46 protein-coding genes (1 of these 46 running past the window's edge) are annotated in these 57,671 nt (G+C 69.1%); 32 read left to right on the top strand and 14 right to left on the bottom strand.

The features are described from left to right. The 12 genes from O9Y01_RS20535 to O9Y01_RS20590 form a co-directional block, all read left to right on the top strand. A partial coding sequence (locus O9Y01_RS20535) for a calcium-binding protein (protein WP_332108764.1) occupies positions 1 to 469 on the top strand: 469 nt, incomplete at its 5' end. 63 nt (positions 470 to 532) lie between these two features. Continuing rightward, positions 533 to 1,039: a hypothetical protein gene (locus O9Y01_RS20540; RefSeq protein WP_269633501.1), complete on the top strand. Its 507-nt coding sequence runs from the start codon at positions 533 to 535 to the stop codon at positions 1,037 to 1,039. Between the two features lie 224 nt (positions 1,040 to 1,263). Then, the gene (locus tag O9Y01_RS20545; protein WP_269633502.1) at positions 1,264 to 2,307 is read left to right on the top strand and encodes a LacI family DNA-binding transcriptional regulator; all 1,044 of its coding nucleotides are present in this window, start codon (positions 1,264 to 1,266) and stop codon (positions 2,305 to 2,307) included. Positions 2,308 to 2,604: 297 nt separating this feature from the next. Then, positions 2,605 to 3,810, top strand: coding sequence for a 3D domain-containing protein (locus O9Y01_RS20550; protein WP_269633503.1), 1,206 nt, complete (start codon positions 2,605 to 2,607; stop codon positions 3,808 to 3,810). Next, positions 3,807 to 4,904 carry a hypothetical protein gene (locus O9Y01_RS20555; protein WP_269633504.1) on the top strand — a complete coding sequence of 366 codons (1,098 nt, stop codon included), beginning with the start codon at positions 3,807 to 3,809 and terminating at the stop codon, positions 4,902 to 4,904. The genes O9Y01_RS20550 and O9Y01_RS20555 overlap by 4 nt, the downstream gene beginning before the upstream one ends. 785 nt (positions 4,905 to 5,689) lie before the next feature. Continuing rightward, the gene (locus O9Y01_RS20560) at positions 5,690 to 7,978 is read left to right on the top strand and encodes a TonB-dependent receptor (protein WP_269633505.1); all 2,289 of its coding nucleotides are present in this window, start codon (positions 5,690 to 5,692) and stop codon (positions 7,976 to 7,978) included. Between the two features lie 8 nt (positions 7,979 to 7,986). Next, entirely contained in the window at positions 7,987 to 8,988 is a 1,002-nt protein-coding gene (locus tag O9Y01_RS20565; RefSeq protein WP_269633506.1) for a PfkB family carbohydrate kinase, read from the top strand. Continuing rightward, entirely contained in the window at positions 8,985 to 10,337 is a 1,353-nt protein-coding gene (locus O9Y01_RS20570) for an MFS transporter (RefSeq protein WP_269633507.1), read from the top strand. The genes O9Y01_RS20565 and O9Y01_RS20570 overlap by 4 nt, the downstream gene beginning before the upstream one ends. 78 nt (positions 10,338 to 10,415) lie before the next feature. Next, positions 10,416 to 11,897 carry a sucrose phosphorylase gene (gene gtfA, locus O9Y01_RS20575; protein WP_269633508.1) on the top strand — a complete coding sequence of 494 codons (1,482 nt, stop codon included), beginning with the start codon at positions 10,416 to 10,418 and terminating at the stop codon, positions 11,895 to 11,897. A gap of 93 nt (positions 11,898 to 11,990) precedes the next feature. Continuing rightward, entirely contained in the window at positions 11,991 to 12,188 is a 198-nt protein-coding gene (locus O9Y01_RS20580) for a hypothetical protein (RefSeq protein WP_269633509.1), read from the top strand. 111 nt (positions 12,189 to 12,299) lie between these two features. Then, a complete protein-coding gene (locus tag O9Y01_RS20585) occupies positions 12,300 to 14,264 on the top strand; it encodes a type IV pili methyl-accepting chemotaxis transducer N-terminal domain-containing protein (RefSeq protein WP_269633510.1) in 1,965 nt (654 codons plus the stop codon). 8 nt (positions 14,265 to 14,272) lie between these two features. After that, a complete protein-coding gene (locus O9Y01_RS20590) occupies positions 14,273 to 14,947 on the top strand; it encodes a response regulator (RefSeq protein WP_269633604.1) in 675 nt (224 codons plus the stop codon). A gap of 113 nt (positions 14,948 to 15,060) precedes the next feature. On the opposite strand, the gene O9Y01_RS20595 is transcribed toward O9Y01_RS20590, so the two are convergent. Then, a complete protein-coding gene (locus tag O9Y01_RS20595) occupies positions 15,061 to 15,633 on the bottom strand; it encodes an outer membrane beta-barrel protein (RefSeq protein WP_269633511.1) in 573 nt (190 codons plus the stop codon). 325 nt (positions 15,634 to 15,958) lie between these two features. Between O9Y01_RS20595 and O9Y01_RS20600 the strand changes: the two genes are divergently transcribed. From O9Y01_RS20600 to O9Y01_RS20645, 10 genes are all read left to right on the top strand, one after another. Then, a complete protein-coding gene (locus O9Y01_RS20600; RefSeq protein ID WP_269633512.1) occupies positions 15,959 to 17,251 on the top strand; it encodes an MFS transporter in 1,293 nt (430 codons plus the stop codon). A 30-nt stretch (positions 17,252 to 17,281) separates the two neighbouring features. After that, positions 17,282 to 18,937, top strand: coding sequence for an MFS transporter (locus tag O9Y01_RS20605; RefSeq protein ID WP_269633513.1), 1,656 nt, complete (start codon positions 17,282 to 17,284; stop codon positions 18,935 to 18,937). Between the two features lie 79 nt (positions 18,938 to 19,016). Further along, positions 19,017 to 22,793, top strand: a complete 3,777-nt coding sequence (locus tag O9Y01_RS20610) for a nitrate reductase subunit alpha (RefSeq protein WP_269633514.1) — start codon at positions 19,017 to 19,019, stop codon at positions 22,791 to 22,793. 143 nt (positions 22,794 to 22,936) lie between these two features. After that, entirely contained in the window at positions 22,937 to 24,460 is a 1,524-nt protein-coding gene (gene narH / locus O9Y01_RS20615; protein WP_269633515.1) for a nitrate reductase subunit beta, read from the top strand. An 11-nt stretch (positions 24,461 to 24,471) separates the two neighbouring features. Further along, positions 24,472 to 25,167 carry a nitrate reductase molybdenum cofactor assembly chaperone gene (narJ, locus tag O9Y01_RS20620; RefSeq protein WP_269633516.1) on the top strand — a complete coding sequence of 232 codons (696 nt, stop codon included), beginning with the start codon at positions 24,472 to 24,474 and terminating at the stop codon, positions 25,165 to 25,167. Continuing rightward, positions 25,164 to 25,919, top strand: a complete 756-nt coding sequence (gene narI, locus O9Y01_RS20625; protein ID WP_269633517.1) for a respiratory nitrate reductase subunit gamma — start codon at positions 25,164 to 25,166, stop codon at positions 25,917 to 25,919. The genes narJ and narI overlap by 4 nt, the downstream gene beginning before the upstream one ends. Before the next feature lie 32 nt (positions 25,920 to 25,951). Continuing rightward, positions 25,952 to 26,800 (top strand): peptidylprolyl isomerase, encoded by an 849-nt coding sequence (locus O9Y01_RS20630; RefSeq protein ID WP_269633518.1) that lies wholly within the window; start codon positions 25,952 to 25,954, stop codon positions 26,798 to 26,800. A gap of 17 nt (positions 26,801 to 26,817) precedes the next feature. Then, entirely contained in the window at positions 26,818 to 27,606 is a 789-nt protein-coding gene (locus tag O9Y01_RS20635) for a carbonic anhydrase (protein WP_269633519.1), read from the top strand. A gap of 379 nt (positions 27,607 to 27,985) precedes the next feature. Further along, on the top strand, positions 27,986 to 28,741 hold the full coding sequence (locus tag O9Y01_RS20640; RefSeq protein WP_269633520.1) for a hypothetical protein: 756 nt from the start codon (positions 27,986 to 27,988) through the stop codon (positions 28,739 to 28,741). A gap of 99 nt (positions 28,742 to 28,840) precedes the next feature. Then, on the top strand, positions 28,841 to 29,872 hold the full coding sequence (locus O9Y01_RS20645; RefSeq protein ID WP_269633522.1) for a hypothetical protein: 1,032 nt from the start codon (positions 28,841 to 28,843) through the stop codon (positions 29,870 to 29,872). 87 nt (positions 29,873 to 29,959) lie between these two features. On the opposite strand, the gene O9Y01_RS20650 is transcribed toward O9Y01_RS20645, so the two are convergent. Next, entirely contained in the window at positions 29,960 to 31,462 is a 1,503-nt protein-coding gene (locus O9Y01_RS20650) for a sensor histidine kinase (protein ID WP_269633523.1), read from the bottom strand. Between the two features lie 482 nt (positions 31,463 to 31,944). Here O9Y01_RS20650 and O9Y01_RS20655 point away from each other — a divergent pair, with 482 nt between their 5' ends. From O9Y01_RS20655 to O9Y01_RS20670, 4 genes are all read left to right on the top strand, one after another. Continuing rightward, positions 31,945 to 33,159, top strand: coding sequence for an NAD(P)H-dependent flavin oxidoreductase (locus O9Y01_RS20655; protein ID WP_269633524.1), 1,215 nt, complete (start codon positions 31,945 to 31,947; stop codon positions 33,157 to 33,159). Between the two features lie 101 nt (positions 33,160 to 33,260). Next, positions 33,261 to 34,172, top strand: a complete 912-nt coding sequence (locus O9Y01_RS20660; protein WP_269633525.1) for a DMT family transporter — start codon at positions 33,261 to 33,263, stop codon at positions 34,170 to 34,172. Between the two features lie 4 nt (positions 34,173 to 34,176). Next, complete coding sequence (locus O9Y01_RS20665) at positions 34,177 to 34,965, top strand: SDR family oxidoreductase (RefSeq protein WP_269633526.1); 789 nt, start codon at positions 34,177 to 34,179, stop codon at positions 34,963 to 34,965. A 200-nt stretch (positions 34,966 to 35,165) separates the two neighbouring features. Continuing rightward, positions 35,166 to 36,473, top strand: a complete 1,308-nt coding sequence (locus tag O9Y01_RS20670) for a CsgG/HfaB family protein (protein WP_269633527.1) — start codon at positions 35,166 to 35,168, stop codon at positions 36,471 to 36,473. A gap of 90 nt (positions 36,474 to 36,563) precedes the next feature. Here O9Y01_RS20670 and O9Y01_RS20675 read toward each other — a convergent pair whose 3' ends face one another. Continuing rightward, entirely contained in the window at positions 36,564 to 37,469 is a 906-nt protein-coding gene (locus O9Y01_RS20675) for a DMT family transporter (protein ID WP_269633528.1), read from the bottom strand. A 130-nt stretch (positions 37,470 to 37,599) separates the two neighbouring features. Here O9Y01_RS20675 and O9Y01_RS20680 point away from each other — a divergent pair, with 130 nt between their 5' ends. Then, complete coding sequence (locus O9Y01_RS20680; RefSeq protein ID WP_269633529.1) at positions 37,600 to 38,586, top strand: quinone oxidoreductase family protein; 987 nt, start codon at positions 37,600 to 37,602, stop codon at positions 38,584 to 38,586. 33 nt (positions 38,587 to 38,619) lie between these two features. On the opposite strand, the gene O9Y01_RS20685 is transcribed toward O9Y01_RS20680, so the two are convergent. The 3 genes from O9Y01_RS20685 to lspA all read right to left on the bottom strand — a co-directional run bounded on the left by O9Y01_RS20685 (position 38,620) and on the right by lspA (position 41,664). Next, complete coding sequence (locus tag O9Y01_RS20685) at positions 38,620 to 40,137, bottom strand: hybrid sensor histidine kinase/response regulator (protein WP_269633530.1); 1,518 nt, start codon at positions 40,135 to 40,137, stop codon at positions 38,620 to 38,622. 82 nt (positions 40,138 to 40,219) lie between these two features. Then, positions 40,220 to 41,065, bottom strand: coding sequence for a DUF2189 domain-containing protein (locus tag O9Y01_RS20690; protein ID WP_269633531.1), 846 nt, complete (start codon positions 41,063 to 41,065; stop codon positions 40,220 to 40,222). Between the two features lie 107 nt (positions 41,066 to 41,172). Next, positions 41,173 to 41,664, bottom strand: coding sequence for a signal peptidase II (lspA, locus tag O9Y01_RS20695; RefSeq protein ID WP_442952779.1), 492 nt, complete (start codon positions 41,662 to 41,664; stop codon positions 41,173 to 41,175). Positions 41,665 to 41,837: 173 nt separating this feature from the next. On the opposite strand from lspA, the gene O9Y01_RS20700 reads away from it, so the two are divergent. The 5 genes from O9Y01_RS20700 (at position 41,838) to O9Y01_RS20720 (ending at position 46,886) form a co-directional block, all read left to right on the top strand. Continuing rightward, positions 41,838 to 42,344, top strand: a complete 507-nt coding sequence (locus O9Y01_RS20700) for a DUF1269 domain-containing protein (RefSeq protein WP_269633533.1) — start codon at positions 41,838 to 41,840, stop codon at positions 42,342 to 42,344. Positions 42,345 to 42,396: 52 nt separating this feature from the next. After that, a complete protein-coding gene (locus tag O9Y01_RS20705) occupies positions 42,397 to 43,785 on the top strand; it encodes a cache domain-containing protein (protein WP_269633534.1) in 1,389 nt (462 codons plus the stop codon). Continuing rightward, positions 43,782 to 44,435: a response regulator gene (locus tag O9Y01_RS20710; RefSeq protein WP_269633535.1), complete on the top strand. Its 654-nt coding sequence runs from the start codon at positions 43,782 to 43,784 to the stop codon at positions 44,433 to 44,435. Before O9Y01_RS20705 ends, O9Y01_RS20710 begins: the two co-directional genes overlap by 4 nt. A 173-nt stretch (positions 44,436 to 44,608) precedes the next feature. Beyond that, positions 44,609 to 46,687 carry a carbon starvation CstA family protein gene (locus O9Y01_RS20715; protein WP_269633536.1) on the top strand — a complete coding sequence of 693 codons (2,079 nt, stop codon included), beginning with the start codon at positions 44,609 to 44,611 and terminating at the stop codon, positions 46,685 to 46,687. After that, the gene (locus tag O9Y01_RS20720; protein WP_269633537.1) at positions 46,680 to 46,886 is read left to right on the top strand and encodes a YbdD/YjiX family protein; all 207 of its coding nucleotides are present in this window, start codon (positions 46,680 to 46,682) and stop codon (positions 46,884 to 46,886) included. The genes O9Y01_RS20715 and O9Y01_RS20720 overlap by 8 nt, the downstream gene beginning before the upstream one ends. 73 nt (positions 46,887 to 46,959) lie before the next feature. Here the strand turns inward: O9Y01_RS20720 and ileS are convergent, their stop codons facing one another. From ileS to O9Y01_RS20760, 8 genes are all read right to left on the bottom strand, one after another. Beyond that, positions 46,960 to 49,800 carry an isoleucine--tRNA ligase gene (gene ileS, locus O9Y01_RS20725; protein ID WP_269633538.1) on the bottom strand — a complete coding sequence of 947 codons (2,841 nt, stop codon included), beginning with the start codon at positions 49,798 to 49,800 and terminating at the stop codon, positions 46,960 to 46,962. 106 nt (positions 49,801 to 49,906) lie between these two features. Then, entirely contained in the window at positions 49,907 to 50,929 is a 1,023-nt protein-coding gene (locus tag O9Y01_RS20730; RefSeq protein ID WP_269633539.1) for a bifunctional riboflavin kinase/FAD synthetase, read from the bottom strand. Between the two features lie 60 nt (positions 50,930 to 50,989). Next, positions 50,990 to 52,798, bottom strand: coding sequence for an ATP-binding protein (locus O9Y01_RS20735; protein WP_269633540.1), 1,809 nt, complete (start codon positions 52,796 to 52,798; stop codon positions 50,990 to 50,992). Positions 52,799 to 53,028: 230 nt separating this feature from the next. Beyond that, positions 53,029 to 53,760 (bottom strand): pseudouridine synthase, encoded by a 732-nt coding sequence (locus O9Y01_RS20740; protein WP_269633541.1) that lies wholly within the window; start codon positions 53,758 to 53,760, stop codon positions 53,029 to 53,031. Between the two features lie 7 nt (positions 53,761 to 53,767). Continuing rightward, entirely contained in the window at positions 53,768 to 54,748 is a 981-nt protein-coding gene (locus O9Y01_RS20745) for a P1 family peptidase (RefSeq protein ID WP_269633542.1), read from the bottom strand. A gap of 4 nt (positions 54,749 to 54,752) precedes the next feature. Further along, positions 54,753 to 55,307: a DUF3617 domain-containing protein gene (locus O9Y01_RS20750; protein WP_269633543.1), complete on the bottom strand. Its 555-nt coding sequence runs from the start codon at positions 55,305 to 55,307 to the stop codon at positions 54,753 to 54,755. 47 nt (positions 55,308 to 55,354) lie between these two features. Beyond that, positions 55,355 to 56,464 carry an acyl-CoA dehydrogenase family protein gene (locus tag O9Y01_RS20755; RefSeq protein WP_269633544.1) on the bottom strand — a complete coding sequence of 370 codons (1,110 nt, stop codon included), beginning with the start codon at positions 56,462 to 56,464 and terminating at the stop codon, positions 55,355 to 55,357. Between the two features lie 18 nt (positions 56,465 to 56,482). After that, on the bottom strand, positions 56,483 to 57,671 hold the 3' portion of the coding sequence (locus tag O9Y01_RS20760) for an acyl-CoA dehydrogenase family protein (protein ID WP_269633545.1). 11 nt of this gene lie beyond the right edge of the window; 1,189 of the gene's 1,200 nt are visible here — the last part of the coding sequence; its start codon lies beyond the right edge, outside the window; it ends in the stop codon at positions 56,483 to 56,485.

The following is a 57,671-nucleotide window of genomic DNA, read 5'->3' on the forward strand; positions in this document are numbered from 1 at the left end:
CCACGCCAACCGCCTGGAAGGGGGGACGGGTAACGACACGATCCGCACGGGAGCCACGGCAGACACCGTGGTCTTCAACCGAGGCGACGGCCAGGACAGTTGGCGGGACAACGGGGTGGTGGGCTACTCGGGTGGCGTGCGTTACGACCCGGGCATGGACACGCTGCAGTTCGGGGCGGGCATTGCAAAGAGTGATCTGTCGCTGAGCCGCCAAGGCAGCCATCTGGTGGTCGATGTGCGCGACCCGGCGGGCGTGGTGACGGGCGACCGGATCACGATCCTGGGCTGGTTCGACAATGCCGCGCAGGTGGTGGAGCGCTTTGTGTTCGCTGACGGATCAGAACTGATGTCATCTCAGGCCTCGCTGCTGTGCCAGGCCATGGCGGGGTTCGCGCCCCAAGCATTCGAGGCCAGCGCCAGCACTGCTGAGGTTCAAGCCCAGCGACCTCCTGTGGCACTCTTCATTTAAGGTCATGGCCTGCGCAGCCGAGTGAGCTCCACTCGGCTGCTGTTTTCTTGTACAGGCAAACAGATGAGATTCAATGAATTGATGCAGTCACGTCTCCTTTTCTGCATCTTGGGAGCTCTTGGAGGCTGCCTTCTATGGATGCTTTGCGATGATTTCCCCCTCGTCCCAGGTGACGTGGCATTGGCTGTTGGCAAGGCTCTCGCGCATACAGCGCTGGATTGGTCAGGCAGCAAGCGAATAGCGCAGATCTTGCTGATGCTGGGAAGCTATGGGCTCCGAGGCGCTGCCTATTCGATAGGCTTCGGCGCGGTGATCGGCCTACTTGCGATGGCCTCATCAAGGAAGAGGGCAATGATCTACTCTGCGCCCCTAATTCCGTTGATGGCTCATGTGGCTACCTACATTTATCTCTACCCTCTGGAAGAGTCGATTTCAGAGAGGCTCTGGCAGGATTTTGAACTCAATTCCTTCTTTGGGATTTCGATATACCTGCCGTTTCTCATGGCAGCCGAGGCGGCAATCGCTGTCAAGCGACGCTGGCTGAGCAGGCGCCAAGCCGGTCCTACATAGGAGGCTTGTCAGCGTTCTTTCCGCCCCCGTGCCCGCCAGGGCGGGGCTCCTCCCGTGCCTAGGACCGTCATGAAGCATCAGCAGGGTGCCTTCAGAAGAATGTCGGAACGCAAGCGGCTTCTTTCCGGCTGTTTGCAGTTCTTTTTCACATCCTGGCCCGGCTCGCCTTCATGGGCTGCAGAGACCTTCCGTCCGCCGCCAGAGGCCGCAGTATGCTTGCGCCCATGAGCGAAGAGAAGCATGTCCCGCGCGCCGAACAGCGCCGCCTGCAGATGGCCGACATCGCGCGCCTGGCCGGCGTGTCGGTGTCCACCGTGTCCCGTGCCCTCAACGGCAGCACGCTGGTGAACCCTGAGACCCGCCAGCGCGTGGCGGACCTGGCCCGCTCGCTCAACTACTCGATCAACCTCAGCGCGCAGAACCTGCGTCTGCAGAAGAACCGCACCATCGCGGTGGTCGTGCCCTACGACGCCGACTCGCGCCAGCACATCTCCGACCCCTTCTTCCTGTCCATCGTCGGTGCCATCGCCGACGCGCTGACCGACCGCGGCTACGACATGCTGCTGCAGCGCGTGGATGCCGAGCACCTGGACCAGGCCGCGCATGCGGTGGACTCCGGCAAGGCTGCCGGCCTGCTGATCATCGGCCAGTGGCGGCACCACGACCAGCTCAACGAGCTGGCCGCGCGCAAGCTGCCCGTGGTGGTCTGGGGGGCGCAGCTGCCGCAGCAGCTCTACTGCAGCGTGGGCGGGGACAACGTCCTGGGCGGCCGCCTGGCCACCGAGCACATGCTGCGCCTGGGCCGCCGCCGCATCGCCTTCCTGGGCGACGCCGAGCTGCCCGAGGTCATGCACCGCCGCGAAGGCTACTGGCAGGCGCTGCGCGCCGCCGGCCTGGCGCCCGATCCGGTGCTGGAGCTGCCGGCGCCCTTCGAGGTCAGCATGGCGCGCCAGCAGATGCTGGACTTCTTCGAAGCCCACCGTGACATCGACGCCGTCGTCGCCTGCAGCGACCTGCTGGCGCTGCAGTCCCTGCAGGTGCTGCGGGCCCTGGGCCGCCGCGTCCCGGAGGAGGTGGCCGTCATGGGCTATGACGACATGCCCCTCGCGGCCTACAGCGACCCCCCGCTGTCCAGCGTGCACCAGCCGGTCTCCAAGGCCGGCGCCGAATTGGTCGAGGCTCTGCTGAAGATGCTGGAGGGCGAGCGCCTGGCACCCATCATGCTGCCGGTGCACCTGAGCCTGCGCGCGAGCGCGCCGGCACGCTGAGCGACCGGGGGGGGGGCGCGCAGCGGTCCCTGCCGGGCCTGCCGGGAGGCAGGGGCTTCGGCCCGACGGGGGCTCGTGAGCGGGGTGCAGACCCGCAGGCTTGCGGAGGTTCCGCAGGATTTTCGTTGGCCGGATTGGGTCGTCGGAATAACCTCGAAAGTAAGCGGTCGGAGGGCGGCGGAAGGCACGGTGGCACGTGATGCCAGGCGTCGTCGCCCGTCGATCTTCCGGTGCGCCGCACCTCCGATCATCCACCTCAGGGAGCAGCCAGTGTCTTGCCGTCCTTGGCGCGCCATCATGCGCCGGTCCACCTGGTCGTCCGAGAAGGCGCTGGCCGCCCCCGGGGGATCCTCCAGCCTCGCCCTGTCACTGGCGGCATCGGGGCTCTTGTGCTTGCCCTCGGCCGCGGTGGCCGCCTGCACGGTCCCCGGCCTTTGGTCAGATGCCTACGGCGGAAATGCCAGCATTGCGCCCACGCTTGCGGGCACGATGAAGCTTCCCTACTGCGCAGCCACGCACCACCTGACGGTCACGCTGGTGGGCACAAGCGGCTTCAAGGTGGATGCTCGCTACGGCGGCGGTGGCAGCGGTGGCGCCGACGGCCAGGGCCTTGCCGAAGCCCTCACCTTCGCCGCGGACGGCAAGTCGGCCGCAGGCAGCTACGTCAACGACGACGGCGGGACCGGGCCCGACACCTGGACCAGGACGGGCCCGACCCTCGCACTCAGCCGCGGCTCGCTCACCAGCATCACGGCGACCGGCACGCCCGCCGCGGGTGTCTTCAGCTTCACGACGACGTTGCTGGCGGGGGCCAATATCGCCACGGTCGCGCAGGCCGCCGGCTTCACGGAACGGAGCAATCCGGACCAGATCACACTGACGGCCCCGGGCGGCGGCGGGGCGCCGTCGCCGGGTGGGCTGGAGCGCCTCGTCGCCAAGTACAAGGTCGACGACGTGGACGCAAGGAACGAGCTGAACACCATCGCCACCTTCGGCATGTCCTGCTACCTGGTGGCCCTCGAGTCCGACTACGGCACGCCGCCGGGCAGTTGCAGCGCCACGCGCATTGGTGGCGTGAGCGATGCCGGCGCTGTCGCCGACCCGAATGGCCTGACCGGCCCCTGCTGCGCATCGCTCATCGCCAACGTCAGGCCCCAGGGGACCGGGCAGCTGAACACCGGCGGCTGCATCAACTGCAGCCCCCGCACCGGCCTGATGACCGCGGTGGCGTCCGTGACGGGCGCCGACGGCACCGCGGTGGTGGCCGGCGGCACCGTGGCCAGAGACCGCGCGGTCATTCCGGGGCGCGGCGTGCTGGTCGACGTCGATGGCGTGGGCAATGGCATGCTGGCCAATGACACGGGCGGCGCCATCCGGGGCTATCGTCTGGATCTCTTCAATGGGGCGGGCCGGGCTGCATGCGCGGGGGGCGCCAATCCGCATGGGGGCGGCGCTTGCCAGACACCGCAAGGCAGTACCTGTCCAGGGAGTGCATTGAAATGAATCGACTGCTTTGCCTGATGGCCGTGGCGCTTGTTGCCGGAGCCAGCCTCTCTGCCGGATCGTCGGCGGCGCCGTCCCTGTCGGGCGTGAGGATCGCGGCAGTGCGCGACGGCCAGGTCTGCGTGAGCCTCGACGGCGGCGCCCTGCATTGCTTCGGCACGGCCGCGTCCAGGGCCCGGCTGCCAGCCTGGTCGCGTGACGGCAGCCGGATCGCCTACATCGACGATGCGGACCCGGGCTCGGCCCTGGCCTGGCTGGTGGTGATCGACCCGCAGGGCCGGGCGCTGATCCGCCTGCCCATCAAGCCCCTCGCTGCCGGCGAGGTGCGCAGTGGCATGCGTTTCGTCGAGTCGCTGGAATGGCTGGGCAGCGACCGCGTGGTCGCCAGCGGGAGCCTCAATCCCTCGAGCACGGAGAGCCTGGTGTTTGATCTGGGCCGCAAGGCGGTGGTCGCCGAGTACATGGACGACGGCCGCGGGGCCTCCTTCTCACCGGATGGCAGGCATGTGCTCCTCGTCGAAGGGGCCCCGCACTTCACGAGCGGGGACACCCGCGCGCCGGTGCTGAGCCTGAATGGTCAGGCCGTGCTGGCCGGCCTGCCCGTCGACCTGTCGGCGATCGGCCCGGTTCGCTGGTCCGCGGATGGAACGCGTTTCGCCTTGACGGCGCGGGACGCCTCCGGGCTTCATCGCCTGGTCCTCGGGCACGCGCAGACGAAGGCCGCGCGCTGGGTCGACCTCCCGCCCGCCCCGTCTGACGCGGCCCCGGCGCCTGAGCTGTTCTGGTCGGGACATGACTTGCATGTGCAGCGCCTGGTGCCGGGCGAAAGGCAGGGGGCGGTCTCGGAGGCAAAGGGGAGCGCTCCCGGCGCTCGCCAGCTGCGCATGGATGACCATGTCCTGAGCACGGATCAGCGCGAGAGCCGCTGGAAGCGCGTGGCCGAACCGGCCGTCAATCCCGTCCATGCCGCCGCGACATTGCGAGCGACCACCCTGGGGCATTCCTTGCCTGCCGGGGTTCTTGATGCCGACGTGTGGTGCAAGTCTTGCGCGCTGGATCTGGTGGCACGACGGCGCGGCGACGCCGCTGACTGAGGCCCCCACGGGCTGCGCTCAGGCTTTCACGCCTGTCCGATTCATTGTCATGAGGACAGCAGCATGAATCCGTCATCTCTTGTTCGCGTGCTCGTGCCCGTGCTCTTGCTCGGCGCGTCTTGTCTCGCGGCCCTGCCTGCCACCGCCGTGCCCGTGTGCTGGGGCCCGGCGTCGGGGATCTCGACGGCGCCAGTGCTTTCGGCCTCCAGGCGATGGACCTCGACTACCTGGCGCCGTGTTCGACGACGCCTGGCGAGTTCCTGCTGGCGCAGGGGGCTCGCTGGTGTTCACGGCCCAGTTGGCGCCAGCCACGGTGCCGGCGCCGGCCTCGTCCTGGCTGGCGTTCAGCGCCTTGCTGGCCCTGGCCTGGGTCCCGCAGCGCGGACGCCGGTCCACCGCCGCGGCTCCGTGCTTTGCCCACGGCCCGCAGGTCTCGTAAGGGCGCGGCGCGTGGGCCGGTGCTGCAGGGGCACGATGGCGTGGCGCGGCGGCCTCTGGCCCGCTGGTGATCCGCTCGCAGCACCGGCAGTCGCTCAACCAACAGGGTGCAATGGATTGCAGTAATGCTGCTCTGGTGTTGGATAGAGCGCCGATTTGCATCATTGAAATGGCAAATTATTCTCGTTTGTCCGTAGATGCAATCGATTGCAAAATGAGGCGCATCACTCCACAATAGTGCCAGCGGTTCCCCATTGGTGCTTGACGCCTCCATATGGCGCAGGCGGGTGAACCGTCGCATGATCAGCGGCGCCACAGCCGCAGCCTTCGGGCACTCAGGAGACAAGATGCAGCACCGTTCACTTTCGCGCGCCCGCGGCTGGCGCCATGCCTCGCAGGCGGGGTTCCGCCTCCAGATCCTTTGCACGGCCCTCGCCGCCCTCGGCGCCGGAGCCCAGGCGCAGGAGGCCACCCCGGCCGCCGCTGCCAGCGATGGCCTCAAGCTGGACCAGGTCGTGCTGACCGGCAGCTCCACGCAGGTCTCCAAGATGAAGCAAAGCCTCTCGGTGTCCAGCATCGATGCCGAGCAGATGGGCAAGATCGGCGCAACGAACGCGGCGGAGCTGCTGCGCTCGGTGCCGGGCCTGCGCTCGGAGTCGTCCGGCGGCGAGGGCAATGCCAACATCACCGTGCGCGGCGTGCCGCTCTCCGCGGGCGGTTCGCGCTATGTGCAGATGCAGGAGGACGGCCTGCCCGTGCTGCTGTTCGGCGACATCGCCTTCGGCACCGCAGACCAGTTCCTGCGCGCTGATTACAACGTCGAGCGCCTCGAGGTCGTGCGCGGCGGCTCGGCCTCCACGCTCGCCAGCAATTCGCCGGGCGGCCTGATCAACTTCATCAGCAAGACCGGCCAGGAGACGGGCGGCAGCCTGGGCCTCTCGGCCGGCCTGGGCAACCGCCTCTGGCGTGTCGATGCCGATTACGGCGCGAGCCTGGGCCAGGGCGCCAGCTTCCATGTGGGCGGCTACCAGCGTGTGGGCGAGGGCGGCCGGCCGACCGGCATGAACACCGAGAGCGGCGGCCAGATCAAGGCCAGCTTCACCAAGAAGTTCGACCAGGGCTTCCTCCGCCTGAGCCTCAAGGCCCTGGATGACAAGACCCCGTCCTTCATGCCCGTGCCGGTGACCGTCAGCGGCGGGCAGATCCATGAGATCGCCGGCATCGACCCGCGCAAGGCCTTCTTCATCACCCCGAGCCTGAGCCGCGACACCAGCTTCAACAAGGACGGCGGCTGGACCACCACCGCCACCCGCGACGGACTGCACGTCAAGAGCACGGCCGTGGGGCTGGAAGCCGGCCTGGACCTCGGCGGCGGACTGCGCCTGGACGAAAAGTTCCGCAAGAGCAGCAACAGCGGCCGCTTCCTGGCCCTGTTCCCCGCGGACAACGGCGGCAATGGCACGGCCAGCAGCTTCACCGGCACCCTGTTCAACACCTCGCTGGATGACCTGGGCAACACCTTCAACGACCTCAAGCTGACGAAGACCATCGCCTCAGGCGGCGGCAAGTTCAATGTCGTCGGCGGCCTGTTCTACGGCTCGCAGAACGTGGCCCAGACCTGGTTCTGGAACCAGTACCGCCTGAGCATGGACGGCAACAATGCCCAGGTGCTGGACGCCAACGGCAAGGCCTCCAGCGCGCCCATCGCCGAGGGCTGGACCACCTGGGGCGGCTGCTGCACGCGCAGCTTCGACGTGCAGTACACCCAGACCTCGCCCTACGCCGCGCTGACCTGGGAGCAGGGCCCGCTGAACCTGGACTTCAGCCTGCGCCGCGACGAGCAGAAGGCCAGCGGCTACAGCCTCTCCGGTGACAATGCCAACAAGCGCTGGGACGCCGCCAGCCAGAAGACGATCGACTACAAGGTGGCCCACACCAGCTACTCGCTAGGCGGCAACTACGCGCTGAGCAAGGACCTCTCCGTCTTCGCGCGTGCCAGCAACGGTGTGTCCTTCAGCGCCGACCGCCTGCTCTACGGCAACCCGCTGGACGGCTCGGTGCCGGTCGCGCTCAACGAGATCGACCAGCAGGAAGCCGGCGTGAAATGGCGCGGCGCCGGACTCAGCGTCTTCGCCACGCTCTTCAATGCCCGCACCAGCGAGAGCAACTACGAAGTCACCACCCAGAAGTTCACCGCCAACAAGTACAAGGCCAGCGGCCTGGAGCTGGAGGCTGCCTACACCGTGGGCGAGCTGCGCCTCAGCGGTGGCGCCACCTTCACGCACGCCAGCATCTCCGACTCCAACGATGCCAGCACCGTGGGCAAGATGCCGCGCCGCCAGGCCCGCGTGGTCTGGCAGCTGAGCCCCAGCTACACCATGGGGCCGCTGGAGTTGGGGGCCTCGCTGGTGGGTTCGGGCAAGTCCTATGGCGATGACCAGAACACGATCACCATGCCGGGCTACACCGTGGTCAACGCCTTCCTGAGCTACCAGCTCAACGGCAAGACCACGCTGTCCCTGCAGGCCAACAATCTGTTCAACGCCCTGGCCTACACCGAGATCGAGGGCGACGGCCACGCCGCCCGCGCACTCAACGGCCGCAGCGTGCGCGCGACCCTGAAGTTCGACTTCTGAGCCCGGCCATGGATGCGCAACTGCAGTCCGGCGTGATGCTCGTCGGCGAGGCCCTCGTCGACGAGTTCGCCGAGCAGCCCGTGGCCGGCGGTGCCCCGCTCAATGTGGCGCGCTCGCTGGCGGCGCTGGGCTTGCCGGCCCTGCTGGTGTCCCGGCTGGGGCTCCAGCAGCGCCAGCTGCCAGGCACCGGATCCAGCGGCGCCGATGCCGGCGCCCGGCTGGTGCTGGCCAGCATGCGGCGCTTCGCCCTGAGCGAGCAGGGGCTGCAGTTCGATGCGCACCATGCCACGGGGCGGGTGTCGGTGGTGGAGGAGGGCGGCTCTCACGCCTTCCTCATCCACCCGGAGGCGGCCTGGGACCATCTGGACGAACTGCCGGCCCAGGCCCTGCTCCACAGCCAGGCGCCGGCCGTCCTGTACTTCGGCAGCCTGGCGCAGCGCGCCTCGGCCTCGCGGCTGAGCATCCAGGGCCTGCTGCGCACGGCCAAGGAGCGCGGCTGCCTGCGCTACCTGGACCTCAACTTGCGCGAAGGGCAGGTGAGCCTGGATGTGATCGCCGAGAGCCTGGCTGAGGCCGACTGGCTCAAGCTCAACGACGCCGAGCTGGCCCAGCTGCAGCGCAGCTTCGGCACGGGGACGCTGGACCCGCTGCAGCCGGCCGCGCAGCTGCAGCGGCCCGTCGCGGCCCTGGCGCGGCGCTTCGGCGTGCAGCGCCTGATCCTGACCCGCGGCGCCGCCGGCTATGCCTGCTTCGGCGCGGACGGCACGCTGCTGGCCGAAGGGCCGGGCAGGCAAGACCTGACCCTGGTCGACACCGTCGGCGCAGGGGATGCCTTCAGCGCCATGGCGTTGGCGGCCCATCTGCGCCAGCTGCCCCTCGCTCAGGCGCTGAGCCTGGCCAATGGCTATGCGGCCGCCCTGTGCGGTCAGCGTGGCCCCGTGCCCGAATCGGATTCATTCTTCCAGCCCTGGCGCGAGGCGCTGGGCCATGCAGGAGCCATTGCCGCATGAATGCCGCCCACCGTCCCGAGACCACGGCCAGCGGCAAGCCGCGCCTGAGCCTGTGGCAGATCCTGAACATGAACATCGGATTCTTCGGCATCCAGTTCAGCTTCGGGCTGCAGCAGAGCAATATGAGCCCCATCTACAAGTACCTCGGTGCAGACGAGGCCAGCCTGCCTCTGCTGTGGCTGGCCGGCCCGCTCACCGGCCTGCTGGTGCAGCCCCTGATCGGCGCGATGAGCGACCGCACCGTCAGCCGCTGGGGCCGGCGCACGCCCTACTTCCTGATCGGGGCGCTGCTGTGCAGCCTGGGCCTGCTGCTGATGCCCCTGAGCCCCACGCTGTGGTTCGCCGCCGGCCTGCTGTGGATCCTGGACGCCGCCAACAACGTCACCATGGAGCCCTACCGGGCCTATGTCAGCGACCGGCTGGACGAGAGCCAGCATGCCCAGGGCTTCCTCAGCCAGAGCGCCTTCACCGGCCTGGCGCAGACCCTGGCCTATCTCTCGCCCTCGATCATGGTCTGGTGCGGCATGGACGCCAATGCGCTCAATGCCAGCGGCATTCCCCAGGTCACCGTGCTGGCCTTCCTGATCGGCGCGGCCCTGTCCTTCACGACGGTGTGGTGGTCCGTGCGCCGCGTGCCCGAGCTGCCGATGAGCGAGGCCGAGAAGGCGGCGCTGCGCGCACGGCCCCGCGGCCTGGCGGCCACGCTGGCCGAGATCTGGACCGCGCTGAAGGAAATGCCCCAGACCATGCGCCAGCTCTGGTGGATGAAGCTGCTGCAGTGGTACGCCATGATGTGCTACTGGATCTACATCGTGCCGGCCCTGGCCCAGACCCTGTTCGGCACCAGCGATGCCAGCGCTCAGGGCTTCCGCGACGCGGGCCTGGTCAACGGGCAGATCGGCGGCTTCTACAACTTCGTGGCCTTCCTCGCGGCCTTCGCCATGCTGCCCTTCACGCGCCGCTTCGGTGCCCAGCGGGTGCATGCCGTGTGCCTGAGCCTCGCCGGCATCGGCCTGCTGGCCCTGCCGGAGCTGCACAGCAAGGCCCTGCTCTTCATCCCGATGCTGGGCCTGGGCCTGGCCTGGGCCAGCATCATGGGCAATCCCTATGTGCTGCTGGCCGGCAGCATCCCGCCGGAGCGGGCCGGGGTCTACATGGGCATCTTCAACATGTTCATCGTGATCCCCATGCTGATCCAGATGCTGACGCTGCCCCTCATCTACGGCCCCTGGCTGCAGGGGCGGCCCGAGAACGTGATCCGCCTGGCCGGCGTGCTGCTGCTGGGCGCGGCGCTGGCGGTGCTGAGAGTGCGTTCGGCGCGGCCCCCGGCCCGGGCTGGCAAGACCTGACCCTGCGCCGCCCCGGCGTCGATCCTGAACGAAACATTTCCAGTCTCATGCGGCCCGTCCGCAGGGAAAGCAGTCCCCATGAAGAACCAAGTCCAACTGATCACCTACGTCGACCGCCTGGGCGGCGGTGGCCTGCCGCAGCTGCGCCAGCTGCTGGCCGGCCAGGGCCCGCTGGCAGGCCTGTTCGGCGGCGTGCACCTGCTGCCCTTCTTCCATCCCATCGACGGTGCGGATGCGGGCTTCGACCCCATCGACCACACCCGCGTGGACCCGCGCCTGGGCGACTGGGAGGACGTGCGCGCCCTGTCCGCCGAGCTGGACGTGATGGCGGACGTCATCGTCAACCACATCTCCGCCGATTCGCCGCAGTTCCAGGATTACGCCGAGAAGGGCGAGGCCTCGCCCCATGCCGGGCTGTTCCTCACCCTGGATGCGGTCTTCCCGGACGGCGTGACGGAGAAGCAGCTGCTGAAGGTCTACCGGCCTCGCCCCGGCCTGCCGCTGACCACGGCCACGCTGCGCAACGGCGAGAAGCGCATCCTCTGGAGCACGTTCACGCCCCAGCAGCTGGACATCGACGTGCAGCACCCGCAGGGCCGGGCCTACCTGGACGGCATCCTGCAGCGCCTGGCCGCCAGCGGCGTGCGCATGATCCGCCTGGACGCGGCGGGCTACGCCATCAAGAAGGCCGGCGAGTCCTGCTTCATGATGCCGGAGACCTTCGCCTTCATCGCCGAGTTCAGCGCTCGCGCCCGGGCCCTGGGGCTGGAGGTGCTGGTGGAGATCCATGCCTACTACCAGCGCCAGATCGAGATCGCGCGGCAGGTGGACTGGGTCTACGACTTCGCGCTGCCGCCCCTGGTGCTGCACGCCTTTGCCTTTGGCACGGCCGAGCCGCTGATGCGCTGGATCGGCATGCGGCCGACCAATGCGCTGACGGTGCTGGACACGCATGACGGCATCGGCATCATCGACATCGGCGCCGATGCGGCGGACCGCCAGGGCTCGCCCGGCCTGGTCCCGCCCGAGGAGCTGGACGCGCTGGTGGAGCGCATCCACGCGGCCAGCGGCGGGCAGAGCCGCCAGGCCACGGGCGCGGCGGCGTCCAATCTGGATCTCTACCAGGTCAATTGCAGCTTCTTCGACGCCATGGGCCGCGACGAGCGCCGCTACCTGCTGGCCCGCGCCCTGCAGTTCTTCCTGCCCGGCGTGCCCCAGGTCTACTACGTGGGTCTGCTGGCCGGCCTGAACGACATGGCGCTGCTGGAGCGCAGCGGCGTGGGCCGGGACATCAACCGCCACCACTACGCGCCCGAGGAGATCGAGGCCCAGTGCCAGCGGCCGGTGGTGCGGCAGCTGCTGGCGCTGATCCGCCTGCGCAACAGCCATCCGGCCTTCAACGGCCGGTTCGAGGCCCAGGCGCTGGGTGGCACGGGCCTGCGCCTGCGCTGGCAGGCGCCCGGCGCCTCGGCGCTGCTGGAGCTGGACTTCGCCAGCCTGGCGCACACCCTGAGGTTCGAGCAGGACCACGCCCCCGCCCAGGAGCTCCAGCTGGGATGAACGCCGGATGAACGGCCCCGCCGGGCCGCTCAGCCAGCTGTCAGGGAAGGTCGCCAGAATCCCCCCATCGTTTACAAACCGGGTGGATCAACCATGTGGAAACTCGTCGTCGGCTTCGTGCTCTTTGCTGCGCTGGCCCTGTTCATCCTGATGAAGAGCGGTGGTGACATCGACATGAGCGGCGAGAAGCACGACGTCGGCGCCGGTCATGCCGAGCCCGCGGCGTCCGCCGTCCTGGCCGCCTCGGCGCCGGCCGCAGCCAGCGCACCCGCCTCGGCCGCGTCCCAGTAAGCGCCCGGATCGCGCACACGAGGGCAGGGCCGGCCGTTTCGAGGCGGGCGCCTGGCCTCCTATTGACATTGATCAAGCCGGCCGGGAGGCCGCGCTTCTATCGTGCGCGGCATGCGCACCTTGCTTCGAAGCCTGGCGGGCAAGCTCGCCCTCATCCAGACCACCTTCCTCATGGTGGCGCTGGCGGCCATCGGCTTCACGCTGTGGGTCTCCTGGCAGCTGGAGGGCGGGGCAGGCGCCATCAACGAGGCCGGTCGCATGCGCATGATGACCTACCGGCTCGCGCTGGCGCATGAGCGCGGCGAGGTGTCGGAGGTCAATCGCGGTGTCGAGACCTTCGACGACATGATCGCCAACCTGCGCCAGGGTGATCCCAGCCGCCCGCTCTTCATCCCGGACAACAAGGCCTGCATCGACCGCTTTGGCGAGGTCGCCGCGGCCTGGGTGCCGCTGCGCGCCCAGCTGCTCAAGCCGGGCGGCGGCGGTCTGCTGCACCTGCAGGCGGAGCAGTTCGTGGGCACGGTGGACGGCTTCGTGAGCGCCATCGAGCGCACCATCTCCACGCGCACGGCCCTGCTGGGCGGCATGTGCTTCGGCCTGGTGGTGCTGGTGGTGGGAGCCTCGGTGGTCTTCGTCTCGGGCACGCTGGTGTGGATCGTGCGGCCCCTGCAGCGCCTGCGGGACGGCCTGGCCACCATGGCCGCGCGGGACTTCTCGCCGCGCATCGACGAGCGCAACTCGGTGGAGGAGTTTGCCTCCCTGGCCCAGGGCTTCAACACCATGGCCGATGCGCTGCAGCGCTCCTACCAGGGCCTGGAGGCCAAGGTCGCCGAGAAGACCGCCAGCCTGGCGCAGCAGAACGAGCGCCTGGCCGCGCTGTACGACGTGGCCCTGATGGCCAGCCACGGCAGCGACGACCGTGCGCAGCTGGCCAATGACTTCGCCGTGAAGATCGCGCGCGTGGCCGGCGCCGATGCCGCCGCCGTGCGCCTGGCCAACGAGGACGGCGACCGCCTGCTCCTGCTGGGCCAGACCCGCCTCCCGCAGCGCATGAGCGAGGCCGAGCGCTGCGTGCACCTGGGCGATTGCGCCTGCGGCGAGCACCTGCAGACGCAGACAGGCGCGCGCGTCATCCCCATCCGCCAGCTGGGCCGCGCGGCCCTGGGCTTCTGCGAGCAGGCGGGCTACCAGACCGTGATCGCCCTGCCCATGCGCAGCGGCCAGCGCACCCTGGGCGAGGTGGAGCTCTTCTTCTATGGCGAGAAGCGGCCGGGCGAGAGCGAGTCCCAGCTGCTGGACGCCCTGGTCGGACATTTCGGGACCCTGCTGGAGAACCTGCGCCTGGCCGCCCGGGACCGCGAAATGGCCGTCAGCGAGGAGCGCAACCTGCTGGCGCAGGAACTGCACGATTCCATCGCCCAGTCCCTGGCCTTCCTCAAGATCCAGGTCCAGCTGCTGCGCAGCGGCCTGCAGAAGCAGCGCCCCGCCGATGTGGACGCCGCGCTGGCGGAGATCGACGCCGGCGTGCGCGAGAGCTACGCCGATGTGCGCGAGCTGCTGCTGCACTTCCGCACCCGGCCGGGGCACGAGGACATCCAGCATGCCCTGCGCACCACGCTGTCCAAGTTCGAGCTGCAGAGCGGCATCCAGGCGCAGCTGATGGTGCATGGCAACGGCGTGCCCCTGCCGCCGGATGAGCAGATCCAGGTCCTGCACGTGGTGCAGGAGGCGCTGTCCAATGTGCGCAAGCATGCGGGGGCCCAGCATGTGGAGGTCCGCGTGATCCAGGAGCCGGCCTGGCGCTTCGAGGTCAGCGATGACGGCCGCGGCTTCGACACCGAGAACGGCCGCTTCGACGAGACCCACGTGGGCCTGCGCATCATGCGCGAGCGTGCGCAGCGCATCGGTGCCAGTCTGAGCCTGCGCCCGCGCGAGGGCGGCGGCACGGTGGTGGTGCTGGAACTGAAGAAGCCCGAGGCCCGGGAGGGCGGGGCGGAGGCCGCCGGCGCCACGGACGTCCGCATGCACAATGATTGGGTGGCCGCCCAGGCGCGGCTGGCTGGAGGACTTGCGTGATCCGTGTGATGGTGGTCGATGACCACAAGCTGTTCCGCCGCGGGCTCATCGCCCTGCTGGCGCAGGAAGAGGGCCTGGACATCGTGGGCGAGGCGGCGGATGGCGTCGAGGCCCTGCGCCGCGCCGCGGAGCTCAAGCCCGACCTCATCCTGCTGGACAACCACATGCCTGGCGTGCGCGGCGTGGACCTGCTGCCGGACCTGCGCGAGGCGGCGCCGCAGGCCCAGGTGCTGATGCTCACCGTCAGCGAGGACGAGCAGGACCTCACCGCCGCCCTGCGGGGTGGCGCGGCGGGCTACCTGCTCAAGACCATGGACGGCGCCGACCTCGCCAATGCGCTGCGCCGTGCGCATGAAGGTGAGTCGGTGGTGAGCCCGGAGATGATGTCCAAGCTGGTCCGCGCCCTGCGGGCCAGTGCGCTGCCGGCGCCGGCGTCGCAGGTGACCGCCCTCTCGGAGACGGCCGTGGCGCCGGACGTGGAGGCGGGCCTCTCGCCGCGCGAGGGCGAGATCCTGCGCGAGATCGTGCAGGGTGCCAGCAACAAGGAGATCGCCCGCCGCCTGGGCATCGCCGAGACCACGGTCAAGATCCACGTGCAGCACATCCTGCGCAAGCTGGGCGTGAACTCGCGCGTGCAGGTGGCGGTGTGGGCCAGCGAGCGGGGCATCGGCCAGCCGCAATAAAAAAGGCCGCCACCCGGGAGGGCAGCGGCCGAACGCGATCAAAAGGGTTGTCAATCCAGTGGCAGGGTCCGGGGCCCGCCGCATTCCGATGACGGGCCCCGGATCACTCGAGATCAGAACTTGTACTTCACGCCGGCCGACACGTTGTTGGCGGTGCGACCGAAGCCCTGGCCATCGGCCGTCGGCAGGTTGTTGTAGCGGGTGACTTCACCGCGCAGCGAGAGCTGATCGCTCAGCTTGTACTCCAGGCCGGCGCCCAGCTTGAAGCCCACGGTGTGGTCCGAGCCGCCAGCGCTGAAGTCGCGGTCGTAGCGGGCGGCGCCCAGGCGGCCGTAGAGGGACAGGTCTTGCGTCAGGGCGGTGCTGGCCAGCAGGTCGGCGTTCAGGGCCTTGGTCTTGGCGCTGGCGTCACCGATCTTGGCCTTGCCCAGATCGGCATAGCCCAGTTCCACGGCGAAGTGCTTGTCGATCTGGTAGCCGCCGTACAGGTTCAGGCTGTTGCTGTTGCGGTCGGAGCTCTGGCTGCCGGCGTTGAGGTTCTGCTTGGCGCGGCCGATGTCGGCGCCCATGTAGAAGCCCTGCTCCTTGTCGGCGGCGTGGGCGCTGAGGCTGGTGAAGCTGGCCAGGGCGATCAGGCTGCCACCGGCGGCGGTCTTGATGAGGCGGGCGATGTGCTTGGTGTTCATGGCGTTCTCTCCTTTGCTTGCTGCGAAACATTCGCGGCATGGAAAGAATTCTGTTCGTCGAGCCCGCCGGCGTCAGTGGCGCTTGCGTATGCGCTTTGTGACGGTCTTTGACAGCCCGGGAGGGCCCGTCCTTCGACCGCTCTTTCGCCGTGCCGCCTTGATCAAACGCAAGCTCCGGCCATTCTCACAGTGGGCTAGTCCTTCGGAACTATGGGGGCGGGAAGGGCGCTAGTTCTTGTGCAGCTGCGGGCTTGGCTCCACCGAAGGATGTTCGCAAGAGGGCCCTTTGGCCACAGTAGCGACATGGAGAAAAAGGAGTCCGTCCATGTCTGATACCACCGCGCCCAGGCCCAATGGCAGCGGCCGCGCCCTCTCGGTCCTGATCGTCAGCACCCTGGCGTTCACGGTCTGCTTCATGGTCTGGATGATGTTCGGCGTCATCGGCATCCCCATCAAGAAGCAGCTGGGCCTGAACGCCACCGAGTTCGGCCTGCTGACCGCCACGCCCGTGCTCACCGGCTCGCTGATCCGCGTGCCCCTGGGCATCTGGACCGACAAGTTCGGCGGCCGCATCGTCTTCTTCTGCCTGATGCTGGCCTGCGTGATCCCCATCTGGCTGATGGCCTACGCCACGGCCTACTGGCACTTCCTGGTGATCGGCCTTTTCGTGGGCATGGCCGGCGGCTCCTTCTCGGTGGGCACGCCCTATGTGGCCCGCTGGTTCCCCAAGCAGCGCCAGGGCTTCGCGATGGGCGTGTTCGGCGCGGGCAACTCCGGTGCCGCCGTCAACAAGTTCGTGGCCCCGGGCCTGGTCGTGGCCTTCGGCTGGACCATGGTCCCGCACGTCTATGCCGCCGTGCTGCTGGGCACGGCCATCCTGTTCTGGTTCTTCAGCCACCACGACGAATCGCACACGGTGGCCAGCAAGGCCAGCTTCGTCTCGCAGCTCAAGGCGCTGAAGGACCCCAAGGTGCTGAAGTACTGCCAGTACTACTCCATCGTCTTTGGCGGCTATGTGGCCCTGAGCCTGTGGATGGTGCAGTACTACGTCGGCGAGTACGGCCTGGACATCCGCGTGGCCGCCCTGCTGGCCGCCTGCTTCTCGCTGCCCGGCGGCGTGCTGCGCGCCATCGGCGGCTGGCTCAGCGACAAGTACGGCGCCCACAGCGTCACCTGGTGGGTGATGTGGGTGAGCTGGATCTGCCTGTTCCTGCTGTCCTACCCGCAGACCGACTTCACCGTGCAGACCGTCAACGGTGCCCGCAGCTTCCACTTCGGCCTGAACGTCTACGGCTTCACCGGGCTGATGGCCATCCTGGGCGTGGCCTGGGCCTTCGGCAAGGCCAGCGTCTTCAAGTACATCAGCGATGACTACGGCGCCAACATCGGCACCATCAGCGGCATCGTCGGCCTGGCCGGCGGCCTGGGCGGCTTCATCCTGCCCATCATGTTCGGCGCGCTGATGGACTACACCGGCGTGCGCTCCAGCTGCTTCATGCTGATGTACGGCGTGGTCTGGGTCTCGCTGATCTGGATGTACTGGACCGAAGTCCGCAAGACCGAAGTGATGGGCAAGAACGCCCCGGTCTCCCCCATCTCTCAATCCTTCGCGCGCTGAGCCGCGGGGACCGAGTTCGCAGGAGTAGTCATGAACACCACCACCCATCCCGCCGTGCCCGCTGCCCCGAGCAGTGGTGCCGGCGACATCCAGGACTGGCGTCCCGAGGACGAGCAGTTCTGGGCCCAGACCGGCAGCAAGATCGCCTACCGCAACCTCTGGATCTCGATTCCCGCGCTGCTGTGCGGCTTCGCGGTCTGGGGCATGTGGGGCATCATCACCGTGCAGATGCTCAACCTCGGCTTCCCCTTCAGCCAGGCCGAGCTCTTCACGCTGACGGCCATCGCCGGCATCTCCGGCGCCACCATGCGCATCCCGGCTTCGTTCCTGATCCGCATGGCCGGTGGCCGCAACACCATCTTCCTGACCACGGCCATGCTGCTGGCCCCGGCTATCGGTACGGGCATCGCGCTGCAGCACCCCGAGTGGCCGCTGTGGGTCTTCCAGCTGATGGCCCTGTGGTCCGGCGTGGGCGGCGGCAACTTTGCCTCGTCGATGTCCAACATCAGCACCTTCTTCCCCAAGCGCCTGCAGGGCACGGCCCTGGGCCTGAACGCCGGCCTGGGCAACTTCGGCGTCACGACCATGCAGATCGTGATCCCGCTGGTGATGACCATCGGCCTGTTCGGTGCCTTCGGTGGCGAGGCCAAGGCGCTCATCAAGGACAGCGGCTGGATCTTCGGCAAGATCAAGGCGGGCACGCCCACCTACATTCAGAACGCCGGCTTCGCCTGGGTGCTGTCCCTGGTGCCCCTGGCCGTGCTGTGCTGGTTCGGCATGAACAACCTGAAGACGGTGACGCCCAACAGCGGCTCGCCCATCAGCGCCTTTCTGAAGATCACCTACCTGTACTCGCTGGCCTTCGTGCCCTCGATCGGCATGCTGTACCTGTACCTGCCGGCACCGACGGGTCTGGGTCTGCTGAACATGTGGGTCGCGATCCCGCTGGACATCATTGCCGCGCTGGTGGTGATGAAGCTGGCCGCCTTCGGCACCATGAAGGAGAACGTGGCCAAGCAGTTCGAGATCTTCAAGAACAAGCACACCTGGAGCATGACGGCGCTGTACGTGGTGACCTTCGGCAGCTTCATCGGCTTCTCGATGGCCCTGCCGCTGGCCATCACCGTGATCTTCGGCTTCATCCACGCGCCTGATGCCGCCGGCGTCATGCAGCACACGCTGAAGAACCCCAACGCCCCGTCCGCACTGACCTATGCCTGGATCGGCCCCTTCGTCGGCGCTGCCGTGCGCCCCATCGGCGGCTGGATCTCTGACAAGGTCGGCGGCTCCATCGTCACCCAGGTCATCTCGGCCCTCATGGTCGTGGCCTCGGCCGCGGTGGGCTACGTGATGATGCAGGCCTACGGCTCCTCGACCCCCGAGCAGTACTTCCCCATGTTCATGGGCCTGTTCGTGCTGCTCTTCGCCGCCAGCGGCGTGGGCAATGGCTCGACCTTCCGCAGCGTGGGCTTCATCTTCGACCGCCAGCAGGCCGGCCCCGTGCTGGGCTGGACCTCGGCCGTCGCCGCCTACGGCGCCTTCATCGCCCCGGTGCTGATCGGCCAGCAGATCAAGGCCGGCACGCCGCAATACGCCTTCTACGGCTTCTCGGTCTTCTACGCCGTGTGCCTGGTGCTGAACTGGTGGTTCTACCTGCGCGCCAAGGCCTACGTGAAGAACCCCTGACAGGCCGCGAACCCACAAGCATTCGACGGCCGGCCACTCCACCAGGGGCCGGCCGCACCCCAAGACACAGGATCAGCATATGAGCCACTTTCTCGACCGACTGAGCTACTTCGCCCAGCCCAAGGAAGACTTCGCCGACGGCCACGGCCGCGTGACCGGCGAAGACCGAACCTGGGAAGACGCCTACCGCAACCGCTGGGCGCACGACAAGATCGTGCGCTCCACCCACGGCACGAACTGCACGGGCTCCTGCTCGTGGAAGATCTACGTGAAGGGCGGCATCGTCACCTGGGAGACCCAGCAGACCGACTACCCCCGCACCCGCGCCGACCTGCCCAACCACGAGCCCCGTGGCTGCGCCCGCGGCGCCTCCTACAGCTGGTACCTCTACAGCGCCAACCGCGTGAAGTACCCCATGGTGCGCGGCGCCCTGCTCAAGCACTGGCGTGCCGCGCGCGCCGTGGCCAAGAGCCCGGTGGATGCCTGGACCAACATCGTCGAGAACCAGGAAGCCCGCCGTGAATGGCAGCAGGAGCGGGGCCTGGGCGGCTTCGTGCGCTCCAGCTGGGACGAGGTCAACGAGATCATCGCCAGCGCCAACATCTACACCGTCAAGAAGCACGGCCCGGACCGCGTGATCGGCTTCTCGCCCATCCCGGCCATGTCCATGATCAGCTACGCGGCCGGCAGCCGCTACCTGAGCCTGCTGGGCGGCGTGTGCATGAGCTTCTACGACTGGTACTGCGACCTGCCGCCGTCCAGCCCGCAGATCTGGGGCGAGCAGACCGACGTGCCCGAGAGCGCCGACTGGTACAACAGCAACTACATCATCGCCTGGGGCTCCAACGTGCCCCAGACCCGCACGCCGGACGCGCACTTCTTCACCGAGGTCCGCTACAAGGGCACGAAGACCGTTGCCATCACGCCGGACTACGCGGAGATCTCCAAGCTCTGCGACATCTGGCTGCACCCCAAGCAGGGCACCGATGCCGCGATCGCCATGGCCATGGGCCATGTGATCTTCAAGGAGTTCTACTTCGACAAGCGGTCTGCGTATTTCGACGACTACGCGCGCCGCTACACCGACCTGCCGCTGCTCGTGCAGCTGAAGAAGACCACCACGCCCGACGGCCGCACCCTGCTGGTGCCGGACCGCTACCTGCGTGCCAGCGACTTCGGCGGCAAGCTGGGCCAGGACAACAACCCCGACTGGAAGACGCTGGCCTTCGACCAGGACGGCAAGGTCGTGGTGCCCAACGGCTCCATCGGCTTCCGCTGGGGCGCCAGCGAGCGCGACGACCTGGGCAAGTGGAACCTCGAGAACAAGGAAGCCCGCGGTGACCGCGACGTCACCCTGCGCCTCTCGCTGCTGGAGGCCAAGGAGGCCCAGCACGAGATCGCCGAGGTCGGCTTCCCGTACTTCGGCGGCATCGAGTCCCCGCAGTTCACCGCCAACAAGCAGCAGGACGTGCTGGCCCGCAAGGTGCCGGTGCAGCGCCTGAAGCTGGGCAAGCACGAGGACGCCGGCGAGGTGCTGGTGGCCACCGTCTTCGACCTGCAGGTGGCGCAGTACGGCGTGGACCGCGGCCTGGGTGACGACTGCCCCAGGAGCTATGACGACAACAAGCCCTACACCCCCGCCTGGGCCGAGCACATCACCGGCGTGAAGCGCGAGCAGATCACCACCGTGGCCCGCGAGTTCGCCGACAACGCCGACAAGACCCGCGGCCGCTCCATGGTCATCATCGGCGCCGCGATGAACCACTGGTACCACTGCGACATGAACTACCGCGGCATCATCAACATGCTGATGATGTGCGGCTGCATCGGCCAGAGCGGCGGCGGCTGGGCGCATTACGTGGGCCAGGAGAAGCTGCGCCCGCAGACCGGCTGGACGGCCCTGGCCTTCGCGCTGGACTGGATCCGCCCGCCGCGCCAGATGAACTCCACCAGCTTCTTCTACGCCCACACCGACCAGTGGCGCTATGAGAAGCTGGACGTGCAGGAGGTGCTCTCGCCCCTGGCCGACAAGTCCAAGTTCGGCGGCAGCCTGATCGACTACAACGTGCGTGCCGAGCGCATGGGCTGGCTGCCCAGCGCCCCGCAGCTGCAGACCAACCCGATCGAGGTGGTCAAGACCGCGCAGGCCCAGGGCCTGGACGCCAAGGACTACGCCGTCAAGGCGCTGAAGGACGGCAGCCTGCGCATGAGCTGCGAGGACCCGGACCATCCGGACAACTGGCCGCGCAATATGTTCGTGTGGCGCTCCAACATCCTGGGTTCCTCCGGCAAGGGCCACGAGTACTTCCTCAAGCACCTGCTGGGCACCACCAACGGCGTGCAGGGCAAGGACCTCGGCAAGGATGATGCGAAGCCCGAGGAAGTGGTCTGGCATGACAAGGCCCCCGAAGGCAAGCTGGACCTGCTGGTCACGCTGGACTTCCGCATGAGCACGACCTGCCTGTACTCGGACATCGTGCTGCCCACCGCCACCTGGTACGAGAAGAACGACCTCAACACCAGCGACATGCACCCCTTCATCCACCCGCTGTCCACCGCGGTGGACCCGGCCTGGCAGGCCCGCAGCGACTGGGAGATCTACAAGGGCTTCGCCAAGAGCGTGTCCGAGCTCTGCGTCGGCCACCTGGGGGTCGAGAAGGAAGTGGTGCTGACGCCGCTGATGCACGACAGCCCCGCCGAACTGGCCCAGCCCTTCGACGTGAAGGAATGGAAGAAGGGCGAGTGCGAGCTGATCCCCGGCAAGACCGCGCCGCAGATCGCCGTCATCGAGCGCGATTACCCCAACCTCTACAAGCGCTTCACCGCCCTGGGCCCCTTGATGAACAAGGTGGGCAACGGCGGCAAGGGCATCGGCTGGGACACCAAGACCGAGGTCGAGCAGCTCGGCGAACTCAACGGCCTGGTGCGCGATGAAGGCGTCACCAAGGGCATGCCCAAGATCGAGAGCGACATCGACGCCACCGAGGTGGTGCTGCAGCTGGCGCCCGAGACCAACGGCCATGTGGCCGTCAAGGCCTGGGAAGCGCTGTCCAAGCAGACCGGCCGCGAGCACGCCCACCTGGCCCTGCACCGCGAGGACGAGAAGATCCGCTTCCGCGACATTCAGGCGCAGCCGCGCAAGATCATCTCCTCGCCGACCTGGTCGGGCCTGGAGAGCGAGAAGGTCTCCTACAACGCCGGCTACACCAACGTGCATGAACTGATCCCATGGCGCACCCTGACCGGCCGCCAGCAGTTCTACCAGGACCACCCCTGGATGCTGGCCTTCGGCGAGGGCTTCAGCAGCTATCGCCCGCCGGTGGACCTGAAGACCCTGCACGAGGTGGAGGGCAAGAAGCCCAACGGCCACAAGGAGATCGCGCTCAACTTCATCACGCCGCACCAGAAGTGGGGCATCCACTCGACCTACAGCGACAACCTGATGATGCTGACGCTCAACCGCGGCGGCTCGGTGGTGTGGCTCTCGGAAGAGGATGCCAAGGAAGCCGGCATCGAGGACAACGACTGGATCGAGCTCTTCAACAGCAACGGCGCCATCGCGGCGCGGGCGGTGGTGAGCCAGCGTGTGAACAAGGGCATGACGCTCATGTACCACTCGCAGGAAAAGATCATCAACACCCCGGGGGCGGAGATCACCGGCACGCGCGGCGGCATCCACAACTCGGTGACCCGCATCGTGACCAAGCCAACCCACATGATCGGCGGCTACGCGCAGCTGAGCTACGGCTTCAACTACTACGGAACGATCGGCACCAACCGCGATGAATTCGTGCTGGTGCGCAAGATGGCCAAGGTGGACTGGCTCGACGAGGAGTCGGGCCACCACGCAGCCTGATCCACAAGGCTCATTCCATGGACATCCAGTTTTCGATGGCACGGGGGAGGGCGCTGCTTGCCAGCTCCTTCCTTCTCAACGAAGCGTCCTCTCCCGACGCCTTCGGAACTGACTCAGCGATCTGATAGACAAGGAGTTCCGCGATGAAAGTTCGCGCACAAATCGGCATGGTGCTGAACCTGGACAAGTGCATCGGTTGCCACACTTGCTCCGTCACCTGCAAGAACGTCTGGACCAACCGCTCCGGCATGGAGTACGCCTGGTTCAACAACGTCGAATCCAAGCCGGGCATCGGCTATCCCAAGGAGTGGGAGAACCAGGACCGCTGGCATGGCGGCTGGATGCGCAAGAGCGACGGCAGCATCGTCCCTCGCCAGGGTGGCAAGTGGAAGCTGCTGATGCGCATCTTCGCCAACCCCAACCTGCCCGAGATCGACGACTACTACGAGCCCTTCACCTTCGACTACGACCACCTGCAGTCGGCGCCGAAGTCCAAGGCCGCGCCCACCGCGCGACCGCGCAGCCTGATCACGGGGCAGCGCATGGAGAAGATCCAGTGGGGCCCGAACTGGGAGGAAATCCTCGGCGGTGAATTCTCGAAGCGCAGCAAGGACGCCAACTTCGAGAACGTGCAGAAGGAGATCTACGGCCAGTTCGAGAACACCTTCATGATGTACCTGCCGCGCCTGTGCGAGCACTGCCTCAACCCGGCGTGCGTGGCCTCCTGCCCCTCGGGCTCGATCTACAAGCGCGAGGAAGACGGCATCGTCCTGATCGACCAGGACAAGTGCCGCGGCTGGCGCATGTGCGTCTCGGGCTGCCCCTACAAGAAGATCTACTACAACTGGCAGAGCGGCAAGGCCGAGAAGTGCGTATTCTGCTACCCCCGCATCGAATCGGGCCAGCCGACCGTCTGCTCCGAGACCTGCGTGGGCCGCATCCGCTACCTGGGCGTGCTGCTGTACGACGCCGACCGCATCGAGCAGGCCGCGTCCATCAAGGACGACAAGGCGCTCTACCAGGCCCAGCTGGACATCTTCCTGGACCCCAACGATCCCGCCGTGATCGAACAGGCCCGCAAGGACGGCGTGCCCGAGGCCTGGCTCGTCGCCGCCCGCAAGAGCCCGGTCTACAAGATGGCCGTGGACTGGAAGGTGGCCCTGCCGCTGCACCCCGAGTACCGCACGCTGCCCATGGTCTGGTACGTGCCGCCGCTCTCGCCCATCAGCGCCGCGGCCAACGCCGGGCATGTGGGCGTCAATGGCCTGATCCCCGATGTGAAGCAGCTGCGCATCCCCGTGCAGTACCTGGCCAATATGCTCACCGCCGGCGATGTGGCGCCGGTCGAGCGTGCCCTGGAGCGCATGCTGGCCATGCGCGCCTACCAGCGCGGCAAGCATGTGGACGGCGTCGAGGACAAGACTGTGCTGGACCAGGTCGGCCTGCTGAAGAACGAGGTCGAGGACATGTACCAGGTCATGGCCATTGCCAACTACGAGGACCGCTTCGTCATCCCGACCACGCACCGCGAGTACGCCGAGAACGCCTACGACCTGCGCGGCGGCTGCGGCTTCAGCTTCGGCAACGGCTGCTCGGATGGCCAGACCGAAACCAGCCTGTTCGGTGGCGACAAGAAGCGCACCATCCCCATCAAGACCACCGTCTGAGGGAGCGAAGCATGAGCAAGAAACCCCTGCCCATGAGCCTCAGCTGCCGCGTCCTGGCGCGGCTGCTGGACTACCCCAGCGACGAGATGCTGGCGGCACTGCCCGAGCTGCTGGACGCGCTGCGCCAGGAGCGGGCGCTGAGCGCCGAGCGCCTGCAGGAGCTGGAGTCCCTGGTCGCCTGGATGGCGAGCCGGGACCGCTTCGCCCTGCAGTCCGAGTATGTGGAGACCTTCGACCGCGGCCGCGCCAGCAGCCTGCACCTGTTCGAGCATGTGCATGGCGACTCGCGCGAGCGCGGCCCGGCACTGGTCGACCTGGCCAAGACCTACGAGTCCGCTGGTGTCTTCTTCGATGCCAAGGAATTGCCCGACTACCTGCCCGTGGTGCTGGAGTTCGCCTCCACGCAGCCCCAGGCGCTGGCGGCGGGCTTCCTGGCCGAGATGGCCCACATCCTCAACGCCATCCACAGCGCGCTGATCAAGCGCGGCGTGAAGCCCTGGGCGGCCGCCATCGGCGCCGTGCTGGAGCTGGCGGGCGAGACGCCGCAGGCCGTGCAGATCACCGTCGATGAACCCCTGGACGAGGCCTGGGTCGAGCCCGCCGCCTTCGATGGCTGCAGCTCGCGCGGCCAGAGCAAGCCCGGCTCGCCGCAGCCGGTGCACATCGTCCGTCGTCAAGAAACCCCAAAGCAAGGAGTGCGCGCATGAGCCCCGCTTCCAGCCTGTCCAGCCTGTCCACTTCTGCGCTGGACTTCGCCCTCTTCGGCGTCTACCCCTACATCGCCCTGACCGTGTTCCTGCTCGGCAGCCTGCTGCGCTTCGACCGCGACCAGTACAGCTGGAAGAGCGACTCCTCGCAGCTGCTGCGCGCCGGCAGCCTGCGCTGGGGCAGCAACCTCTTCCACGTGGGCGTGCTCTTCCTGTTCTTCGGCCATACCGTGGGCATGCTGACGCCGCACTTCCTGTACGAGCATTTCATCAGCGCCGGCAACAAGCAGCTGATGGCCATGGTCAGCGGCGGCATCGCCGGTCTGCTGGGCTTCGCGGGCGTGAGCATCCTGCTGCACCGCCGCCTGTCGGACGAGCGCATCCGCATCAACAGCAAGACCAGCGACATCCTGCTGCTCGTGCTGCTGTGGGTCCAGCTGGCCCTGGGCCTGGCCACCATCCCGCTGTCGGCCCAGCACATGGACGGCGGCATGATGATGCTGCTGGCCGAGTGGGCCCAGCGCATCGTCACCTTCCGCGGCGGCGCCGTGGAGCTGCTGGCCAGCGCCTCCTGGATCTTCAAGCTGCACATGTTCCTGGGCATGACGGTGTTCGTGGTCTTCCCCTTCACCCGCCTCGTGCATGTGTGGAGCGGCTTCGGCACCCTGGCCTATGTGTTCCGTCCCTACCAGCTGGTGCGCAGCCGTCGCATCAGCCTGCCGGCCGGTCACACCACGCCGCAGCAACGCTGAACTGTCAACGCTGAGACCCCAAGGAGATCGTCATGAGTGGATGTGGTGGTGGCAGCTGCGGCTGCGGTGGTGGCAAGGGCGAAGGCGAGGTCGCGGTCGAGACGCTGGTGCCCATCGCGGTGGCCCGCGTGAACGACGTGGCCCTGCATGGCGCCGGCGAGGTGCTGGGCGAGGAGGCGCTGCGTCAGCGCGCCTATGGCGAGCTGCTGCGCCAGGCCGCGCAGCGCGCCGGCCTGCTGGCAAGCACTGACCCCGGCCCGATCGACGGCGTGCACAGCGAGGCGGCCAGCGAGGCCATCGAGGCTCTGCTGGCCCGCGAGATCCAGCTGCCCGAGCCGGACGATGCGGCCTGCCTGCGCTACTACGAGGCGCACCCGCAGCGCTTCGCCCGCGGCGAGCGCGTGCGTGCCGCCCACATCCTGCTGGCGGTGACGCCGGGCGTGGACGTGGGGGCCCTGCGCGCCCATGCGGAAGGCCTGCTGGTGCGCCTGCGCTGCGAGGACGAAGCCTCCTTCGCCAAGGCCGCGGCCGAGAACTCCAACTGCCCCAGCGGCGAGCAGGGCGGCGGTCTGGGCTGGCTGACCCGCGAGGACTGCCTGCCCGAGGTGGCCAGCGTGCTCTTCGCCCAGGACGATGCCAACCGCCACATGGGCGTGCTGCCGCGCCTGCTGAGCAGCCGGCATGGCTTCCACATCCTGCGCGTGGACGAGCGCGAGGCCGGCGAGGTGCCGTCCTTCGAGCAGGTGCGCGGCTCCGTGGCGGCGCTGCTGCGCCACCAGCTGAGCGTGACCGCCATGCGCCAGTACCTGGACCTGCTGGCCGGGCAGGCGCAGCTGCAGGGCGTCTCCCTGAACCAGGCCGACACGCCCCTGGTGCAGTAGGCGAGGGAGCAGCAGCCATGCCGGACGAACTGCTCGCCCGCCTGCGGCGCTTCAACAAGGACTACTTCCCGCAGTACGAGGCCCGCTTCCGCGACCTCGTCGAGCAGGGTCAGCACCCGAGCACGCTGTTCATCGGCTGCTCGGACTCGCGCATCGTGCCCTACATGCTCACGGGCGCCGGCCCGGGCGAGCTCTTCCTGGTGCGCAATGTGGCGGCCTTCGTGCCGCCCTACGACGGCACGCTGGAGGACCGCGGCTGCGAGCATGGCGAGCACCGCGGCTGCCAGCACCTGGAAGCCGGCGGCGGCGACAGGCAATGGGTAGGCCATCACGGCACGGCCGCGGCCATCGAGTACGCGGTGCTGGCGCTGGAGGTGAAGCACATCATCGTCTGCGGCCACAGCCATTGCGGCGGCATCCGTGCGCTCTACGGCGATGTGCCGGCCGAGGCCCGCAATCTCAAGGCCTGGCTGGACATGGGCCGCGAAGCCGCGCTGCCGGTGCAGCCCACGCCCGAGGCGCTGCGCCGCACGGAGGAGCGCTCCGTCGTGCTGCAGCTGGAGCGCCTGATGGACTACCCCATGGTGCGCAGCCGCGTGGAGCAGGGCAAGCTCTCCCTGCACGGCTGGCACTACGTGATCGAGGACGGCGAGGTGCATGTCTTCGACGTCCAGCAGGGCCGCTTCGTGCCCGCCTCCATGGCCGAGCACAGCGGCACCGGCCCCTATCGCGATCTGCGCGATGCCGAGCGCGACACCGGCGCCCTCTTCAACGAGATCGACGACGCCTGGGCGCCCAGGCGCTGAGTCCCTGCCCGTGACGGGCACGGCGACGCAGCGATTCGCTCAGGGCCCTGGCCTGGCTGACTGCGTGCGCGAAGGGCGCCCGGCCCGTGTCTGCATGGGCGATGAGCGCCCGTTCGTGCGCCTGCCAACCCGCGCAGCGGATCCTGGCGCAGGACGCGGCCCCGGTGGTTGCAGCTCGATACACATGGCCCCTCTTCGGGGGATTCCTCGCGCTGCCTGGAGCACGTGAAATCCGCGCTGGCCGCAGCAAAGGCCACCTCTCCCTCCGTCTGGCTCTGGCTGACGGACCTGCCCTCCCGGTTCGCTGCCTTGCTGGCGCCGCGCCGGCGACCCTACCCAGCATCGACGCCGATGCGCCTCCAGAGAACCAGGAGCTTCCATGCCCACCCCGATGGCCCTGCGCGGCACTGTTGCAGTGATCGCGGCCTTGACCCTTTCAGCCACCGTCCAGGCCGCCGAGGGGCCCGATATTGGCGGCCTTCGCCTAGGCATGCCGGAAGAAGAAGCCCTGAAGGTCCTGGAGACGGCCAAGCAGAACAAGGTCTTCGTCCGCAACGGCAAGATGACCCTGAACCTGACGATCGACCGCATGAAGGGCAGCTTCGACAACCACGTCTACGGCGGGCAGTACACCACCGGCGGCACCATCGTCGCCTTCGGTGTCTCGCCCCTGACCCACAAGGTGTGGTCCATCACCAAGACGGAACAGATCAAGGACAGCCGTCCGACGCTCAAGGCGGTCAGCGAGGCCGCGGGCAAGTTCGGGCCCATCGACCCTAAGGCCATCCGGCCGCAGCAGTACAAGCAGCAGTGGATGTACGAGAAGGGCGGCAAGGAGATCGAATGGGTCAACACCTATGACAAGCCGCGCAATGGCAACTGCTTCGAAGAGCTGAAGAGCTACTCGGTGTCGGAGTTCTTCATCGGCCTGCAGTATCCGCTGGCCCCGACGACCGCCTGCGCGCGCACCTACAGCATCACCGCCAACTCCCGCAAGCAGGACGGCCTGGTGGACGACTACGTGATCGCCGCCGTCGACATCGGCGCCTTCCTGGATTGGTACAAGGTGCTGAGCACCGCGTCCGACAAGGCCCTGGAAGCCGAGGGCAAGCGCGCGGGCAAGCCCTCGCTCTGATCCTGGCCCAACGTCCCCTTTTCCCCTGATTCCCCGAATCGCATCGCCGTCGCTCCGGGCCCTCCCGGGGCGTTCGCCTTCCTGCTTGATGGAGCTGGCATGAACCTCCCACATTCCCGACACCTTCGCCCCAGCCTGGCCTGGCCCGTGCTCCTGCTGAGCCTGCTGTGCCTGATGCTGGCGGCGCGGCCTGCACAGGCCGGCGCGGCCGAGGTGCGCAAGAACTTCGCGCCCTATGTGAAGCAGTTCAGCCCGCCCGTCTGCACCGGGGCCATCAATGAGACCGTGGTGCGCGGCCTCTACCGCTGCGAAGGTGCGCCCGGCGTGGGCCATGCCTACATCAACGAGGCCGCCTCGCTGGTGATGCCCACCAACAGCCGCGACATCACCGATTTCGTCGAGACCGGCCCCGGCGGCAAGCCTGTGTCCGATGCCGAGCGGCGCGTGCTGGTCAGCGACATGATCAAGAACATCCGCTTCGAGCGCCTGATCCACCTGCAGCAGGGCAAGGGCGGGACCAAGGTGCTGCTGCTCTCGGCCTTCGACTGCCCCTTCTGCATCAAGCTGGAGCGGCTGCTGGCCGCGCCGAACACCCGCATCGATGCCGACATCTACGTGCTGCCGACCACGCTGGACAGCAGCAAGAACGTCAACCTGTCGACGGTCGCCAACATCTGGTGCGCCAAGGACAATGCCACCGTGTGGCGCAGCACCCTGACCCGTGCCACGCTGAGCTATGGCAACCTGCCTGCCGGCAGCTGCGACCTCGGCAACCAGTCCACCCGCGACATCGAGACGCTCATCGCCACCCTGGGCCCGGACTTCAAGCGCCGCGCCTACCCGCGCATGTTGCTGGGCAATGGCCAGATCTACACCTCGGCCACTGACGCGGCGGAGCTGTCCGCCCAGCTGTCCGAGGGCGCCAGCAATGCCTTCTGGCGCGAGCCCCTGCCGGAGAGCTACATCAACTTCCGGATGGCGACTCGCGCGGCCGCAGCGACGGGCGGGGAGCCGGCGGCCGGCGGCAAGACGCGCACCACGGTGAAGCTGGGCGACCTGTTCAAGAGCGTCACCGGTTCGGACGACAGCAAGAAGCCCGAGAAGCAGGAAGCGGGCAACGAGGGCCACTGAGGCCCGCGCAGGGGCTTCGGCAGGCCCCGAAGCTCATGCCGGTGCGCGCGGGCTGCTGCGGCGCCGGTGGGCAGGCTCAGGGCTTGATCAGGGGTTGATCAGTTCTTCGGCGCTTGAGCGCAGCGGTGCCGAGCGCGGCATCAGCATGGTCATGCGCGAGCCCTGGCCGGGTGTGGATTGCACCTCGATCTGCCCGCCCAGCACATTGGTGACGATGTTGTGCACGATGTGCATGCCCAGGCCCGATCCGCCCTTGCCCAGCTTGGTGGTGAAGAAGGGATCGAAGATCTTGCGCACGACGGAGGCATCCATGCCGCGGCCGTCGTCCTCGACGACCAGCTCGACCTGATCACTGCCATGCGGCCGGCAGGACACGCGCACCAGGCCTTCGTCCCGCCCCTCGAAGCCATGCACCAGGGCGTTCATCAGCAGGTTGGTGAGCACCTGGCCCAGCGCGCCGGGGTAGCTGCTCATCTCCAGCTCCCGGGTGAGGTCGGTCACGATCTTGAAGGGCGTGTGCTTGAAGCTGGGCTCGACCATCACCAGCACGTCCTCGACCACCTGTGAGAGGTCGAAGTCGCGGCGGGAGTCGGTGGTCTGGTCGATGGCGACCTGCTTGAAGTCCCGGACCAGATCGGCCGCCTTCTGCACATTGCGCTGCAGGATGTCCTGGCCGCGGCGGGTGTCCTTGACCAGCTCTTCCAGCTGGCTGCGGCGCATGGGGGTGTTGTCGGCCAGCATCTGGTCCAGCTTGGCCCAGCGGTCGCCCAGGGCCGAGACCACGGTCATGGCATTGCCCAGCGGCGTGTTGAGCTCATGCGCCACGCCGGCCACCAGGCGGCCCAGGGAGGCCAGCTTCTCGGACTCCACCAGCTCGCGCTGCGCGGTCTTGAGGTTGGCCAGGGCCATGGTGAGCTCGTTGTTGGCGGAGGTCAGCTCGGCGGTGCGCTGGGCCACCTGGTCTTCCAGCGTTGATGCATGGCCGCGCAGGTCCTCGAAGGCGCGCAGCAGGGCCTGGCGCATGCGCTCCATGGCGATGCCCACGCGGGCGATCTCGTCCTCGCCCAGCAGCTCCAGGGGCTGGTCCAGGCGGCCGGCGGCCAGCTCCTCGGCGGCGCGGCTGAGCTTGTCCATGGGATGCAGCACGCGGCGCTGCATCACGCCCAGGATCAGCACCAGAGACAGCGTCAGGATACCGACCGAGCGGGCCAGGGCGCGCCAGGCCTCGTTCTGCTTGGCCTCCAGCAGTGGCGCGGCGCTCATGGCCACCGTCAGCTGGGCGATCTCGCGGCCGTCACGGGTGACGGGGCGGGTGAGGGTGAGGGTCAGGTCCGGATCGGGGTCCGGGCGCTGCATCTGGATGAAGGGCTGGGCGTTGTTGGGCTCGATCACCAGCACGCGCACGAAGCGGGGGTCACTGGTCTGGGCGTCGATCATGGGCTGAGCCAGCTCGGCCGACACCTGCCAGATCGGCTCGGACAGCGACAGCGCCAGCACCTCGACCGTGCGGCCCAGGTCACGCCGCAGGTCCTCCATCGCGGTGTGCCGCGAGGCCTGCCAGTCATACATCAGCACAAGGCTGGTGGGCACGAGCAGACCAACCCCCAGTGCGAGGATGACTGCATTGCGCAAGGAGCTCTGGAACAGTCTCAAGGACAGGCTCTCCCCCTGTGTCCAACGACTCCGCCCACGTCGGGGCGGCCTGCAGGACGGGGTACGTCGCCCTCGTCGTGCTGGCCGGATTATGTCGCTGATTGACCGGGCCTGTCTCGAGGATTGCGGCCTGGGCGTGACAGGCTGCCCAGGGCGCCGGGGGCCAGGTCTTGCGTGCTTGCCGGGCGCCTGCTGCCGGCCTGCTGCGGGCCTGACACCGGGCCTGCCCACGCGGAGTTTGCTGCGGTGCTTGCTGCGGGGAAACCCGCGGCTGCCTGCGCCCGCGGCGGGCGGGAAAGCGGGGGAAACATGATACGTATCAAGGTGGGGCAGGGGGGCAGGCCCTACGCTGCGCCAGCCCGTGTCCCTGTGCGTCCGCCCGGACGGCGCAGGGTCGCCCAAGTCCAAAGCGAGACATCATGAGTTCTGCCCACATCGACGCCCAACTGATCCCGGCCCTGCAATCCAGCGGTCTCAAGCCCCTCCAGCTGGGCGGCCGCGAGCTGCTGCCCATCGTGCAGGGCGGCATGGGCGTGGGCGTGAGCGCCCAGAAGCTGGCCGGCACCGTGGCCGCCCTCGGTGGCGTGGGCACGCTCAGCTCGGTGGACCTGCGCCGCCACCACCCGGACCTGATGGCCCGCACTGAAGGGCTGAATGCCGGTGAGGAAGCCAAGCGGCAGATCAACGAAGCCAACCTCGAGGCTCTGGACCGCGAGATCGCCGGCGCCCGTGAGCGCGCGCAGGGGCGCGGCCTGGTGGCTCTCAATGTGATGCGTGCCGTGAGCGAATACGCCACCTCGGTCAAGCGCGCCCTGGAGGCCGGCATCGACGCCGTGGTGGTGGGCGCCGGCCTGCCCCTGGACCTGCCGGACCTGGCCCAGGACCATCCCAGGGCCCTGCTGATCCCCATCCTCAGCGACTCCCGCGGCGTGCAGCTGATCGTCAAGAAATGGGAGCGCAAGAAGCGCCTGCCCGATGCCATCGTGATCGAGCACCCGCGCCTGGCCGGCGGCCACCTGGGCGCCGCCCGCATCAGCGACCTGGACGACAAGCGCTTCGACTTCGACCGCGTCATCCCCGAATGCCTGGAGTTCTTCCGCAAGGCCGGCATCGAGCGCGAGATCCCGCTGATCGCCGCCGGTGGCATCCGCACCCATGAAGACATCCAGCGCCTGCAGGGCCTGGGCGCGGCCGCGGTGCAGCTGGGCACGCCCTTCGCGGTGACCCAGGAAGGCGACGCCTCCGACGAGTTCAAGCGCGTCCTGGCCGAGGCCCGCGACGAGGACATGGTCGAGTTCACCAGCGTCGCCGGCCTGCCGGCCCGTGCGGTGGGCACGCCCTGGCTCAAGGCCTATCTCAAGATCGAGCACAAGCTGCAGGCGGTGGCGCACGTGAAGAGCCGCTGCACCAAGGCCTTCGACTGCCTGGCCCAGTGCGGCCTGCGCGACGGTCTGAAGGACTGGGGCCAGTTCTGCATCGACAACCAGCTGGCCGCCGCCCTGCGCGGTGACATCAAGAAGGGCCTGTTCTTCCGCGGTGCGGGCTCGCTGCCCTTTGGCGACCAGATCAAGAGCGTGCGCGAGCTGATGGAGCGCCTGCTGACCAGCGGTCCCGCCGCGCAGCCGGCCGCCTGAGCCCGGGGCTGTCGGGCGCTTCGCGGCAGCCGGGCCCTTGCTCGGCCACTCGCGAAGCCCCCTCGGGCACACGCTCGCCAGGCCTTTCCTAGAATGGCCTGATGCAGTCTTCAACGCCGCATCCGGCGCCCCCACGACGCGCCTGGATCGGCCTGCTGATGGCCAGCCTTGGCGCCCTGGGCTTCTCGGGCAAGGCCATCATCGTCAAGCTCGGCTACCGCCACGGAGCCGATGCCATCACCCTGCTTGGCCTGCGCATGCTTTTCGCGCTGCCCCTGTTCCTGGGCCTGGCCTGGTGGGCCGGGCGAGGCCGGGCGGCACTGACCCGCCGGGATTGGTGGGCCGTCATCGGGCTGGGCTTCAGCGGCTACTACCTCGCCAGCTTCCTCGACTTCGCCGGCCTGGCCTACATCAGCGCCAGCTTCGAGCGCCTCATCCTCTACCTCAACCCCACCCTGGTCCTGCTGCTGGGCTGGCTGCTGCTGGGCCGCCGCGTGGGCGCCCGCCAGGTGGCAGCGCTGGGCATCAGCTATGCGGGCGTGCTGTGGGTCTTCGCCCAGGAGCTGCAGTGGCAGGGCGAGCATGTCTGGCTGGGCGCGCTGCTGGTGCTGGGCTCGGCGATCAGCTATGCCTTGTACCTGCTCTACAGCGGCGAGGAGGTGCACCGCCTGGGCGCCATGCGCCTGACCGGGCTGGCGACCTCGGTGGCCTGCCTGCTGTGCGTGGGCCAGTACCTGCTGCTGCGCGGCCCCGGCGCGATCGCCCAGGTGCCGGCGGCGGTGCTGCAGCTGTCGGTGCTCAATGCCGTGCTGAGCACCTTCGCGCCGGTGCTGCTGGTGATGCTGGCCATCGAGCGCCTGGGCGCGGCGGTGGCTGCGCAGACCGGCATGCTGGGCCCCATGGCGACCATCGCCCTGGGCGCCTGGTTGCTGGATGAGCCCTTGACGACGGGCGTGCTGGGCGGGACCGTGCTGGTGCTGGGCGGCATCCTGCTGCTGAATCGATGGAGGTGACGAGATGGATCTGGGACTGAAGGGCCGCTGGGCCCTGGTGTGTGCCTCGAGCAAGGGCCTGGGGCGCGGCTGCGCCGAGGCCCTGGCGGCCGAGGGTGTGAACCTGGTGCTCAATGCACGCGGCGCCGAGGCGCTGGAGGCCACCGCAGCGGCGCTGCGGCAGGCGCATCCGGGGCTGGAGGTCCGCTGCGTGGCGGGCGACATCAGCCAGCCCGCCGTGCAGGCCGCGGCGCTGGCGGCGGCGCCGCAGATCGACATCCTGGTCAACAACGCCGGCGGCCCGCCGCCCGGCGATTTTCGCGACTGGGAGCGGGAGCACTGGCTGGCCGCGCTGGAGGCCAACATGCTGACGCCCATCGCCCTGATCAAGGCCGTGGTGGACGGCATGGCGGCCCGCGGCTTCGGCCGGGTGGTCAACATCACCTCGGGGGCGGTCAAGGCGCCCATCGACGTGCTGGGCCTGTCCAACGGCGCGCGCTCGGGCCTGACCGGCTTCGTGGCGGGCCTGGCCCGCCAGCCCCGCCTGGCCGGCGCCAACGTGACGATCAACAACCTGCTCCCGGGCGCCTTCGACACCGAGCGCCTGGGCAAGACCATGGCCGCGAGCGCGGAGCGCAGCGGGCAGGCGCTGGAGCAGGTGCGCCAGCAGCGCGCCCAGGGCATCCCGGCCCGGCGCTTCGGCACGGCGGCGGAGTTCGGCGCGGTCTGCGCCATGCTCTGCAGCGCGCAGGCGGGCTACCTCACCGGGCAGAACATCCTGCTGGATGGCGGCGCCTACCCGGGCACGTTCTGAGACCAGGCCAGCCTGCGCCCGCGGCGGGCAGTACGTTCTGATACCAACGCGTCCCTTTGTCCCCACGGATTGGGGAGATCGTTACTGCCCGTAACGCCTTCACAATGGCCGCTTCGCGCAAGCCCGGGAGGCTTGGCGACAATGCGCCGCCCCTGATCCGTCTGTGACACGGGCACCACTTGTGGAGGTACGGGATTCCCATGAAATCGAAGATCGCCCTGGCCCTGTCGGGCCTCCTGGCAGGCCTGCATCTGGCGCCTGCCTTTGCCGAAGAAACCAGCTCGCAGGTCGAGAAGTGCAACCAGAAGCTGGGCGTGATGGCCGTGGTGGAGCCGCAGGCCGGCTGGAGCCACCTGTCGCAGTACGGCCTGGGCTCGCCCTCGGCGCTGCTGCGCATGATGGTCCAGCAGTCGGGCTGCTTCGACGTCGTCGAGCGCGGCGTGGCCATGCAGAACCTGCAGCAGGAGCGTGCGCTGGCCCAGGGCGGTGATCTGCGCCAGGAGTCCAATGTGGGCAAGGGCCAGATGCAGGCGGCCGACTTCGTGATGACGCCCAATGTGCAGGTCGGTGCCTCCACCACCGGCGGCATCGGTGGCGCGCTGCTGGGCCGCGTGGGTGGCGTGTTCGGCGCCATCGCCGGCAACCTCAAGTTCCGCGAGGCTTCGACCAGCCTACTGATCGCCGACGTGCGCTCCAGCATCCAGGTGGCAGCTGCCGAAGGCAAGGCCACCAAGACCGACTTCGGCATCGGCGGCTGGGGCTATGGCGGCGCCCTGGTGGGCCTGGGCGGCTACACCAGCACGCCCGAGGGCAAGATGGTGGCGGCCAGCTTCCTGGACAACTACAACACCATCGTCAGGACCATCCGCGACCAGCCCAACCTGATCCGCACCAGCAGCGCTGCCGGCGACGCCAATGCCGCCGCCTCCACCAAGGCCGAGGCGCCGCAGCCGGCCGGCCAGACCCTGTGCCCCAAGATCGGCAACGTGAAGGCCTATGCCAACGCGGCCAAGGACGCCAAGGTCGTGGCCTCCATTCCCAAGGGTGAGGAACTGATCGCCTCGGGCGAGGTCAAGAACGGCTTCGTCTACGTGGACGCCGCCAACTTCAGCGGCTGGGTGCAGCGCACGCTGGTCGGTGCCTGCGGCGGCCAAGCCTCGGCCGCACCCCTGCCGGTCAACAACACGCCGCCCGCGGCGGCGGGCATCTTCGGCAGCTTTGCCGGCTCCTTCGCGGGCCCCGAGCAGGGCACCTTCAACGTGGTGGTCACGCCCGGTGCCGGCGGCATGGGCGTGGTCAGCGGTGGCGGCGTCTCCAACCAGACCGGGGCCTTCAGCGTGAGCGGCACCGTGGCCGCCAGCGGCCGCATGAACATGACGGCCTCCGGCTCCGCCGGCTCGGCCGTCTACCAGGGCTTCCTGGACGGCAACACCGGCGCCCTCAGCGGCACCTGGCACTACGCCCACCGCTCGACGCCCTCTGGCAGCTTCGGCGGCCAGCGCCAGTAAGCGGCAACCCCCACTCGACCCTTGCCCGGCGCCCGGCTCAGCGGCGCCAGATCCACACCGTGCTGCAGCACGCGGGCGCCGGAAGTCCCCTCAGCGGCGCGCGGACACCACGATGCCCGCAGCAATCAGCACAAAGGCCACCGCGTGGAACCACTGGGGCCATTCGCCCAGCAGGGCCGCCGACATCAGCGCCGCGAACACCGGTGTGAGGTTGCCGAAGAAGGCGGCCACGGCGGGGCCGGCCTGCGTCACCCCCAAGCCCCAGCAGCGGTAGGCCAGCAGCGAGGGGCCCAGGGCCACGTAGACCAGGGCCAGGGCAAGACCTGACCCCCAGGCCACCGGCTGCGTCGACAGCAGCTGCTCGGCACCGGCCGATACGCCGGCAAACCCCAGTCCGAAGACCAGCTGCGCCATCAGCAGCATCGCCCAGTCCCAGGGCGGCCGTTGCGCGCCCTGCATGTGGGCGGGCGGCCGCGCCAGCAGCCAGCTGTAGACGGCCCAGCTGAAGACGGCCAGCAGCATCAGCAGGTCCCCCTCGACGAAATGCACGGCGCGCAGGGTCTGCAGCTGGCCGCGGCTCAGCACGAGGGCCACGCCCAGCAGGGACAGCAGGGCGCCCAGCAGCTGGCGCCGGTCCGGCCGCACGCCGTGCAGAAGCATGCCCACGCCCAGCATCCACAGCGGCAGGCTGGCCGCGATCAGGGTCACGTTGAGTGGCGTGGAGCTGTGCAGGGCCTGGTACTGCAGGGCGTTGTAGCAGCCCATGCCCAGGAAGCCGGTCAGGGCGAAGTAGTGCCAGCGCTGGCGCAGGGCGGCCCGCTGCGCCCACAGCGGGCGGGCCAGGGGCAGCAGCACCAGGAAGGCCAGCAGCCAGCGCAGGAAGTTCAGGGTCAGCGGCGGGATGGCCGCGGCGGCCCAGCGGCCCACCACCGCATTGCCGGCCCACAGCAGGGGCGGCAGGGTCAGCAGCAGGGCGAGCTTCGGACTGAGCTTCATGGGCGGGCCATCGCCGGCAGGCGGCAAAAGGGTGCAAAGGCTGGCACGATAGCGGATGCAACTTGTCGTCGCGCTGACAGGCCCGAATGTGGCGGCGCGGCACCCCGTTCACAGCCAGCAGGAGAAGTCGATGTCCCAGGAACAGGTCGTTCGCATTGCCCAGCCGGGCGCAGCCGAAGTGATGCAGCTGGAGCACGTGGAGGTGGGGGCGCCCGGCCCCGGCGAGGTCCGGGTCCGCCACGCCTTCTGCGGCCTCAACTACATCGACATCTACCACCGCAGCGGCGTCTACCCGCTGCCCATGCCCTCGGGCCTGGGCATGGAGGCCTCGGGCATCGTGGAAGCGGTGGGCGAGGGCGTCAGCCACCTGGCCGAGGGCGACCGCGTGGCCTATGCCAGCCAGCCGGTGGGCGCCTATGCCACGGCCCGCGTGATGCCGGCGCGCTGCGTGGTCCGGCTGCCGGACGGCATAGGCCTGGACACCGGCGCGGCCATGATGCTCAAGGGCCTCACCGTGCAGTACCTGCTGCGCAAGACCGTGCCCCAGGGCGGGCTGCAGGCCGGCGACACCGTGCTCTTCCATGCCGCGGCCGGCGGCGTGGGCCTGATCGCCTGCCAGTGGGCCCGCCACCTGGGCCTGAAGCTCATCGGCACGGCCGGCAGCGACGAGAAGTGCGAGCTCGCCCGCCAGCACGGCGCGGCCCACGTCATCAACTACCGTCGCGAGGACTTCGCGGCCCGCGTCAAGGAGCTCACCGAGGGTCGCGGCGTCAAGGTGGTCTACGACTCCGTGGGCGCCGACACCTGGGCCGGCTCCCTGGCCTGTCTCAGCACCTTCGGCCTGATGGTCAGCTTCGGCAATGCCTCGGGCGCGGTGCCGCCGGTGAACCTGTCCAGCCTGTCGGCCAACTCCCTGTACCTGACGCGCCCCGTGCTCTTCGCCCACCTGGCGACCCGCGAGAGCACGCAGGCCATGGCCGATGATCTCTTCGACGTGGTGGGCCAGGGGGTGGTGCGCATCCCCATCGGCCAGCGCTATGCCCTGGCGGAGGTGCAGCAGGCGCACCGCGAGCTGGAGGCCCGTACGACCACCGGCTCCGGTCTGCTGGTGATCTGAGGGAGGCTGCCCTGGAGCAGGCCGCCCGGCGCCTCAGGCGCTGGCGGCTTCGGTCCGGGGCTCGGTCCCGGTGCCGCTGGCGGCCGGCAGGCGGATCTCGAAGCTGAAGCAGGAGCCCGTGCCCGGCTGGCTCTCCACCTGCACCTGCCCGCCCATCAGGCCCACCAGGCGCTGCACGATGGTCAGGCCCAGCCCTGTGCCACCGTAGCGCCGGGTGATGCTGCTGTCCGCCTGGCTGAAGGGGGCGAAGATGTGGCGGATCTGGTCCGCCGTCATACCGATGCCGGTGTCATGCACCGAGAAGCGCAGGCGCACGCCGTGCACGGCCGGGTCCAGGGGGTGCCCGTCCTCCTCCTCGGGCAGCTGGATCACTTCCAGCCGCACCTCGCCGCGCTCGGTGAACTTCAGCGCATTGCCGACGAGGTTGACCAGCACCTGGCGCAGCCGCAGGGCATCGCCCACCAGCCTGGCCGGCACGCCGGGCTGCACGAGGGCATGCAGGCGGATGCCCTTCTCGTGGGCCTGCAGCAGCAAGGGGTGCAGGGATTCCTTGAGGCAGTCGTGCAGGGCGAAGGGCCGGTGCTCGATCTGCACGCGGCCGGCCTCGATCTTGGCCACGTCCAGCAGGTCGTTGATGATGACCAGCAGGCCCTTGGCCGAGCTGTGGGCCAGCTCGATGAAGCGCCGCTGGCGCTCGTCCAGCGGGGTCTGCAGCACGAGTTCGGTCAGGCCCAGCACGCCGTTCATGGGCGTGCGGATCTCGTGGCTCATATTGGCCAGGAAGGCGCTCTTGGCCTGGCTGGCGGCCTCGGCGGCCTGGCGGGCGGCCTCCAGCGCGGCCTGCGTGGCCTTGAGGTCGCCGATGTCGCGCGCGTTGAGCTGCATGACCAGGTCGCCCGTCACCGGGTCGCGCATGGGCCGGGCGTCCAGGCTGTGCCAGCGGCGGCCGCCGGCGGTGTTGAGCTCCAGGTCCGCCGCGAAGGTCTGGCCACGCTGAACCTGGGCCAGGATGCGGCGGCCCACCTCGGCGTCGGGGAAGAGGCTGCTGAAGTCGCTCTGGCCCCGGTCCTTGGGCAGGCCGGTGAAGCAGGCGGCGGCGGCCGGGTTGCGCATCAGGAAGTTGCCGTCGCGCAGGGACACCATCGCGATGCGCACCGAGGTGTGCTGCAGGGCCTCCACGCCGCGCAGCACGGATTTGTCGGAGGCGCTGGAGAGGGAGTCGACGGCGAAGAGCATCACCTGGCGCCCGTCCGGCGTGCGGATGCCGCGAGAAACCAGCAGCACCGTCACGGGCTGGCCCTTGGGATAGAGCGTCCACTGCTCCCGCACGATCTTGCCCAGGGCATGGTCCGTGGCGGTGATGGCCAGGCGGGTGCGCACGGCTTCGGAGCTGTCGGCGTGGTTGCGGGCCAGGAACTCCTCGAGGCTCTCGGCCTGCCAGAAGCTCAGGGCGGCGGCATTGGCCCAGAGGTTGCGCTGGCCCTGCTGGTCGAAGACCCACATGGGCACGTCGAGCCAGTCAAAGTGGGTCAGGCAGTCGAAGTCGAGCATGTCGGGTGCGGGTGGAAGCTGCGGCGCATTGTGACCTGCTTCATGGCGCGCACAGCCTGCAAATCAAGGCGTTGCGGGAGGCTCAGGACTCTGCTACCGCAGCCCGGTAGGCATGCCAGCTGGCATGCCCCAGCACCGGCCCCACCACCAGCAGGCCGAGGAAGCCCGGCAGCAGCGCCAGCACCACCAGCCCCACCACCAGCGCGCCCCACCACAGCATCACGCCAGTCTGGGTCAGCACCAGGCGCAGGCTGGTCAGGCCGGCGGTGACGGCGTCCACCTGCTGGTCCAGCATCATGGGGATCGAGATGACGCTGACGGCGTAGATCAGGCCTGCGAAGAGGGCGCCCACGGTGAGGTAGGTGGCGATGAAGCCCAGGTTCTCGGGGTCCAGCAGCTTGGTGAGCGAGCCCGCGAAATCGGGCATGCCGTCGAAGCTCACCGCGAAGATCACCAGCGAGGCCCGCCCCCACAGCATCTCCAGGATCAGCAGCACGCCGCCGAAGATGGCCATCTGGCCCATGTGGCTGTCCCAGGCGGTGAGGGAGTCGCCCAGGTCGGGCTGCTCGCCGCGTTCCAGGCGCATGGAGACCTGGTACAGGCCCATGCACAGGAAGGGTCCCATCAGCAGGAAGCCCGCGGACAGGGCAAGGGTGTAGGCGGGAGCGTTCTGGTAGACCTTGAGCAGGCCCCAACCCATCAGCACGAAGCACAGGCCGTAGAAGAGGCCGATGCCAGGGTGGCGGCAGAAGTCCTTCCAGCCCAGGCGCAGCCAGTGCAGGGGCTGGCTCCACCGCAGCGTGTTGAGCTGCAGGTGGAAGGGCGAGACGGCCGGGCCTTCCGGGGTGGGCGCGGCTTGATCCGGATCAGGCGTGCGGGCCGGCGGGCGCGAATCGGGCGCCGGCTCCTGCGCCAGGGGGTGGCTCATGGGGTGTCTCCTTCTGCCACCAAGGCTAGAGGGAGGCGCGGGGCGCGTCAGCGGGCCTTACCCTAGGAAGAGCGCCTGACCTGGATCAAGCGTCCGGTCGGCCGGGTTCAGCTGCGCCGCACCCGGCGCAGCTCGTCCAGGATCAGCAGCGCCGCGCCGAGGGAGATGGCGCTGTCGGCCACGTTGAAGGCCGGGAAGGTCCAGGTGTTCTGGTAGTGGAAAAGGAGGAAGTCCACCACATAGCCATGCAGCAGTCGGTCGATCACATTGCCGATGGCGCCGCCCAGGATGAGCGACAGCGCGGTGGCGAAGAGGGTCTGGTGTCCATGCTTGCGCAACAGCCACAGGATGAAGGCGGCGGCCACGGCGCCCAGGCCCACGAAGAACCAGCGCTGCCAGCCGGCCGCCCAGGCCAGGAAGCTGAAGGCGGCCCCGGGGTTGTGCCAGCGGACGATGCTGAAGAAGGAGGTCACGGGGCGGCTGTCGCCGAGCTGGAAGCTCCCCAGGATCAGCACCTTGGTGAACTGGTCGGCCAGGATCACGAGGAGGGCGATCGCCAGCCATTGGATCAGGCGCGGGGAAGCGGAAGAGGTGGCCATGGGCATGTGCAGTTCAGAAGCAGGGCGCTACTGTAGCCGCTCCGCAAGGCGGCCTGCGCCGGGCACGCGAACTGCCCGCTTGAGGTTTGTCAAGCCCGAGGGGCCGGACTAGATTGGTCTTGGAAGCCTGCCACCGGCCCGCGGGGCCGGGGTGTCACGACAAGGAGCTCGCCATGCGCAAGAGGATCTACTGGATGCTGCCCGACCTGGACAGCGCCCGCCGCTGCATGAATGACCTGCTGCTGGCCCGCGTCGCGGCGCCGCAGATCCACTTCATGGCCCGGGAAGGGGCCGAGATGGGTGGCTTGCAGGCCGCCAGCCTGCTGCAGACCTCGGACCTGGTCGAGTCCGCGGAGACCGGCCTGCTGGTGGGGGCCGGCCTTGGCGCTGCCGCCGGGGTGCTGGCGGCCTACAGCCTGGAATCGGCGGTGCCGGCCGGGCTGGTCGTGGCGCTGGCGGCCCTGGGTGCCGTGCTGGGGACCTGGTTCTGCAGCATGATCGGCAGCTCCACGCCCAGCCGGCGGCTGCGGCGCTTCGAGCCTGGCATGGAGGCCGGCCAGTACCTGCTGATGGTGGACGTGCCGCGCGGCCGCGTGGCCGAGATCGAGGCCCTGCTCGCGGCCACGCATCCGGAGGCGAGCTTCCAGGGGCACGAGCCCAATGTGCCGGTCTTTCCCTGAGCCGGGACTCCGGACCCGCTGAGGGCCGCCGGCCGCGCTACAGTGGCCGGCCATGAAGCTGCGCGGCAAGATTCTCCTGCTGGCTATCGCGCCCCTGCTGGCCTCGCTCGCCCTCATCGCGGTGGGTGTGCGGCAGCAGGAGGGCGAGCTGGTCGCCCGCGAGCACGCCACCGTGCAGCGGGCCTACATGGAGGCGCGGCGCGATGAGCTCCGCCATTACGTCGACCTCGCCCTGAGCACGGTGCAGCCGCTCTACGCGCAGGCCCAGGGCCAGGACGCGCTGACCCGCCGCCACGCCAGCGAGCAGGCCCTGCAGCGCCTCGCCACGCTGGACTACGGGGCCGACGGCTACTTCTTCGTCTACGACCTCCAGGGCCGGGTGCTGATGCACTCGCGCCAGCCCGAGCTGCTGGGCCAGAACCTGTGGGAGCTGCGCGACGCCCGCGGCCAGCCCACCATCCAGCGTCTGATCGCCCAGGCCCGGGCGGGCGGCGGCTATGTGGAGTACCTCTGGCGCAAGCCCTCCAGCCAGCAGATGGCACCCAAGCTGGGCTATGTGGTGGCCCTGCCCGAGTGGAACTGGATGATGGGCACGGGCCTGTACCTGGACGGCATCCAGGCCACGCTGGACCAGCTGGACCGCGAGGCCCAGGGCAATATCGCCCGCACGCTGTGGTGGATCGTGGGCATCGCGCTGGCGGGCATCGTGCTGATCAGCGCCAGCGCCCTGGCCCTGAACCTCTCCGAGCACCGCCTGGCGGAGCAGAAGCTGCGCCTGCTGGCGCACGAGGTGGTGCGCTCGCAGGAGGAGGAGCGGGCCCACCTGGCGCGCGAGCTGCACGACGGCATCAGCCAGACCCTGGTGTCCACCAAGCTGCTGGTGGAGGCCAATCTGCGCGAGCCGCGGCCGGCCCTGCTGCAGCAGGCGGTGGAGCGGCTCAGCGGCAGCCTCCACGAGGTGCGGCGCATCTCGCACCGCCTGCGTCCGGCCCTGCTGGACACCCTGGGCCTGGACGCCGCCCTCGAGCACCTGGCCCGGGAATGCGAGACCGCCGGCGGCCCCCACATCGACTGCAGCTGCGAGCCCCGGCCCCTGCCGACCCTGCCCGAGGTGGCTGTCACCGTGCTCTTCCGCGTGGCCCAGGAGGCGCTGACCAACGCCCTGAAGCACGCGCAGGCCGGCCAGGTGCTGCTGCAGCTGCAGGCGCCGGCCGGCGGCGATCTGAGCCTCGTGGTGCAGGACGACGGCCAAGGCTTCGACCTGCGCGCGCAGAACCTGCACCCGCAGCAGGGCATCGGCCTGCGCAATATGCGCGAGCGCCTGACGGCCATCGGCGGGCAGCTGGACATCCAGACCCGGCCCGGCCACGGCACCTGGATCGAGGCCCGCCTGCCCGCCGAGGCCCTGGCCCGGCTGGCCAGCGACAATGCGGCCTCATGAGCGCCCCTTCCTCGCCGCCCCTGCGCATCCTGCTGGTGGATGACCACCCCCTGGTCCGAGAGGGCCTGCGCTCGCGCCTGCAGACCGAGCCGGGCTACGAGGTCGTGGCCGAGGCCGGCAGTGCTGACGAGGCCCTGATCGCGCTGAAGCAGGCCGCGCCCGACCTCGCGCTGCTGGACGTGGGCCTGCGCCAGGGCAGCGGCATCGAGCTGGCCCGCGCCCTGCTGGCCCAGACGCCTGCACTGCGGGTGCTGATGTTCAGCATGTACGACAACCCCGAGTACGTGCAGCGCGCCCTCGAGGCGGGGGCCAGCGGCTATGTGCTCAAGGACGCCTCGGTGGAGGCCCTGCTCGCCGCCATCGAGGCCGTGCGTGCCGGCGGCACCTACCTCAGCCCCGGCCTGACGCGGCGCATGTTCCGCGCCCAGGCGCCCAAGCCGGTGCTGTCCCCGCGCGAGAGCGAGATCCTCAGCGCCCTGGCCCGCGGCGAGACCAGCAAGGACATCGCCCGCCGCCTGGACCTCTCGGTTCGCACCGTCGAGACCCACCGCCAGAACATCAAGCGCAAGCTGGCCCTGGACACGCCGGCCGAGCTGCTGCGCTATGCCCTGGAACATGCCCGCGGCCTGGAGGCGGACAGCGGGCGCTGACCCCAGCATGGCAGGTGCCTAGGGTTGGTCCCTAGTCATCCCTACGGAGTGGCCCCGCGGGCCGAACGGATGTGCCGCGGGCGCGCGGTCTTCACACTGCAGTCTCCCAAGAACCGGATGCCGTCACGCTGCCGCCAGAAGCAGGGCCGGGGTCCATTGCAGGAGACAAAACCATGTCCAGTGTTCGTCGCCACCTCGCCTGGGCGGGCGTGGCCGTGCTCGGTGCCGCGGCGCTCGCCGTGGTCGCCCTGTCCCGCGGCGAGGCCATCAGCGCCCTGTGGGTGGTGGTGGCCGCGATCTGCGTCTACCTGATCGGCTACCGCTACTACAGCCTCTTCATCGCCAACACCGTGCTGGGCCTGGACGGCCAGCGCCAGACCCCGGCCTGGAAGTACAACGACGGGCTGGACTACGTGCCCACGCACAAGAACGTGCTCTACGGCCACCATTTCGCCGCCATCGCGGGCGCCGGCCCGCTGGTGGGGCCGGTGCTGGCCGCGCAGATGGGCTACCTGCCGGGCCTGCTGTGGATCCTGGCCGGCGTGGTCTTCGCCGGGGCGGTGCAGGACTTCATCGTGCTCTTCATCTCCACCCGCCGCGACGGCCGCTCCCTGGGCGAGCTGGTCAAGCAGGAGATGGGCACGGTGCCGGGCCTGATCGCGCTCTTCGGCGCCTTCATGATCATGATCATCATCCTGGCCGTGCTGGCCCTGATCGTGGTGAAGGCCCTGGCCGAATCGCCCTGGGGCACCTTCACCGTGGCGGCCACCATCCCGGTGGCCCTGTTCATGGGCGTCTACCTGCGCTATCTGCGGCCGGGGCGCATCGGCGAGGTCTCGCTGATCGGCTTCGTGCTGCTGATGGCCTCCATCATCGGCGGGCAGTGGGTGCACGAGAGCCCCACGCTGGCCCCGCTGTTCACGCATGACGGCAAGACCCTGACCTGGCTGCTGATCGGCTACGGCTTCGTCGCTGCGTCCATTCCGGTGTGGCTGCTGCTGGCGCCCCGGGACTATCTGTCGACTTTCCTGAAGATCGGCACCATCGTCGCGCTGGCCGTGGGCATCGTCTTCGTGGCGCCCACGCTGCAGATGCCGTCGATCACCAAGTTCGCGGCGGGCAACGGCCCGGTGTGGGCGGGAGATCTCTTCCCCTTCCTCTTCATCACCATCGCCTGCGGCGCCGTCTCGGGCTTCCATGCGCTGATCTCCTCGGGCACCACGCCCAAGATGCTGGAGAACGAGACCCACGCCCGCTTCATCGGCTACGGCGGCATGCTGGCCGAGAGCTTCGTGGCGGTGATGGCCCTGGTGGCGGCCTCGTGCATCGAGCCGGGCGTCTACTTCGCGATGAACAGCCCGGCGGCGCTGGTCGGCAAGACGCCCGAGGCCGTGGCGGCCACCATTTCCACGTGGGGCTTCGTGGTCACGCCCGAGATGCTGGTGCAGACGGCCAAGGACGTGGGCGAGAACACCATCCTCGCCCGCGCTGGCGGCGCTCCCACGCTGGCCGTGGGCATGGCTCACATCCTGCACCAGGTGGTGGGCGGCAAGGCCATGATGGCCTTCTGGTACCACTTCGCCATCCTCTTCGAGGCGCTGTTCATCCTGACCGCCGTGGACGCCGGCACCCGCGCCGGCCGCTTCATGCTGCAGGACCTGCTGGGCAGCTTCGTGCCCTCGCTCAAGCGCACCGACTCCCTGGTGGCCAATCTGCTGGCCACGGGGCTGTGCGTGGCGGCCTGGGGCTACTTCCTCTACCAGGGCGTGGTGGATCCGCTGGGCGGCATCAACACCCTGTGGCCGCTGTTCGGCATCGCCAACCAGATGCTGGCCGCCGTGGCGCTGCTGCTGGGCACCGTGGTCCTGTTCAAGATGAAGAAGGACCGCTACGCCTGGGTCACCATCGTGCCCTCGGTCTGGCTGCTGGCCTGCACGCTGACGGCGGGCTGGCTGAAGATCTTCTCGGACGACGTGCGCGTGGGCTTCCTGGCCCATGCCCGCAAGTACGCCGACGCCGTGGCCGCCGGCCAGGTGCTGGCCCCGGCCAAGAGCCTGGAGGCCATGCAGCGGGTGATCTTCAACGACCGCCTGGACGCCGCCCTGTGCGCGCTCTTCATGGGCGTGGTGCTGAGCGTACTGGTCTACAGCGTCAGGTCCGTGCTGGCCGCGCGTGCCAGCCGCCAGCCCAGCGCCCAGGAGGCGCCGCGCGTGCCCCTGAATCCTGCCGCCGTGGCGTCCAGCCATGCTTGAGCAGGGGCTGCGCGAGCTGGGCCAGGCGGGCCGCACTCTGGCGCAGAGCCTGCGCCTGATGGTGGGCCTGCCGGACTACGGCAGCTACGTGGCCCATCTGCAGCGCGAGCATCCGGAGCGCGAGCCCATGAGCTACGAGGACTTCTTCCGCGAGCGGCAGGCCGCGCGCTATGGCGGCAAGCTGGGGCGCTGCTGCTGAGCGCACGGGCTCTCGTCGCCCCATGAAAAACGCCCCGTCTCGACGGAGCGTTTGCTCAGGTGGCGGGCGCTGATCAGGCGATCTGTCGCAGCTCGCCGCCGCCATGCAGATTGCTGTGGCAGCGGCCGCACAGGCCCGGGTGCTCGGCGATCGAGCCCACGTCCTCGCGGTAGTGCCAGCAGCGCTCGCACTTGGCGTGTGCCGTGGGCGTGACAGTGACGCTCAGCTCGGCCGCGGCCTCGACGCGGGCCGCCGAGGTGATCAGCACGAACTTGAGGTCTTCGCCCAGGGACTGCAGCAGGGTCAGGTCTTGCTCGGCCGCGCCGATCACGACCTCGGCCTGCAGCGAGGCGCCCACCAGGCCCTGGCCGCGCACGTCCTCGATGGCCTTGTTGGCCAGCTCGCGGATCTCGCGCACGCGGCTCCACTTGGCCAGCAGGGCGGCGTCCGGCGCCTCGAAGGTCCAGAAGGTCTCGGTGAAGATGGTCTCGCCACCGTTGAACACCTGCCAGGCTTCCTCCGCCGTGAAGCTGAGGAAGGGCGCCATCCAGCGCAGCATGGCGTTCGTGATGTGCCACAGCGCGGTCTGGGCGGAGCGGCGGGCCAGGCTCTTCGGGGCCGTCGTGTAGAGGCGGTCCTTCAGCACGTCGAGGTAGAAGCCGCCCAGGTCTTCCGAGCAGTAGACCTGCAGCTTGGCCACGACCGGGTGGAACTCATAGCGCTCGAAGTGGGCCAGCACCTCGGCCTGGAACTCGGCGGCGCGGGCCAGGGCGTAGCGGTCCACTTCCAGCAGCTGGTCCAGGGGCAGGGCTTCGGTCGCGGCGTCGAAGTCCGAGACATTGGCCAGCAGGAAGCGCAGGGTGTTGCGGATGCGGCGGTAGCTGTCGACTACGCGGGCGAGGATCTTCTCGTCCAGGCCCAGATCGCCGGAGTAGTCGGTCGCGGCGGTCCACAGGCGCAGGATCTCGGCGCCCATCTTGTCGGACACGGCCTGCGGCGCGACCACATTGCCCACCGACTTGCTCATCTTGCGGCCCTGGCCGTCCACCACGAAGCCGTGGGTCAGCAGGCCCTTGTACGGCGCACGGCCGTACAGCGCCGAGGCGATCAGCAGGGAGCTGTGGAACCAGCCGCGGTGCTGGTCATGGCCTTCGAGGTAGAGGTCGGCCTCGGGGCCCTGCTCATGCGCGGCGCCGGCGTGGCTGCCCTTGAGCACGTGCTGGAAGGTGGAGCCGGAGTCGAACCAGACGTCCAGGATGTCCTGGCCCTTGGTGTAGATCTCGGCCTCGGCGCCCAGCCACTCGGCCGGGTCCAGCTTGGCCCAGGCCTCGATGCCGCCCTGCTCGACCAGCTGCGCGGCACGCTCGATGAACTCCAGCGTGCGCGGATGCGCCTCGCCCGTGTCCTTGTGCAGGAAGATGGGCAGGGGCACGCCCCAGCTGCGCTGGCGCGAGATGCACCAGTCGGGCCGGTTGGCGATCATGTCGCGCAGGCGGGCCCGGCCGTTCTCGGGGTAGAAGCTGGTGGCGTCGATGGCCGCCAGGGCCGTCTGGCGCAGGGTCTGGGCCGGGGCCTCGCTGGCGAAGAGGCCGCTGCCCTCGTCCATGCGCACGAACCACTGGGCCGCCGCGCGGTAGATCACCGGCGTCTTGTGGCGCCAGCAGTGCGGGTAGCTGTGGGTGATCTTGGACTGGGCCATCAGCCGCCCGGCCTGGGCCAGGGCCTCGGTGATGACGGGGTTGGCTTTCCAGATGTGCTGCCCGCCGAACAGGGGCAGGGCGGCTTCATAGGCGCCGTTGCCCTGCACCGGGTTCTTGATGTCGGTGAAGGCCATGCCGTGGGAGACGCAGCTCTGGAAGTCATCCAGGCCGTAGGCAGGCGCCGAGTGCACGACGCCGGTGCCGTCTTCCGCCGTGGCGTAGTCAGCCAGGTAGACCGGGCTCTCGCGGTCGAAGCCGGGGTCCACATGGGCCAGCGGGTGCTTGAACTTCAGCAGCTCGAGCGCGCGGCCCTGGGTGACGGCGACCTGCTCGCCCTCCAGCTGCCAGCGCGCCAGGCATTTCTCGACCAGGGCCTCGGCCACCACGAAGTAGCCGCGCGGGGTCTTGACCAGGGCGTAGGGCAGCTCGGGGTTGAGGTTCAGCGCCTGGTTGGCGGGGATGGTCCAGGGGGTGGTGGTCCAGATCACCGTGAAGGCGTCCTGGTCCAGCGCGGGCAGGCCGAAGGCGGCGGCCAGCTTCGCGGGCTCGGCGCACAGGAAGGCGACGTCCACCGCCGGCGACTGCTTGTCGGCGTACTCGATCTCGAATTCGGCCAGCGAGGAACCGCAGTCGAAGCACCAGTAGACGGGCTTGAGGCCGCGGTAGACGAAGCCGCGCTCGAACAGGCGCTTGAGCACACGGATCTCGCCGGCCTCGTTGGCGTAGTCCATGGTGCGGTAGGGCTTGTCCCATTCGCCGAGGATGCCCAGGCGCTTGAAGTCGGCGCGCTGGCCGTCGATCTGCTCGGTGGCGTAGGCGCGGCTCTTGGCCTGGACCTCGTCACGCGGCAGGCCGCGGCCGAAGGTCTTCTCGATCTGGTTCTCGATGGGCAGACCGTGGCAGTCCCAGCCGGGGATGTAGGCCGCGTCGAAGCCGGCCAGCTGGCGGGCCTTGACGATCATGTCCTTGAGAATCTTGTTGGCGGCGTGGCCGATGTGGATCTGGCCATTCGCATAGGGCGGGCCATCGTGCAGCACGAACTTGGGCGCGCCGCAGCGGGCGTCGCGCAGCTTCTTGTAGATGCCTTGCTCTTCCCAGTTCTTGACCCAGCCCGGCTCGCGCTTGGGCAGGTCACCGCGCATGGGGAAGGGGGTGTCGGGCAGGTTCAGCGTGGCACGGTAGTCGGGTGCGGCGGGCTTGGTGGCGTCAGTCATGGCAGCAATCAGGCAGGGCCGCTGGCGGCAGGCCAGTCGGCGGGCAGGGGGAGCACCGGGGCGGCGCAGGGGCGTCAGGGCAGCAAGCCCCGAGGGCGGGCCCGCATCAAATTCGATCGCGGGTGGTCTGGCGGCGCATCGAGGCGTGGGTGGCCAGGAAGGCGCGTGCCTGCTCGACATCGCGGGCGATGGCCTGGGTCAGGGCGTCCAGCCCGTCGAAACGGGCTTCGTCACGCAGTTTGTGCAGCAGTTCCACGCGCACGAGTTTACCGTAGGCCCCGTTGCGGCCCAGCGTCGCGGGCCAGTCCAGGCAGTGGACCTCCAGCAGCACGCGCCCGGCGTCCTCCACCGTGGGGCGCACGCCCAGGCTGGCCACGCCGTCCAGGGGCGTTTGCGCCAGGCCATGGGTGCGCACGGCGTAGATGCCCATGGCGGCCGGCTTGGCATGCGAGAAGCGCAGGTTCAAGGTGCGGAAGCCGTCGGCCGCACCGGCCGCCGATTCGCCCAGCTGCCGGCCCAGCTTCTGGCCGTGGATCACATGGCCGGAGATGGCATAGGGCCGGCCCAGCAGGCGCTCGGCGTCCTCCATGCGGCCCTCGGCCAGAGCCTCGCGCACGGCCGAACTGCTGACGCGCAGGCCGTGCACCTCGTAGCTCATCATGCGAGCCACGTCGAAGCCCAGGCGCTGGCCGGCGGCGTCGAGCGTGGCGTAGTCGCCCTGGCGCTTGGCGCCGAAGCGGAAGTCGTCGCCCACCAGCACGTAGCGGGCGCCCAGGCCCTGCACCAGCACCTGCTGGATGAAGTCCTGCGCGGGCAGCGAGGCCAGGCGCTCGTCGAAGCGCAGCACCACGACCTGGTCGATGCCGCAGCGTTCCAGCTCCTGGAGCTTGTCGCGCAGCGTGGCGATGCGGGTGGGGGCCAGCTCCGGCTTGCCCAGCTTGCGGGCGAAGAAGTCCCTCGGATGGGGCTCGAAGTTCAGCACGCAGGACGGCAGACCGCGGTGCTGGGCTTCCGAGCGCAGCAGGGCCAGCATCGCCTGATGGCCGCGATGGACGCCGTCGAAGTTGCCGATGGTGAGGGCACAGGCCGGGGCGATGCCCGGGTGATGGAAGCCGCGGAATACCTGCATGGAGGGCATTATCCGTGCCCGGCCGCCCGTTCAGAGGGGCGAGGGCGCCCGAGCGTGCACTCAGGCCGGCACTTCGTCCTCCAGCCGCACCGCGCTCGTCGGTTCGGCCCGGCCCACATGGCGCACCACCAGTTCCAGCAGGTGCTGCATGTCGAAAGGCTTCTGCAGATGGCCGTCCATGCCGGCAGCCTCGCACTGCGCCCGGTCCTGCGGGGAGGTGCTGGCGGTCAGGGCGACGATGGGTGTGCGCGGACGGCCCATGCGCCGTTCCTCGGCGCGCCAGGCGGCCGTGGCCTCGAAGCCGTCGAGCTCGGGCATCAGGCAGTCCATCAGCACCAGCTCGAAGGGCTCCTGCCGGAGCAGCTCCAGGGCCTGGCGGCCGTTCTCGGCCTGCACGACTTCCACGCCGCAGTGGTCCAGCATGGAGGCCGCCACCAGCAGGTTCACCGGGTTGTCGTCGACCAGCAGCACCCGGCCCTGCAGGACCGGCAGCAGGGGATCGCGGGCCGCCCGCTGCGCTGCGGCGGGGGCGTCGCAGGGCTGGAGCGGCAGGGTCAGCTCGAACATCGAACCCAGGCCGCGCCGCGAGCTGGCGCGTAGATCGCCGCCCATGGCGTGGGCGAGCTCGCGGGAGATGGTCAGGCCCAGGCCCGTGCTGTCGCGCCGCTGGCGCAGCTTGCCACCGAGCTGCTCGAATGGGGCGAAGATGCGCTCCAGCTGGTCGGCCTCGATGCCGTCGCCGGTGTCCCGCACGGCAAAGCGCAGCAGGGTGCCGCTGCGCATGTCCTGCACCACGGCCACGCCCACGTCCACCGAACCCTGCTCGGTGAACTTGATGGCATTGCCGACCAGGTTGTGCAGCACCTGCTTGATGCGCGAGGCATCGGCCAGCACATGGCTGGGCAGGCCTTCGGCAAGGCGGACGTTGAGCTGCAGACCCTTCTCGCGGGCAGGGGTGGCGAGCAGGCGGCAGACTTCGTGGACCGCCTCGGCCAGGTCCATGGCAGCGGGCTCGATGACCAGCTTGCCGGACTCGATGCGGGCCAGGTCCAGGATGTCATTGACCAGGTTGAGCAGGTGGCGGCCGGAACTGTGCACCACGCCGAGCTGCTCGCGCTGGCGCTCGTCCAGGTTCGAACGCTCCAGCAGCTGTGTCATGCCCAGGATGCCATTGAGCGGCGTGCGGATCTCGTGGCTCATCACCGCCACGAAGCGGCTCTTGCTGGTGCTGGACTGCTGAGCGGACTGCAGAGCCTGCTGGCGTTCCTCGGCGAGCTTGGCGTGCTCGAAGCGCAGACGCAGCAGCTCCAGGCGGCGGGCCTGGACGCGCAGCGACTCCGTCCAGGCGACGGACAGAAAGATCAGCAGGCCGACGGCCGACAGCCAGCCTTCGCGGGTGTCCAGCAGGCCGTTGTAGAGCAGCGCAGGCGTGAAGACGATGCCGGAGAACAGGGCATTGGCGCGGAACTCGGCGCCCATGGCGAACAGGGAGACCGCGGCCAGGCCGATCATGGAGGCCAGCACCAGGCCGTCAAGACCTGGCACCTCGGGCGTGTGGAAGCACCAGCCCATGGCGCTCCAGCTGAGCGCATCCAGCGCCAGCAGGGTGAAGTAGCGCTGGCGCCAGGCCCGCAGGCTGCCGAGCTCCCGCTGCGCCTGGCGGAAGCTGCGGGCATCCAGCGTGCGCAGCAGCGCCACGCACAGGCGCGCGCACAGCCAGCCCAGCAGCAGGGCGGCGGGCAGGTGGCCCCACAGCAGGAGGACCGGGCAGAAGCTGAAGGCGGCCCCGATGAGATTGGGCCGCAGGCTCAGCTCGTAGAGCGAGCTGAGTCGTTCGCGCTCGATTTGCGCTGCAATGTCCTGATCCAAGGACGGCATCCCTCGTCTGGCCCCGGCCCGTGCCCCGGGGTGCTCTTGTAGGTGTTCATGGTCCGAGCGCAGCGCACGTCGTGTCTGCAGCCGACCTCCTTCGATGCCAGTGCAGTGCACGCGTCATTGCGGGCAGCGATTTGTAGCCTCAACAGGCCTGAGGGCGGCTAGTGCGAACCCTCGATCTGCGGGGGGCGCGGCGCAGGCCGCGGCGGGATCAGTGACGGATCTCACGCCCCGCCGGGCGCACCGAGGATGGCCTCGGGTCCCGCAACCCAGCACCACTGCCCCTCCGGCAAATCGGCCGGCAGCACGAGGTCACCGAACTGCGGCCGGTGCAGGCGCTCGACGCGGTTGCTGACCGCCGCCATCATGCGCTTGACCTGGTGGTACTTGCCCTCGGCCAGCGTCAGGCGCACGCCATGCGTGCCCATGGCCTCGGCGGCCAGGGCCTTCACCAGCTCGGGCTCGCGGTGGACCTTCAGCTCGTGTTCGTGCAGTTCCACGCCGGCCATCAGGCGCTCGAGCTGCTCGGCGTCGACCGGGTGCTTGCAATGCGCCTCGTAGACCTTGGGCACGTGGTGCTTGGGGCTGGTGAGCTTGTGGATGAGGGTGCCGTCGTCGGTCAGCAGCAGCAGGCCGGTGGTGTCCTCGTCCAGGCGACCGACGGGCTGGACGCCGCGCTCGCGCAGGGGCGCGGGCAGCAGGCTCATCACGCTGGGATGGTGACGGGGCTTCTGCGAGCACTCGTAGCCGGCTGGCTTGTGCAGCATGACCAGGGCCTTCTCGTGATAGGGCCAGGTCTTGCCACTGACCTCGAACTGCAGGCCCTGGGGGTCGAAATCGGCATCGGGGTCGTCCACGACGTCGCCGTGGATCTTGACCTCGCCGTGGTGGATCAGGCCGGCGCAGAGGCGGCGGCTGCCGAAGCCTTGGGAAAAGAGAATCTGGGACAAGCGCATCGCCGCATTATCCAAGCTCGCCAGCCGAGGGCAGGCCGGGCAGGCCGCTCGCGGATCGCACAGCGTCCACCACGGCGGCCGCCAGCGCCTCGGCGGCCATCACGCCCAGCAGTCCCAGGTCGGCAGGGCCCGAGGCGCCGGTGGCGAGGCTGAAGACGATGTCGCCATCACTGGGCTGGTGGACGGGATGGATGCTGCGCGCCAGCCCGTCATGGGCCATCTGCGCGAGCTTGGTGGCCTGGGCCTTGTCGAGACGGGCATCGGTGGCGACCACGGCCAGGGTCGTGGCCGCACCGGCGATGGGTCGGATGGGCGCGGCGCCCTGAAGCAGGGCCTGGACGGTGCCCCGGGGCCGGCCGTCCTCGCCGCGGGCGCCGGCGAGGATCCGTCCGCTGGCGGGGTCGACGACGTCGCCCACGGCATTCACCACGGCCAGGGCGCTCAGCGTGGTCGCGCCCACCCGCAGCGAGGCCATGCCCAGCCCGCCCTTCATGGCCCCTTGCGGCCCCAGCAGCTTGCCGACGGTCGCGCCGGCTCCTGCGCCCACGCTGCCGCGCTGGGGCGTGGGCGGTGGCATGACGCTGGCGGCTTCACAGGCTGCATAGCCGGCATCGGCATCGGGGGTCAGGGCCGGGTCGCCCAGCCAGAGGTCGAAGATGACGGCCGCCGGCACGATGGGCACGCGGGCCGGGCCCACGGCCAGGCCGTGGCCGCGCTCGCGCAGCCAGCGCATCACGCCGCTGGCAGCATCCAGGCCGAAGGCGCTGCCGCCGCTGAGCAGCAGCGCATGGACCTGCTGGACGGTGTTCTCGGGGCGCAGCAGGTCGGTCTCGCGGCTGCCCGGAGCGGCCCCGCGCACGTCCACGCCAGCGGTCACGCCCTGGGGGCACAGGACAACGCTGCAGCCGGTGGGGCGCCGGCTGTCGGTCCAGTGGCCCAGGCGCAGGCCGGCGACGTCGCAGAGATGCCCGGTCAGCCTTGCAGCCATGGGCTCAGGGGCGCGGCTTGTGCGGCTGGATGCTGCCGCAGTCGGCGCCCAGCCAGCGGCCCTCGCCCGAGATGGTCATGCTGCGGCCCTGGCGCTGGATGCTCAGCTTGCTGCTGTAGTGCTCGGCGCTGTCGAAGGTGAATTCGCCGTCGCCTTCGGAGGCCGGGTCGGTGCAGGTGAAGTGGCTGCGCACGGTATTGCCGCTGCGCGTGACCTGCTGCTTGCAGCGGCCCTTGTCGTCCACCGGCGGCTCATGCCGCTCGGCCTGCTCCTTGCTGATGCAGGTCTTGATGGTGACGGTCCCGCCGGCGCCCATGTTCACCTGCACGCCGTGCTGGGCCATCATCTGCTCCATCATCTGGCGCTTCTCCGGCGGCATATTGGCCATGGCCTGGCGGGCCTGGTCCATCTTGGCCTGCTGGGCGGGGTCCAGCTGCGGCTTCTGGGTCATCTCCCAGAGGCCGGGCTTCATGGTGGACTGCGCGCTGGCGCACAAGGGCAGGGCCAGCAGGGCGGCAAGCGCGGCGAGGGGGGCACGGGGGCGGCGGATCGGCTTCATCGCAACTCCTCGGTGGGGGTGCGGGGCAGTGTAGTCCGCCGTTTCCCTCAGGCGAAGACCCCGGCCTGCTCCGTCATGCGGGCGCTGACCTCGGCCAGGTGGTGCAGGCCGTCGCCCCACTGCATCTCCATCACCGTGAGCCGCTTGAAGAAGTGGCTGGAGATGTATTCGTCCGTCACGCCGATGCCGCCGTGCAGCTGCGTGCACTGCTGGCCGACGAAGCGCATGGACTGGCTCAGCTGCAGCTTCACCTGCGACAGCGCGCGGCGGCGCTGCGCGGGCGGTTCACCCAGCTTCAGCGTGGCGTAGTAGCTCATGGAGCGAGCCAGCTCCAGCTGCATCTTGATGTCGGCCATGCGATGGCGCAGGGCCTGGAAGCTGGCGATGGCCACGCCGAACTGCTTGCGGGTGTTGAGGTAGTCGGCGGTGAGGCGCACCAGGGCGTCCATGGCGCCCACGGCCTCGGCGGCCTGCGCTGCGAGTGCGGTGTCCGCAGCCAGCTCCAGCAAGGCCTGGGCCGCCTCGCCCTGCGCGATGCGCTGGCCGGGCGTGGCCTGGAGGGTCAGCTCCGCGGCGGCCGAGCCGTCGTGCAGCCCATAGCCTCGGGTGACGAGGCCCTCGGCGCCGGCCTCGACCAGGTACAGCGCCGGCCCCTGCTCGTCGGTGGCGGGCACGACGAAGGCCTGCGCCTGCGCGCCCGCGCTCACCAGGCTCTTGACGCCGCTGAGCCGGCCCGCGGTGGCCCGGGTCTGGCCCATGTCCAGCCGGTAGCGCAGGCCGCGTTCCTGGTGAGCGAGCACCACCAGCGCCTCGCCTGCGACGATGCGGGGCATCCAGTCGGCCTGCAGGGCCTGCGGCGCCTGGGACAGCAGCAGCGGCGCCAGCAGGGCGCCCTGCGCATAGGGCTCCAGCACCAGGCCGCGGCCCAGTTCCTCCATCACGACCATGGCGTCCACCGGACCCAGGCCCAGGCCACCATGAGCTTCGGGCACCTGCAGACCCATCAGGCCCAGGCCGGCCAGGCCGTCCCAGGCCGCACGCGAGAAGCCGCCCTCGCGGACGATGGCGCGGCGCTGCTCGAAGCCGTAGTCCTTCTCGACAAAACGCTGCACGGCATCGCGCAGGGCCTGCTGGTCTTCGCTGAAATCAAAATCCATGGCTGTCTCCTGCGCGTCTCAGCCCAGCAGGGTCTGGGCGACGATATTGCGTTGTACCTCGTTGGACCCGCCGTAGATGGTGGTCTTGCGGTAGTTGAGGTAGTGGCTGGTCAGGGAGGCGCAGTGCGCGGCGCCGCCGGGCCAGAGCCCGCCCAGGGCCTGGTCGCCCTGCCAGCCGGCCTCCATGGCCTCGTGGATGAAGGGCGTGGCGAAAGGGCCGCCGGCCAGCATCATCAGTTCGGTGTAGCGCTGCTGGATCTCGCTGCCACGGATCTTGAGCAGGCCCGCCACGTCAAGGGACTGCTTGCCCGAGCGCTCGGCCGAGAGCACGCGCAACACCATCATCTCCAGGGCGACGATGTCCACCTCCAGCAGGGCAATCTGGTCGCGGAAGCGGCCGTCCTCGTAGAGCCCTTCCTGCCGGGCGATGCGCTTGAGCCGCTCCAGCTCGCGCTTGGCCCGGTTCACGTCGGCGATGTTGGTGCGCTCATGGGCCAGCAGGTACTTGGCGTAGGTCCAGCCCTTGTTCTCCTCGCCGATGAGGTTCTCGGCCGGCACGCGGACGTTGTCGAAGAAGACCTCGTTCACCTCGTGTTCGCCGTCCAGCATGATGATGGGCCGCACGGTGACGCCGGGCGACTTCATGTCGATCAGCAGGAAGGAGATGCCAGCCTGCGGCTTGACCTGGGTGTCGGTGCGCACGAGGCAGAAGATCCAGTCGCCGTACTGTCCGAGGGTGGTCCAGGTCTTCTGACCGTTGACCAGGTAGTGGTCGCCCTGGCGCTCGGCCCGGGTCTTGACGGAGGCCAGGTCCGAGCCGGAGCCCGGCTCGCTGTAGCCCTGGCTCCACCAGACGTCCCCGCTCATGATGCCGGGCAGGAAGCGCTGCTGCTGCTCCGCGCTGCCGAAGGCCATGATCACCGGCGCCACCATCACCGGGCCGAAGGGCACCACCCGGGGCGCGCCGGCCAGCGCGCATTCCTCCTCGAAGAGATGGCGCTGGATGGCGTCCCAGCCCGGTCCGCCGAAGCGCTGCGGCCAGGCCCAGCCATGCCAGCCCTTCTTGCCCAGGATGCGGGCCCAGCGCTGCAGGTCCTCCTTGTGCAGGCGCTGGGCGCGGTGCACTTTGTCGCTGATGTCCTGGGGCAGGTTCGCGGCCACCCAGGCACGGATCTCCGCGCGGAAGGCTTCCTGCTCGGCGGTGAAG

The organism is Pelomonas sp. BJYL3, assembly GCF_027257975.1.
In the GTDB taxonomy this organism is placed as follows: domain Bacteria; phylum Pseudomonadota; class Gammaproteobacteria; order Burkholderiales; family Burkholderiaceae_C; genus Roseateles_B; species Roseateles_B flavus.

Excerpts from the sequence above, each read along its gene's own strand:
- O9Y01_RS20685 (WP_269633530.1), bottom strand. The coding sequence starts at position 40,137 with ATGCTCGACTTCGACTGCCTGACCCACTTTGACTGGCTCGACGTGCCC.
- O9Y01_RS20715 (WP_269633536.1), top strand. The coding sequence starts at position 44,609 with ATGTCCAGTGTTCGTCGCCACCTCGCCTGGGCGGGCGTGGCCGTGCTC.
- O9Y01_RS20605 (WP_269633513.1), top strand. The coding sequence starts at position 17,282 with ATGAACACCACCACCCATCCCGCCGTGCCCGCTGCCCCGAGCAGTGGT.
- O9Y01_RS20675 (WP_269633528.1), bottom strand. The coding sequence starts at position 37,469 with ATGAAGCTCAGTCCGAAGCTCGCCCTGCTGCTGACCCTGCCGCCCCTG.
- O9Y01_RS20560 (WP_269633505.1), top strand. The coding sequence starts at position 5,690 with ATGCAGCACCGTTCACTTTCGCGCGCCCGCGGCTGGCGCCATGCCTCG.
- O9Y01_RS20635 (WP_269633519.1), top strand. The coding sequence starts at position 26,818 with ATGCCGGACGAACTGCTCGCCCGCCTGCGGCGCTTCAACAAGGACTAC.
- ileS (WP_269633538.1), bottom strand. The coding sequence starts at position 49,800 with ATGACTGACGCCACCAAGCCCGCCGCACCCGACTACCGTGCCACGCTG.
- O9Y01_RS20680 (WP_269633529.1), top strand. The coding sequence starts at position 37,600 with ATGTCCCAGGAACAGGTCGTTCGCATTGCCCAGCCGGGCGCAGCCGAA.
- O9Y01_RS20555 (WP_269633504.1), top strand. The coding sequence starts at position 3,807 with ATGAATCGACTGCTTTGCCTGATGGCCGTGGCGCTTGTTGCCGGAGCC.
- O9Y01_RS20655 (WP_269633524.1), top strand. The coding sequence starts at position 31,945 with ATGAGTTCTGCCCACATCGACGCCCAACTGATCCCGGCCCTGCAATCC.
- O9Y01_RS20705 (WP_269633534.1), top strand. The coding sequence starts at position 42,397 with ATGAAGCTGCGCGGCAAGATTCTCCTGCTGGCTATCGCGCCCCTGCTG.
- O9Y01_RS20740 (WP_269633541.1), bottom strand. The coding sequence starts at position 53,760 with ATGCGCTTGTCCCAGATTCTCTTTTCCCAAGGCTTCGGCAGCCGCCGC.
- O9Y01_RS20600 (WP_269633512.1), top strand. The coding sequence starts at position 15,959 with ATGTCTGATACCACCGCGCCCAGGCCCAATGGCAGCGGCCGCGCCCTC.
- O9Y01_RS20690 (WP_269633531.1), bottom strand. The coding sequence starts at position 41,065 with ATGAGCCACCCCCTGGCGCAGGAGCCGGCGCCCGATTCGCGCCCGCCG.
- O9Y01_RS20745 (WP_269633542.1), bottom strand. The coding sequence starts at position 54,748 with ATGGCTGCAAGGCTGACCGGGCATCTCTGCGACGTCGCCGGCCTGCGC.
- O9Y01_RS20700 (WP_269633533.1), top strand. The coding sequence starts at position 41,838 with ATGCGCAAGAGGATCTACTGGATGCTGCCCGACCTGGACAGCGCCCGC.
- O9Y01_RS20580 (WP_269633509.1), top strand. The coding sequence starts at position 11,991 with ATGTGGAAACTCGTCGTCGGCTTCGTGCTCTTTGCTGCGCTGGCCCTG.
- O9Y01_RS20610 (WP_269633514.1), top strand. The coding sequence starts at position 19,017 with ATGAGCCACTTTCTCGACCGACTGAGCTACTTCGCCCAGCCCAAGGAA.
- O9Y01_RS20665 (WP_269633526.1), top strand. The coding sequence starts at position 34,177 with ATGGATCTGGGACTGAAGGGCCGCTGGGCCCTGGTGTGTGCCTCGAGC.
- narH (WP_269633515.1), top strand. The coding sequence starts at position 22,937 with ATGAAAGTTCGCGCACAAATCGGCATGGTGCTGAACCTGGACAAGTGC.
- gtfA (WP_269633508.1), top strand. The coding sequence starts at position 10,416 with ATGAAGAACCAAGTCCAACTGATCACCTACGTCGACCGCCTGGGCGGC.
- O9Y01_RS20670 (WP_269633527.1), top strand. The coding sequence starts at position 35,166 with ATGAAATCGAAGATCGCCCTGGCCCTGTCGGGCCTCCTGGCAGGCCTG.
- O9Y01_RS20595 (WP_269633511.1), bottom strand. The coding sequence starts at position 15,633 with ATGAACACCAAGCACATCGCCCGCCTCATCAAGACCGCCGCCGGTGGC.
- O9Y01_RS20545 (WP_269633502.1), top strand. The coding sequence starts at position 1,264 with ATGAGCGAAGAGAAGCATGTCCCGCGCGCCGAACAGCGCCGCCTGCAG.
- O9Y01_RS20540 (WP_269633501.1), top strand. The coding sequence starts at position 533 with ATGAGATTCAATGAATTGATGCAGTCACGTCTCCTTTTCTGCATCTTG.
- O9Y01_RS20570 (WP_269633507.1), top strand. The coding sequence starts at position 8,985 with ATGAATGCCGCCCACCGTCCCGAGACCACGGCCAGCGGCAAGCCGCGC.
- O9Y01_RS20640 (WP_269633520.1), top strand. The coding sequence starts at position 27,986 with ATGCCCACCCCGATGGCCCTGCGCGGCACTGTTGCAGTGATCGCGGCC.
- O9Y01_RS20755 (WP_269633544.1), bottom strand. The coding sequence starts at position 56,464 with ATGGATTTTGATTTCAGCGAAGACCAGCAGGCCCTGCGCGATGCCGTG.
- O9Y01_RS20750 (WP_269633543.1), bottom strand. The coding sequence starts at position 55,307 with ATGAAGCCGATCCGCCGCCCCCGTGCCCCCCTCGCCGCGCTTGCCGCC.
- narI (WP_269633517.1), top strand. The coding sequence starts at position 25,164 with ATGAGCCCCGCTTCCAGCCTGTCCAGCCTGTCCACTTCTGCGCTGGAC.
- lspA (WP_442952779.1), bottom strand. The coding sequence starts at position 41,664 with ATGGCCACCTCTTCCGCTTCCCCGCGCCTGATCCAATGGCTGGCGATC.
- O9Y01_RS20720 (WP_269633537.1), top strand. The coding sequence starts at position 46,680 with ATGCTTGAGCAGGGGCTGCGCGAGCTGGGCCAGGCGGGCCGCACTCTG.
- O9Y01_RS20660 (WP_269633525.1), top strand. The coding sequence starts at position 33,261 with ATGCAGTCTTCAACGCCGCATCCGGCGCCCCCACGACGCGCCTGGATC.
- O9Y01_RS20630 (WP_269633518.1), top strand. The coding sequence starts at position 25,952 with ATGAGTGGATGTGGTGGTGGCAGCTGCGGCTGCGGTGGTGGCAAGGGC.
- O9Y01_RS20645 (WP_269633522.1), top strand. The coding sequence starts at position 28,841 with ATGAACCTCCCACATTCCCGACACCTTCGCCCCAGCCTGGCCTGGCCC.
- O9Y01_RS20565 (WP_269633506.1), top strand. The coding sequence starts at position 7,987 with ATGGATGCGCAACTGCAGTCCGGCGTGATGCTCGTCGGCGAGGCCCTC.
- O9Y01_RS20710 (WP_269633535.1), top strand. The coding sequence starts at position 43,782 with ATGAGCGCCCCTTCCTCGCCGCCCCTGCGCATCCTGCTGGTGGATGAC.
- O9Y01_RS20730 (WP_269633539.1), bottom strand. The coding sequence starts at position 50,929 with ATGCAGGTATTCCGCGGCTTCCATCACCCGGGCATCGCCCCGGCCTGT.
- narJ (WP_269633516.1), top strand. The coding sequence starts at position 24,472 with ATGAGCAAGAAACCCCTGCCCATGAGCCTCAGCTGCCGCGTCCTGGCG.
- O9Y01_RS20550 (WP_269633503.1), top strand. The coding sequence starts at position 2,605 with ATGCGCCGGTCCACCTGGTCGTCCGAGAAGGCGCTGGCCGCCCCCGGG.
- O9Y01_RS20590 (WP_269633604.1), top strand. The coding sequence starts at position 14,273 with ATGGTGGTCGATGACCACAAGCTGTTCCGCCGCGGGCTCATCGCCCTG.
- O9Y01_RS20585 (WP_269633510.1), top strand. The coding sequence starts at position 12,300 with ATGCGCACCTTGCTTCGAAGCCTGGCGGGCAAGCTCGCCCTCATCCAG.